Annotated in this window: 51 protein-coding genes (2 of these 51 cut by a window edge); 22 read left to right on the forward strand and 29 right to left on the reverse strand. The window is 67.6% G+C overall.

Going from position 1 to position 56,712, the window contains the following annotated elements; genetic code table 11:
- The 6 genes from BLS66_RS19115 to BLS66_RS19140 form a co-directional block, all read right to left on the reverse strand.
- A protein-coding gene (locus tag BLS66_RS19115) for a metallophosphoesterase (RefSeq protein ID WP_074726550.1) crosses the window boundary here: on the reverse strand, positions 1-395 show its beginning. The gene continues 742 nt to the left of window position 1, outside the view; the window shows 395 of its 1,137 coding nt (coding positions 1-395); the start codon lies at positions 393-395; the stop codon falls past the left edge of the window.
- Between the two features lie 88 nt (positions 396-483).
- Positions 484-2,025, reverse strand: coding sequence for a TerC family protein (locus tag BLS66_RS19120; RefSeq protein ID WP_057494174.1), 1,542 nt, complete (start codon positions 2,023-2,025; stop codon positions 484-486).
- 43 nt (positions 2,026-2,068) lie between these two features.
- Positions 2,069-2,293: a helix-turn-helix domain-containing protein gene (locus BLS66_RS19125; RefSeq protein ID WP_005408494.1), complete on the reverse strand. Its 225-nt coding sequence runs from the start codon at positions 2,291-2,293 to the stop codon at positions 2,069-2,071.
- Positions 2,293-2,760, reverse strand: coding sequence for a DUF2975 domain-containing protein (locus BLS66_RS19130; protein WP_057494211.1), 468 nt, complete (start codon positions 2,758-2,760; stop codon positions 2,293-2,295). The genes BLS66_RS19125 and BLS66_RS19130 overlap by 1 nt, the downstream gene beginning before the upstream one ends.
- Before the next feature lie 184 nt (positions 2,761-2,944).
- Positions 2,945-3,526 carry an NMCC_0638 family (lipo)protein gene (locus BLS66_RS19135; RefSeq protein WP_074726551.1) on the reverse strand — a complete coding sequence of 194 codons (582 nt, stop codon included), beginning with the start codon at positions 3,524-3,526 and terminating at the stop codon, positions 2,945-2,947.
- Positions 3,527-3,613: 87 nt separating this feature from the next.
- Positions 3,614-4,060: a pyridoxamine 5'-phosphate oxidase family protein gene (locus BLS66_RS19140; RefSeq protein ID WP_053462420.1), complete on the reverse strand. Its 447-nt coding sequence runs from the start codon at positions 4,058-4,060 to the stop codon at positions 3,614-3,616.
- 269 nt (positions 4,061-4,329) lie between these two features.
- On the opposite strand from BLS66_RS19140, the gene BLS66_RS19145 reads away from it, so the two are divergent.
- Both BLS66_RS19145 and BLS66_RS19150 read left to right on the forward strand, forming a co-directional pair.
- Positions 4,330-4,767: a hypothetical protein gene (locus BLS66_RS19145; protein ID WP_053462419.1), complete on the forward strand. Its 438-nt coding sequence runs from the start codon at positions 4,330-4,332 to the stop codon at positions 4,765-4,767.
- Between the two features lie 40 nt (positions 4,768-4,807).
- Positions 4,808-5,314: a PaaI family thioesterase gene (locus BLS66_RS19150; RefSeq protein ID WP_049467345.1), complete on the forward strand. Its 507-nt coding sequence runs from the start codon at positions 4,808-4,810 to the stop codon at positions 5,312-5,314.
- A gap of 8 nt (positions 5,315-5,322) precedes the next feature.
- Here the strand turns inward: BLS66_RS19150 and BLS66_RS19155 are convergent, their stop codons facing one another.
- The 4 genes from BLS66_RS19155 to BLS66_RS19170 all read right to left on the reverse strand — a co-directional run bounded on the left by BLS66_RS19155 (position 5,323) and on the right by BLS66_RS19170 (position 10,576).
- Positions 5,323-7,065 carry a GGDEF domain-containing protein gene (locus BLS66_RS19155; RefSeq protein WP_074726552.1) on the reverse strand — a complete coding sequence of 581 codons (1,743 nt, stop codon included), beginning with the start codon at positions 7,063-7,065 and terminating at the stop codon, positions 5,323-5,325.
- Between the two features lie 161 nt (positions 7,066-7,226).
- A complete protein-coding gene (locus tag BLS66_RS19160; RefSeq protein ID WP_049467349.1) occupies positions 7,227-8,252 on the reverse strand; it encodes an AI-2E family transporter in 1,026 nt (341 codons plus the stop codon).
- Positions 8,253-8,368: 116 nt separating this feature from the next.
- Positions 8,369-9,421 carry a sensor domain-containing diguanylate cyclase gene (locus BLS66_RS19165; RefSeq protein WP_053505872.1) on the reverse strand — a complete coding sequence of 351 codons (1,053 nt, stop codon included), beginning with the start codon at positions 9,419-9,421 and terminating at the stop codon, positions 8,369-8,371.
- A gap of 147 nt (positions 9,422-9,568) precedes the next feature.
- Complete coding sequence (locus BLS66_RS19170; RefSeq protein ID WP_049467352.1) at positions 9,569-10,576, reverse strand: LacI family DNA-binding transcriptional regulator; 1,008 nt, start codon at positions 10,574-10,576, stop codon at positions 9,569-9,571.
- Positions 10,577-10,671: 95 nt separating this feature from the next.
- Here BLS66_RS19170 and BLS66_RS19175 point away from each other — a divergent pair, with 95 nt between their 5' ends.
- Genes BLS66_RS19175 through BLS66_RS19195 form a run of 5 tightly spaced genes read left to right on the forward strand, consistent with a single transcriptional unit; the run spans position 10,672 to position 15,319 of the window.
- Complete coding sequence (locus tag BLS66_RS19175) at positions 10,672-11,724, forward strand: sugar phosphate isomerase/epimerase family protein (protein WP_049467354.1); 1,053 nt, start codon at positions 10,672-10,674, stop codon at positions 11,722-11,724.
- A 27-nt stretch (positions 11,725-11,751) separates the two neighbouring features.
- Complete coding sequence (locus tag BLS66_RS19180; RefSeq protein ID WP_074726553.1) at positions 11,752-12,969, forward strand: nucleoside permease; 1,218 nt, start codon at positions 11,752-11,754, stop codon at positions 12,967-12,969.
- Positions 12,970-12,981: 12 nt separating this feature from the next.
- A complete protein-coding gene (locus BLS66_RS19185) occupies positions 12,982-14,106 on the forward strand; it encodes a Gfo/Idh/MocA family protein (protein ID WP_049467357.1) in 1,125 nt (374 codons plus the stop codon).
- A 19-nt stretch (positions 14,107-14,125) separates the two neighbouring features.
- On the forward strand, positions 14,126-14,992 hold the full coding sequence (locus BLS66_RS19190) for a sugar phosphate isomerase/epimerase family protein (RefSeq protein ID WP_074726583.1): 867 nt from the start codon (positions 14,126-14,128) through the stop codon (positions 14,990-14,992).
- Between the two features lie 30 nt (positions 14,993-15,022).
- Positions 15,023-15,319 carry a c-type cytochrome gene (locus tag BLS66_RS19195; RefSeq protein ID WP_049467461.1) on the forward strand — a complete coding sequence of 99 codons (297 nt, stop codon included), beginning with the start codon at positions 15,023-15,025 and terminating at the stop codon, positions 15,317-15,319.
- A gap of 9 nt (positions 15,320-15,328) precedes the next feature.
- On the opposite strand, the gene BLS66_RS19200 is transcribed toward BLS66_RS19195, so the two are convergent.
- The 5 genes from BLS66_RS19200 to BLS66_RS19220 form a co-directional block, all read right to left on the reverse strand.
- On the reverse strand, positions 15,329-16,087 hold the full coding sequence (locus BLS66_RS19200; RefSeq protein ID WP_074726584.1) for a 3-keto-disaccharide hydrolase: 759 nt from the start codon (positions 16,085-16,087) through the stop codon (positions 15,329-15,331).
- On the reverse strand, positions 16,087-16,662 hold the full coding sequence (locus BLS66_RS19205) for a gluconate 2-dehydrogenase subunit 3 family protein (protein ID WP_074726554.1): 576 nt from the start codon (positions 16,660-16,662) through the stop codon (positions 16,087-16,089). The genes BLS66_RS19200 and BLS66_RS19205 overlap by 1 nt, the downstream gene beginning before the upstream one ends.
- On the reverse strand, positions 16,662-18,347 hold the full coding sequence (locus BLS66_RS19210; RefSeq protein WP_074726555.1) for a GMC oxidoreductase: 1,686 nt from the start codon (positions 18,345-18,347) through the stop codon (positions 16,662-16,664). The genes BLS66_RS19205 and BLS66_RS19210 overlap by 1 nt, the downstream gene beginning before the upstream one ends.
- Before the next feature lie 27 nt (positions 18,348-18,374).
- A complete protein-coding gene (locus tag BLS66_RS19215) occupies positions 18,375-19,274 on the reverse strand; it encodes a hydroxypyruvate isomerase family protein (protein ID WP_074726556.1) in 900 nt (299 codons plus the stop codon).
- A 201-nt stretch (positions 19,275-19,475) separates the two neighbouring features.
- On the reverse strand, positions 19,476-20,048 hold the full coding sequence (locus tag BLS66_RS19220) for a single-stranded DNA-binding protein (protein WP_005408464.1): 573 nt from the start codon (positions 20,046-20,048) through the stop codon (positions 19,476-19,478).
- A gap of 291 nt (positions 20,049-20,339) precedes the next feature.
- Here BLS66_RS19220 and BLS66_RS19225 point away from each other — a divergent pair, with 291 nt between their 5' ends.
- The 3 genes from BLS66_RS19225 to BLS66_RS19235 all read left to right on the forward strand — a co-directional run bounded on the left by BLS66_RS19225 (position 20,340) and on the right by BLS66_RS19235 (position 25,989).
- The gene (locus BLS66_RS19225; protein ID WP_049467371.1) at positions 20,340-21,371 is read left to right on the forward strand and encodes a LacI family DNA-binding transcriptional regulator; all 1,032 of its coding nucleotides are present in this window, start codon (positions 20,340-20,342) and stop codon (positions 21,369-21,371) included.
- A gap of 118 nt (positions 21,372-21,489) precedes the next feature.
- Positions 21,490-22,392 carry an ABC transporter ATP-binding protein gene (locus tag BLS66_RS19230; RefSeq protein ID WP_049467373.1) on the forward strand — a complete coding sequence of 301 codons (903 nt, stop codon included), beginning with the start codon at positions 21,490-21,492 and terminating at the stop codon, positions 22,390-22,392.
- Between the two features lie 12 nt (positions 22,393-22,404).
- Positions 22,405-25,989 (forward strand): ABC transporter permease subunit, encoded by a 3,585-nt coding sequence (locus BLS66_RS19235; protein WP_074726557.1) that lies wholly within the window; start codon positions 22,405-22,407, stop codon positions 25,987-25,989.
- Positions 25,990-26,118: 129 nt separating this feature from the next.
- Here the strand turns inward: BLS66_RS19235 and BLS66_RS19240 are convergent, their stop codons facing one another.
- The 5 genes from BLS66_RS19240 to BLS66_RS19260 form a co-directional block, all read right to left on the reverse strand.
- A complete protein-coding gene (locus BLS66_RS19240; RefSeq protein WP_074726558.1) occupies positions 26,119-26,436 on the reverse strand; it encodes a hypothetical protein in 318 nt (105 codons plus the stop codon).
- 135 nt (positions 26,437-26,571) lie between these two features.
- Positions 26,572-26,958, reverse strand: coding sequence for an SseB family protein (locus tag BLS66_RS19245; protein WP_074726559.1), 387 nt, complete (start codon positions 26,956-26,958; stop codon positions 26,572-26,574).
- Between the two features lie 121 nt (positions 26,959-27,079).
- Entirely contained in the window at positions 27,080-28,795 is a 1,716-nt protein-coding gene (locus BLS66_RS19250; RefSeq protein WP_074726560.1) for an alpha-amylase family glycosyl hydrolase, read from the reverse strand.
- A complete protein-coding gene (locus BLS66_RS19255; RefSeq protein ID WP_053462406.1) occupies positions 28,795-30,282 on the reverse strand; it encodes an MFS transporter in 1,488 nt (495 codons plus the stop codon). The genes BLS66_RS19250 and BLS66_RS19255 overlap by 1 nt, the downstream gene beginning before the upstream one ends.
- Positions 30,279-32,471, reverse strand: a complete 2,193-nt coding sequence (locus BLS66_RS19260) for an MGH1-like glycoside hydrolase domain-containing protein (RefSeq protein WP_074726561.1) — start codon at positions 32,469-32,471, stop codon at positions 30,279-30,281. The genes BLS66_RS19255 and BLS66_RS19260 overlap by 4 nt, the downstream gene beginning before the upstream one ends.
- 237 nt (positions 32,472-32,708) lie before the next feature.
- Between BLS66_RS19260 and BLS66_RS19265 the strand changes: the two genes are divergently transcribed.
- Both BLS66_RS19265 and BLS66_RS19270 read left to right on the forward strand, forming a co-directional pair.
- Positions 32,709-34,760: a glycoside hydrolase family 97 protein gene (locus BLS66_RS19265; protein ID WP_074726585.1), complete on the forward strand. Its 2,052-nt coding sequence runs from the start codon at positions 32,709-32,711 to the stop codon at positions 34,758-34,760.
- Between the two features lie 251 nt (positions 34,761-35,011).
- Positions 35,012-37,768: a TonB-dependent receptor gene (locus BLS66_RS19270; protein WP_057494194.1), complete on the forward strand. Its 2,757-nt coding sequence runs from the start codon at positions 35,012-35,014 to the stop codon at positions 37,766-37,768.
- Positions 37,769-38,106: 338 nt separating this feature from the next.
- On the opposite strand, the gene BLS66_RS19275 is transcribed toward BLS66_RS19270, so the two are convergent.
- A complete protein-coding gene (locus tag BLS66_RS19275; RefSeq protein WP_074726562.1) occupies positions 38,107-39,720 on the reverse strand; it encodes an alpha-glucosidase family protein in 1,614 nt (537 codons plus the stop codon).
- Positions 39,721-39,934: 214 nt separating this feature from the next.
- Between BLS66_RS19275 and BLS66_RS19280 the strand changes: the two genes are divergently transcribed.
- The gene (locus BLS66_RS19280) at positions 39,935-40,933 is read left to right on the forward strand and encodes a polyprenyl synthetase family protein (RefSeq protein WP_049467389.1); all 999 of its coding nucleotides are present in this window, start codon (positions 39,935-39,937) and stop codon (positions 40,931-40,933) included.
- Positions 40,934-41,088: 155 nt separating this feature from the next.
- Here BLS66_RS19280 and BLS66_RS19285 read toward each other — a convergent pair whose 3' ends face one another.
- Complete coding sequence (locus tag BLS66_RS19285) at positions 41,089-41,889, reverse strand: dienelactone hydrolase family protein (RefSeq protein WP_074726563.1); 801 nt, start codon at positions 41,887-41,889, stop codon at positions 41,089-41,091.
- A 135-nt stretch (positions 41,890-42,024) separates the two neighbouring features.
- On the opposite strand from BLS66_RS19285, the gene BLS66_RS19290 reads away from it, so the two are divergent.
- On the forward strand, positions 42,025-42,618 hold the full coding sequence (locus BLS66_RS19290) for an SMI1/KNR4 family protein (RefSeq protein ID WP_074726564.1): 594 nt from the start codon (positions 42,025-42,027) through the stop codon (positions 42,616-42,618).
- Positions 42,619-42,705: 87 nt separating this feature from the next.
- Here BLS66_RS19290 and BLS66_RS19295 read toward each other — a convergent pair whose 3' ends face one another.
- The 4 genes from BLS66_RS19295 to BLS66_RS19310 form a co-directional block, all read right to left on the reverse strand.
- Positions 42,706-43,239 (reverse strand): hypothetical protein, encoded by a 534-nt coding sequence (locus BLS66_RS19295; protein WP_074726565.1) that lies wholly within the window; start codon positions 43,237-43,239, stop codon positions 42,706-42,708.
- 109 nt (positions 43,240-43,348) lie between these two features.
- Complete coding sequence (gene murD / locus BLS66_RS19300; RefSeq protein ID WP_074726566.1) at positions 43,349-44,758, reverse strand: UDP-N-acetylmuramoyl-L-alanine--D-glutamate ligase; 1,410 nt, start codon at positions 44,756-44,758, stop codon at positions 43,349-43,351.
- Positions 44,739-46,091, reverse strand: a complete 1,353-nt coding sequence (gene murL, locus BLS66_RS19305) for a UDP-N-acetyl-alpha-D-muramoyl-L-alanyl-L-glutamate epimerase (protein ID WP_053462399.1) — start codon at positions 46,089-46,091, stop codon at positions 44,739-44,741. The genes murD and murL overlap by 20 nt, the downstream gene beginning before the upstream one ends.
- Before the next feature lie 76 nt (positions 46,092-46,167).
- Positions 46,168-48,762: a bifunctional aspartate kinase/diaminopimelate decarboxylase gene (locus BLS66_RS19310; RefSeq protein WP_074726567.1), complete on the reverse strand. Its 2,595-nt coding sequence runs from the start codon at positions 48,760-48,762 to the stop codon at positions 46,168-46,170.
- Between the two features lie 75 nt (positions 48,763-48,837).
- Between BLS66_RS19310 and BLS66_RS19315 the strand changes: the two genes are divergently transcribed.
- Complete coding sequence (locus BLS66_RS19315; RefSeq protein ID WP_074726568.1) at positions 48,838-49,710, forward strand: PhzF family phenazine biosynthesis protein; 873 nt, start codon at positions 48,838-48,840, stop codon at positions 49,708-49,710.
- A 132-nt stretch (positions 49,711-49,842) separates the two neighbouring features.
- Positions 49,843-50,721, forward strand: a complete 879-nt coding sequence (locus BLS66_RS19320) for a PhzF family phenazine biosynthesis protein (RefSeq protein ID WP_074726569.1) — start codon at positions 49,843-49,845, stop codon at positions 50,719-50,721.
- Between the two features lie 166 nt (positions 50,722-50,887).
- Here BLS66_RS19320 and BLS66_RS19325 read toward each other — a convergent pair whose 3' ends face one another.
- Complete coding sequence (locus BLS66_RS19325) at positions 50,888-51,319, reverse strand: OsmC family protein (RefSeq protein ID WP_053462396.1); 432 nt, start codon at positions 51,317-51,319, stop codon at positions 50,888-50,890.
- A gap of 370 nt (positions 51,320-51,689) precedes the next feature.
- On the opposite strand from BLS66_RS19325, the gene BLS66_RS19330 reads away from it, so the two are divergent.
- The 4 genes from BLS66_RS19330 (at position 51,690) to BLS66_RS19345 (ending at position 53,978) form a co-directional block, all read left to right on the forward strand.
- Positions 51,690-52,088, forward strand: a complete 399-nt coding sequence (locus tag BLS66_RS19330; RefSeq protein ID WP_005408442.1) for an HU family DNA-binding protein — start codon at positions 51,690-51,692, stop codon at positions 52,086-52,088.
- 293 nt (positions 52,089-52,381) lie between these two features.
- Entirely contained in the window at positions 52,382-52,690 is a 309-nt protein-coding gene (locus BLS66_RS19335; RefSeq protein WP_053462642.1) for a DUF3861 family protein, read from the forward strand.
- Positions 52,691-52,745: 55 nt separating this feature from the next.
- Positions 52,746-53,300 (forward strand): hypothetical protein, encoded by a 555-nt coding sequence (locus tag BLS66_RS19340; protein WP_074726570.1) that lies wholly within the window; start codon positions 52,746-52,748, stop codon positions 53,298-53,300.
- 81 nt (positions 53,301-53,381) lie between these two features.
- The gene (locus BLS66_RS19345) at positions 53,382-53,978 is read left to right on the forward strand and encodes a YceB family lipoprotein (RefSeq protein WP_049467409.1); all 597 of its coding nucleotides are present in this window, start codon (positions 53,382-53,384) and stop codon (positions 53,976-53,978) included.
- A gap of 129 nt (positions 53,979-54,107) precedes the next feature.
- Here BLS66_RS19345 and BLS66_RS19350 read toward each other — a convergent pair whose 3' ends face one another.
- Positions 54,108-54,650, reverse strand: coding sequence for a type 1 glutamine amidotransferase domain-containing protein (locus BLS66_RS19350; RefSeq protein ID WP_074726571.1), 543 nt, complete (start codon positions 54,648-54,650; stop codon positions 54,108-54,110).
- Between the two features lie 121 nt (positions 54,651-54,771).
- Positions 54,772-55,239, reverse strand: coding sequence for an SET domain-containing protein (locus tag BLS66_RS19355; RefSeq protein ID WP_057494206.1), 468 nt, complete (start codon positions 55,237-55,239; stop codon positions 54,772-54,774).
- 210 nt (positions 55,240-55,449) lie between these two features.
- On the opposite strand from BLS66_RS19355, the gene BLS66_RS19360 reads away from it, so the two are divergent.
- Both BLS66_RS19360 and sufB read left to right on the forward strand, forming a co-directional pair.
- Positions 55,450-55,905: an SUF system Fe-S cluster assembly regulator gene (locus BLS66_RS19360; protein ID WP_005408436.1), complete on the forward strand. Its 456-nt coding sequence runs from the start codon at positions 55,450-55,452 to the stop codon at positions 55,903-55,905.
- Between the two features lie 16 nt (positions 55,906-55,921).
- Positions 55,922-56,712, forward strand: the 5' portion of a protein-coding gene (gene sufB / locus BLS66_RS19365) for a Fe-S cluster assembly protein SufB (protein WP_074726572.1). It continues 685 nt past the right edge of the window; the window shows 791 of its 1,476 coding nt (coding positions 1-791); its start codon is at positions 55,922-55,924; the stop codon falls past the right edge of the window.

A 56,712-nucleotide genomic window follows, 5' to 3' on the forward strand; every position in this document is an offset into this window, starting at 1 on the left:
GGCACTGCCATGCCCTGGCTGACACCATAACCACTGACCAGCAGGGCCAGCACGCCAGCCGCCGGCCGCAAGCGCCGCGTGCGCAATGCGGCGACCGCACGAGGCCAGCGCAGCAGACGGGACGCGAGCAGGCCCACATCCATCGCCAGCATCAGCAACGCCAGCAGCAACACCGCCGTGGAGCCGGTGGCCAGCGTGGCGATGGCCAGCTTCGGAATTTCCGGCGACGCCATCGTGCCCCAGAAGGTGGCGACGATACGCAGCTGCACGGCTACGCCCACCAGCAGCAGCGACAGCGCGAGCTTCAGCCAAGTGGGCATGCGCAGTGGCCAGAACAGGCGCCAGGCCACATACAGGCCCATCAACAAACCGATCGTACTCAGCACTGCAACCATCCTGGAAAGAAAGCGGGCCGCCATGGTGACGGCTGCGGGTCGTGCTGTGTAGAGCCGAGCCTGGGCTCGGCTCTACAACAACAGGTGGTCAGGCCATTCCGTCGAGGCGTTCCACCCGCAGGCGGGCGATACGGCGCTTCTCCATCGCCAGCACGGTGATGCGCACGCCCGCCACCTCCACCGCATCGCCGATGTCCGGCAGCCGGCCCAGCTGCTCCAGCACCAGCCCGGAGATGGTCATGTAGTCGGCACTGCGCGGCAGCGACACGCCGGCCAGGCGCTGCAGGTCGTCCAGGGTCAATGCACCGTCGGCCTCCCACTGGCCCTCGCCCTGCGCGACCACGCCATAGCGCTCGTCCTGGGTATCGACCAGGTCACCGGCAATCGCCGCCAGCAGGTCGTTGGCGGTCACCAGTCCTTCCACGCTGCCGTACTCGTCCACCGCCACGGCCAGCGGCACCGGATGCTGGCGGATCAGCTCCAGCGCCTGCAATGCGCTGGCGCTGGACAGCACGTACTGCGGTTCGCGCAGGTTGCCTTCCAGGTGCAGGGGCCTGCCCTGCAGCAGGTCGGCCAGCAGATCGCGGCTCTGCACCACGCCACGCAGGCTGTCCAGGTCACCCTCACCCACCAGCAGGCGGGTATGCGGCGACGCCACCAGGCGCGCCACGACGTCCTCCTGCCCACGCGCCAGGTCGATCCACTGCACGTCGGCGCGCACGGTCATCACGCTCGACACCGGGCGATCGGCCAGACCGAGCACGCTGCGGATCATCTCGTGTTCGGCCGGCTGCAGGCGCTCTTCAGCGTCCACCTGCGCGTCCACGCCTTCATCGTCATGACCATTGGCCGGGCGCGCGCCGAGCATGCGCAGCACGGCATCGGCGGTGCGCTGGCGGAACGGCAGGCGGCGCTCGTTGCGCTCGCGGTTGAAACGCACCCACTGGTTGAACGCCTCGACCAGGATCGAGAAGGCGATCGCTGCGTACAGGTAGCCCTTCGGGATCTTGTAGCCCAGCCCTTCGGCCACCAGGCTGAAGCCGATCATCAGCAGGAAGCCCAGGCACAGCACCACCACCGTGGGATGCTTGTTGACGAAGCGGGTCAGCGGCTTGCTGGCCAGCAGCATCAGCGCCATGGCGATGGTCACGGCCGCATACATCACGCCCAGGTTGTCGACCATGCCGACGGCAGTGATCACCGAGTCCAGCGAGAACACCGCATCGAGCACCACGATCTGCGCCACCACCATCGTGAAGCTGGCGTAGACCTTCTTGCCGTCCTCGTGATGTTCGCGGCCTTCCAGCCGTTCGTGCAGCTCCATGGTGCCCTTGAACAGCAGGAACAGGCCACCGCCCAGCAGGATCAGGTCACGCCCGGAAAAACTGTGGTCGAACAGCGTGAGCAGCGGCGCGGTCAGCTTCATGATCCAGGCCAGTGCAGCCAGCAGCACCAGCCGCATCAGCAGCGCCAGCGCCAGGCCGATCACCCGCGCGCGGTCACGCTGGTGCGGCGGTAGCTTGTCGGCCAGGATCGCGATGAACACCAGGTTGTCGATGCCGAGAACGATCTCCAGCACGACCAGGGTTGCAAGGCCCATCCAGATCGAGGGGTCAGCCAACCATTCCATTTCAGGTCCGTTTCGTCAGTAGGTAGGGGAAAAGGGTGTCCACTCAGTCCGCGTCCTGCGCCTGCGCCGGGTCATGCCCGAGCAGGTCGCCAGGCGTGCACTGCAGCTCGCGGCAGATCGCATCGAGCGTGGAAAAGCGGATGGCGCGCGCCTTGCCGGTCTTCAGGATCGACAGGTTGGCCAGGGTGATGTCGATGCGACCGGCCAGCTCGGACAGGGTCATGCCCCGTTCCTGCAGCATGCGGTCCAGGGTGATGACAATCGCCATCAGATGACACCATCGAGGTCATCGCGCATCACCGCGCCCACAGCGAATACGCGTGCCAGCACGAACAGCATCAGCACCGCCACCAGGCCGGTGATCGACATGCCGCCGCCCACCTCCATCCAGGTGAAGTCGGGGCCCATCCAGGCCGCGTAGGCGCCGATCAGGATCGACAGCAGCTCCATCGCCAGCATCAGCCAGGCCATGCGCTGCAGGCGCTGTGCGTTGGCGTGGGTGAACGGACGCTCGCGCGCCGCCGATTTCAGCAGCCGCAGCAGATGGCGCAGGAACAGCAGGCACAGCACCAGCAGCGCGACGATTGCGCCCAGGCCCAGGCAGAAATGCAGGAACAGGTCATTGCCGTGCGCGGCGGCGGCACCGGCGTCATGGACGCTGTCGAGCAGCCAGCGGCGGTCGTGGGCGACCAGCGGCACGGCCAGCAGTGCGGCCAGGATGCCCAGCCAGCACATCGCGCGCACCGCCTGGACGGCGGCCTGGGCCAGGGTAAACAGGCCTCGCGCCGGTCTGGCGCGGGCGGGACGAGCGGTCAAGCGGCCTCCGGCATTGGAGCGGCCTCGCCGCCCCGGGTGGATTTATCGATAAACGATATACCACAACCAGCGTGAAAGGCTGAACCGTGCTCGGGGGTTCCGATCAGGGCCCCGGCGTGCTCTGCTCCCGCATCGCCTCACCGGGCGTCACCGAGGCCATCGCCTGCACGCCAGCCTCCGGCGCCTGCCGCGTGACCAGCCGGAAGCGCGCCTGCAGCTTGGCCTGTCCCGGCGCGGCCCAGCCGTACTGGATCGCCACCTGGTCGGCCGACAAGGGCCCACGGCCCGGCAGCGAGCGTGCCTGCAAGGGCTTCGGTGCGGCCTGCACCAGTCGTGCAAAACCCTTCTGCACCACTGCCGCGTCGGCCTTCTCCGCATACACCGAGCAGGTGCCATCATCGGCCCAGCTGACCGCATAACGGCCGCTGGCCAGCGGCACCATCCAGGCCACGCCCGGCTGCCCCTGCAGCAGGGTCGCGGCCTCGGCCGGCGGCAGCGGCGACAGCCCGTTGGATTCCATCAACGACTGCAACCGCGCCGGCGCGCCGATGTGCTGCATGCAGGCGGTATCGAACAACTCGCTGAAGGAGTCCTGCGGCTGTGCGTTGGCCTTGGCTGCGCGTGCAGGCGGCGCTGCCGCCAGGGCAGGCAGCAGGGCCAGGATCAGCCAGATGGCAGGGCGCATTGGAACTCCACGGTGCGGAACGCAGCGGGGAGGATGGCAAAGCCCGGGCGCGGCGCGCAACGGCTGCGTTGCCCTACCACCGCCGGGTCAGACTGTGAGCTCGCCCTCGTCCTCACCATCCCAGTAGTGGATGCGGCTGGCGCGCACATGGATCAGCACCAGCCCCGGTGTATCCACGCCCTGTTCGAACCAGCGCTCCAGGTCCTTCACCCAGTGCTGGCTCATCGTGGCGCGATCGCGCACCAGCGCAGCCCTGCCCTGGACGTGCACGAACAGCGGCGGCTTGCCCAGCAACGATTTGCTGCCGGAAAACCCCAGGGCAACGGCCGGGTCAGCTTCAATCTCTTTCACCATGTCGGTGTCTTCGGTGGTGAAGAACCAGCTGTCACCGTCATAGTCCACGTCGCCGTTGTTGCTCATCGGACGGCCGGCAATCTCTCCACCGGCGTGGGTCTGCAGCAGGGTGAAATCAATGCCGGCCATCTTCTTGGCCAGTTCGGGCAGGGTGAGCTGGGTCACGGCGTCGTCCTTCATCGGATGGAATCCCAGCCTCTGCGCAGCGCGGTGACCGAAGCGTGGATGGCCAGTTGCGGCCTCTTCACAGGAAACGAGATAGAGCGCATGGCGCGTGCGTGACGCATGCCTCACCACCACACTGGCGTTAACGGCAGATGGAGGAACGGCCCTGCAAGCCGCGACGCGTCCCTAACGGCGTGCTGCCCCAGAATCGCGCAACCCGTCGCACGACCGGCATGGCCGCCGGCGTGCGGGCGGCGACTCCTCCGCAACCGCATGGCCTCCACATGGACTTGTTCGCTTGGCTCGCGTTCGGCTGCTACCTGCTGGCGTTCGTCATTGTCGCGCTGTTCGCCGCGGCCTACCTGAGGCGTTCCGATTTCATGCCCTACCACGGCCAGGCGGTCGGCCTGCCCTGGGCTGCGGTTGAACCCCGCATGCAGGTGCTGGTGATGGCCCTCATCCGCGTGGTGGGGGCAGGCTGGATCGCGCTGGCCGGCGCCGGCGTGATGCTGGCCTGGCTGATCTTCTTCGGCGGTCACTTCGCGCTGCCCCAGCTGCTGGCGTTCCAGTTGTTCTGCCTGGTCGCCACCGTGCCGCCGGTGCTGGTCGCCTCCGGCGTGCGGCGACGCACCGGTGCGTGTACCCCGGTATCCACCGGCGCGGCCGTGGTGCTGCTGTCGCTCCTCGGCTTCGTGCTGGCCGTGCTGTCACTGTCCCGGTGAGTTCCCCTCCCCCCTCCCCCCCTCCCCACGAGGCTCCACGATGAATCCCGAATCGATCTTCTACCGCGTGGTCAACGGTGATCTGCCGCGTTCCCAGGCCGGCACCCTGCTTGGCTGGCGCTTCGTCGACTACGACGATGCACGGCGCCGCATCCAGGTCGAATTCGAGGCCCGCCCGCTGCTGACCAACCCGATGGGCAACGTGCAGGGGGGATTCCTGTCTGCGATGCTCGATGACTGCATGGGGCCGGCAATCTACGCCACGCTGCCGGCCAATCGCATCGCGGTCACGGTGGAGTCCAAGACCAGCTTCGTCAGCCCGGCGCGGCCCGGGCGGATCATCGGCTGGGGCGAAGTCGAGCACAGCAAGGGCAGCATCGCCTTCACCCGCGGCTGGCTGACCGATCCGACCGGCAAGGTGCTGGCCACCGCCAGCGCCACCTTCCGGGTGGGCGCGTTGCGCTGGCGCGGGCTGTCGGTGCCACGGCCGATTGCGCGCCGCATGATCGCGCGGACGCTTCGGCGCGTGCATGCACGCATCGGCTGATGCACTGCTCAGCGCAGGTTGCGGCCACCGCCGGCCACGCGCACGCGGTCGCGCCCCTGTGCCTTGGCCTGGTACATGGCCGCGTCCGCAGCGCGCAGCAGCGTGCGCCAGCCCAGTGCATCGGTCCCGCCCTCGGCCACACCGAAGCTGGCGGTAACGCGCAGCACGTTGCCACCGGCCAGTGCGATGTCCAGTTGCTGTAGTGCCACGCGCAGCGATTCGGCCAGCTGGCGCCCGCCGGCCAGATCGCCATCGGCCAGCAGCACCAGGAACTCCTCGCCACCGTAGCGGGCAACGCTGTCGCTGCGCCGCAGGTGCCGTTGCAGCAGGCGCGCCACCTGCACCAGCACCTGGTCGCCCGCATCATGGCCATGGCCGTCGTTGATCGCCTTGAAACGGTCCACGTCGAGCAGGATCACCACCGCGCTGTTGCCGCCATCAGCGTGGCGCTGCTGCAGCCTCTCATCCAGCGCGCGCCGGTTCAACAACCCGGTCAGTTCATCGGTGCCGGCCAGCTGGCGCAGCTCGCTGGTCAGGGCCGAGCGCTCCCGCGACTTTTCGCGCAGCACTTCGATGGCATCAAACAGGCGCTGCATCTCGGCCAGCGGGTGGGTCACGTGCTGCGCCGGACCGGGCGCGTCCGAGGCGATCTGGACCACCTGCTTCTGCGCCTGCAGCAGTGGCCGCAGGATCTGCAGGTGGGCAATGCGCAGGGCCACGCCGAGTACCACCAGCGTACCCAGTGCCGTTGCCACCAGCACCACCAGGCGCATGGCTTCACGGTTGCGGGCGTGCTCGAAACGGGCGATGGCCACGGTCAGGTAACCGTCGCGCAGCGCTTCCAGCGACTGCAGGGTCGGCACGTAGCGTGCGGTGAACTCGGCGGCGGTCCACGGCGGGCGCACGCCGCGCCGGCCATCGTCGATCAGCCGTTCGATCATCGGCAGCGATTCGCCGAAGAACTGCCGGCGCGCCATGTCCCAATGCCAGGACAGCCCCGGATCACTGCGGTACACCGCTTCATGGCTGCCGGCCAGCCGCCACAGCTCCAGCAGGCGGCCTTCGGTCTGCAATGCGGCACGGACCTGTTCATCACGCCATGCCCCCGGGACCGCCACCGGCGCCATCACGTTCGAAGCCAGGCGGCCCCCATGTTCGCGCAGGTCGATCAGCACCTGGCCCTGCATCGCGGGAATCGCTGCTTCGCGGTCGGCACTGACCAGTGCGTTGATCTGCGCCGAGGTCAGCACGTGCAGGCGGTCCACCACGGCGAACATGCTGCTGATCGCGCGCTCCACGTCCTCCACCCGGCGTGCACCCTGCGGCTGTGCCGCCACCCGGTCCACCGCGGCCCGCGCCGAGTGCAGGCGACGTCGCGCGTCGGCCAGCAGCCCGTGCGCGCCGACCACGTCCGGATCGGCCCTCGACGCGGTGTCCAGCTGCAGCAGGGCGGCGTCGACCCGCCGGCGCGCGACCGCCAGCTGTGCTGCCAGCCGTGCCTGTTCGTCCGCATCGGCCGGGTCTGCCCCCAGCAGGCTGTTGGCCGGGCCGCGTTCGGCCGACACCCGGTTGGCCAGGTCAAAGGTCTGCCGCAGCTGGCGCAGGCTGACCAGATTGTCCTCGGCGGCAGTGAAGCGCAGCGTGCCCTGCACTAGCGCGATGGCCATCAAGGGCAGCGTACAGACCACGAACAGCCCGGCCAGGATCCAGACCCAGGTCCGCAATCCAATGGGCGACGCCTTGCGGGCCATGCAATATTCCCCTGAAGTGCGCTCACTGTAGCGGCCGGCTACGCGGGCGCCAAGCCGCTACCGGGCCAACCGTGCCCGTGGGTATGGCGCACCCGCCGCGAACCCAACGGCAAGGCCGCGCCGGCACTCGGATCGTGGCAATGGCGTCATGCCCAGCCGCGTCAGATCCAGCGCTGGTCGACCAGTTCGCGCTTCACGTAGGCATAGAACACCGGCGCGGCGACCAGGCCCGGCAGGCCGAAGGCCGCTTCCATCACCAGCATGGCCAGCAGCAGTTCCCACGCGCGGGCCTGGATCTCGCCACCGACGATGCGCGCGTTGAGGAAGTACTCCAGCTTGTGGATCACGATCAGGTACAGCAGCGCCGCCACCGCCACGTAGAACGAGACCGACAGCGCGACGATGGTGATGATGGTATTGGAGATGATGTTGCCCACCACCGGCAGCAGGCCGGCCAGGAAAGTGATCAGCACCAGGGTCTTGGACAGCGGCAGGTGCATGCCGAACAACGGCAGCACGCCCAGCAGGAAAATGGCGGTGAACACGGTGTTGAGCAGCGAGATCTTCACCTGCGCGAACACCACCTGGCGGAAGGCGGTGGCCAGGCGGCTGGTGCGCCCGATCAGCTCCTGCGCCAGCGGGCCCATCTTCGGCAGCGGCAGTTCGTCATACAGCGCGATCATGGCGCCGAGCACCATGCCGATCAGCACGCGCACACCCACCTGGACCACCGAGGTACCGGCCACGCCCAGCTGGCGCTGATGCTCGGCGGCCCAGTCGTTCAGCGCCGCGCGCAGCGCTGGCATGTCTTCGGGAATGTAGGGTTGCAGCAGCGCCGGCACCTGGTGGCGCGAGGTGTTGAGGATCTCCATCAGCCGCGCCAGCAGTGCGTCCGGGCCGCCGGTCTCGTTGCGGAAGAACGAGGCCACGCCGATCCCGGCCAGCACCAGCGCGCTGATGATGATCGCCGACAGCACGATCACCGCGATCGCCCGTGCCCGTCCCGGCGGCAGCCTGCCTTCCACGGTGGACGCCAGAACGTGGGTCAGCTGGAACACCAGCAGGCCGGACAGCAGGGTCACCACCAGGCCCAGTTTCAGCGCCAGCCACATGCCCAGCAGCATCATCAACCAGGCCGCGATCCTGGCAATCGGGGGCTTGGGCGGGGCAACAAGAGCATCTTGCATGGGAGCGCGTCCGGGCGGGGTGGCCCATGGTAGAGGATTGACCCACCGATTCGGCGTGCAGGCTGAACGGGTATTACGCGTTCATCCGGTGGCCGCCCTGCCGCCGCCCGCTGCACTCATTCGCCGTAGCTGGCCGTGTTCTTGCCCTGCCGCTTGGCGTGGTAGAGCGCGCGGTCGGCCAGTGCCAGCCAGTCCTCGACACTGCCCCCGCGCGGCGTGGCGGCAATGCCGATGCTCACGCTGAATTCCACGCCCGGCGTGGCCTGGCGCGCGGCTTCAAGCAAGTGCAGGCGCACGCGCTCGGCCACGTGCATCGCATCGGCGGGCGCGCAGTCGTGCAGCAGCACCACGAACTCGTCGCCGCCGAGCCGCGCCGGGGTATCCCCCGGCCGCGCGAACGTGCGCAACGTCGCCGCGACATGGCGCAGCACCTCGTCGCCGGCGCGGTGGCCATGCGAATCGTTGATGCGCTTGAAGTCGTCCACATCGAGCATCAGCAGGCAGGCAAAGCCGCCCTGGCCCTGCGCCCGGTCCAGCGCCTGCTGCGCGCGCAGGATCAGGAATCCACGGTTGGCCAGCTCGACCAGCGGATCCATCCGGCTGAGCCGCTGCAGCTGGCGGTTCTGCGATTTGACCCGGCGCGCCAGCTGCCAGCTGAGGATGCTGAGGCCGATGCCATAGACGAACAGGAACGGCACACTGAGCACGATCGTGCGCTGCGACGTCACCGGCTGGTACGGAAACCCGAGCGCCCACCAGGCGAGCGCGAAGCCCAGCAGCAGCGCCAGCGTGGCGCGCATCGCCAAGCGCACGCCACCGGCGGCGATCTTGTCGGCCACCAGCAGTGCAGCGAACAGCGCGCTGGGCACGGCGCTCAGCGCCATGAACGCGATCCAGCCACCGCCGAAGAAGGAATCGGCCACCATGCAGCGGAACTGGACGACTGCCGGCTGGCGGGAGCGCCGGGTCAGCAACAGGGCCAGTGCCGGCCACGCCAGTGCGTTGAGCAGCAGCAGGCTCCACGCCGGTCCGCCGTCCCCGCGTTCGAGCATGATCGAGGCGATGGGGATCGCCCCCAGTCCATTGCCAACGAAGCGCATCCAGCCAATGCGCCGTGCCGCGCCAATGCCTTCGACCGCGCCTTCCGTCGAATCGGTGAAGAACGGCATTGCCGACCCCCTTGGACGATCGCACCTGCTGCTACGGCCCTTGCCGGGCTGCCTGCGATGAGTCTGACAGCCCGGCGTCAATTCGGGATCAAGGTTGCACGCTGCCGCGACCGCCGGATGGCTGCCCGCCGCCGCCCCGCTCCGCGCTCACCCGGGCCTGGGCACCGCCGTCGAACCGCGCAGCATGAAACTGAACTCCAGCGTCTGCTGAAGCGGTACATCGGCCTGATCGATGATCGCGAGCAGCAGGTTGACCGCGCGCTCGCCGATCTCGCGCATGGGCTGGCGGACGGTCGTCAACGGCGGGGTGAGGTAACGCGACGACGCCAGATCGTCGAAGCCGACGACGGACAGGTCGTCCGGCACGCGGATGCCCAGGTCCCGGCAGGCCGCGAGGGTGCCCAGCGCCATCTGGTCGCTGAAGCAGAACACCGCGGTCGGAACAGGCGTGGCGTGCAGCAGCGCCATTGCCGCCGCATGCCCGGACTCCACGGAGAAGTCACCCGGCACGATGCTGAGCTGGCGCAGGCGGCCACGCGCCCTGCCGGCCGCGCGGACCCCTTCCAGCCGTTGCTGGTGCAGGGGGTTGTCGGGCGGCCCGCCGACCACGGCGATCCGCTCGTGTCCCAGCGCGTACAGATGCTCCATCACGGTGCGTGCGGCGGCCGCATTGTCGATGTGGACGCTGGGGATACCCAGTGCGGGGTCGAACTCGCACCCGTTGACCACCGGCGCGGCGGCGCCACGCTGCTCGACGATCTCGCGCGCGGTGGGCGGCAGGCGATGACCGAGCACGATCATGCCGTCGGCCTCGTTGCGCCTGAGCATCTGCGCGTAGCGCTCCTCGCGGTCGGGTTGATGCTGGGTATCGCCCAGCAGGACCGCATAGCCGACCGCCTGCGCGGCCTCCTCCGCCCCCTGCAGGATCTGCGCGAAGAACGGATTGGCGATGTCCGGGACGGTGACCAGGATCTTGCCACTGCGCTGGGTCTTGAGCGTGCGCGCCACCGTGTTGGGCACATAGCCCAACGAGGCGGCCGCCTGTTCGATCCGCGCGCGGGTGGCCGGCAGCACTTTGTCCGGCCGCGAAAGCGCGCGCGACACCGTACCGGCGGACACGCCGACGTGTCTTGCGATGTCGTAGATGGTGGCCATGGCGTTAGTTCTCCTGCCCGCTGTGCACTGCACAACAGGTCCTGCGTAAGCCCCTGCTAGGATAATGCAATCGATTGCATCGAGGGCGAATCACGTTGAAGACGCTCAAGGGTCCAGCGCTGTTCCTGGCGCAGTTCATCGGCGACACAGCTCCTTTTGATCGGCTGGACACGCTGGCCGGATGGGCCGCGGGTCTGGGCTATTCTGGCGTACAAGTCCCCACCTCCGCGCCCCACCTGTTCGACCTGGCCGAGGCCGCCCGCAGCCAGGCGTACTGCGACGACATTGCCGGCATGCTGGCCGGGCATGGCGTACAGATCACCGAACTGTCGACCCACCTGCAGGGGCAGCTGGTGGCCGTCCATCCCGCCTATGACGCGCTGTTCGACGGGTTCGCGCCGCCGGAAAAGCGCGGCGATCCGGCCGCCCGCCAGGCCTGGGCGGTGGAGCAGCTGCTGTTGGCCGCCAAAGCCAGCCAGCGGCTGGGACTGACCGCACACGCCACGTTCTCCGGCGCACTGGCCTGGCCCTACTTCTACCCCTGGCCGCAGCGCCCCCCCGGGCTGGTGGATGCAGCCTTCGCCGAACTCGGCCGCCGCTGGCGCCCGATCCTGGATGCCTTCGACGCCTGCGGCGTGGACCTGTGCTTCGAGATCCACCCCGGCGAGGACCTGCACGACGGCGCGACCTTTGAACGCTTCCTCGACGTGGTGGACCACCACCCGCGCGCGAAGATCCTGTACGACCCCAGCCACCTGCTGCTGCAGCAGATGGACTACCTGGGCTTCATCGACCGCTACCACGCGCGCATCGGCATCTTCCACGTCAAGGACGCGGAGTATCGTCCCAGCGCGAGCAGCGGCGTGTATGGCGGCTATCAGGACTGGATCGATCGTCCGGGCCGTTTCCGTTCACTGGGCGACGGCCAGATCGACTTCAGGGCGATCTTCTCGAAGTTCGCCCAGTACGATTTCCCCGGCTGGGCGGTACTGGAATGGGAGTGCTGCCTGAAGCACCCCGAAGACGGCGCGCGCGAGGGCGCCGCCTTCATCCGCGACCACCTCATCCGCGTGACCGAACGCGCCTTCGACGACTTTGCCGACAGCGGCACCGACGCCGCGTCACTGCACCGCATGCTGGGAATCTGAGCCAAGACCGCCCCGGGAGGGCAAGCCATGACGCACGCCATGTCGCGCCTGGGCGCGATGATGTTTCTACAGTTCTTCATCTGGGGGGCGTGGTTCGTCACCCTCGGCACCTACCTGGTGCAGGGCCCGCTGCAGGCCAGCGCGAGCCAGGTAGCGACCGCCTTCCTCAGCCAGTCCATCGGCGCCATCGTGGCGCCGTTCCTGGTCGGCCTGATCGCGGATCGCTACTTCGCGGCGCAGCGCATCCTCGCGGTGCTGCACCTGGCCGGCGCGGTGCTGATGTGGCTGGCGTCCACCGCCACCAGCTTCAGTGTGTTCTCGGCCTGCGTGATGGGCTACATGCTGCTGTTCATGCCGACCCTGGCACTGGCCAACAGCGTGGCCATGCGGCACATGCAGTCGCCCGAGAAGCAGTTCCCGCTGGTACGCGTGGCCGGCAGCATCGGCTGGATCATCGCAGGCGTGCTGATCGGCTGGCTGGGGTGGGAGCAGGCGCATCGGCTTGAGCTGACGTTCCGCATGGCCGCATTGGCGTCGCTGGTGCTCGGGCTGTATGCGTTCACCCTGCCACACACACCGCCACTGGCACAGCAGCGCGACGCCGGGCTGGGGCAGATCCTGGGGCTGGACTCGCTGCGGCTGCTGAAGTCGCGCGCCTACCTGGTGTTCTTCCTGGCCTCCATCGCCATCTGCATCCCGCTGTCGTTCTATTACAACTTCACCAACCCCTATCTCAACGACCTGGGCGTGCGCGGTGCCGCGGGCCTGCAGTCGCTGGGCCAGGTCTCCGAGGTGCTGCTGATGCTGGCCATGCCCTTCCTGTTCGTGCGGCTGGGGGTGAAGACCATGCTGGCGGTGGGCATGGCGGCCTGGGTGGTGCGCTACGTCCTGTTCGCCTTTGGCGATGCCGGGGGCGGTTTCTCGCTGCTGGTGATCGGCATCGTGCTGCACGGCATCTGCTACGACTTCTTCTTCGTTACCGGCCAGATCTACACCGATGCGCACGCCGGCGCTGCCGCGCGCAGCAGCGCGCAGGGCTTCATCACCCTGGCCACCTACGGGGTTGGCATGTTGATCGGCACCTTCCTGTCCGGTGCCGTGGTCGAGCACTTCACCACCGCCGCAGGCCCGGACTGGCAACAGATCTGGTTGTTCCCGGCCGGCGTCGCGCTGGTGGTGCTGGTCGCCTTCCTGCTGCTGTTCCGCGACCGGCCGGTGGCTGCGGCCGCACCATCCACCCTCTGAGGAGACCCGCCGATGCCCCAGCTTGGAATCGCCATCATCGGCACCGGCATGATCGGCGCCGTGCATCGTCGCGCGGCCTTGCTCGCCGGTGCCGAGGTACGCGGCGTCGCCGCTTCGTCAGCGCAGCGCGCGCGCGAGATGGCGCAGCTCTGGAATGTTCCGCGCGCCTACCGGGACATCGAAGAGGTGATCGCCGATCCGCAGGTGCAGGTCGTGCACGTGTGCACGCCGAACCACCTGCACCGTGCCATGGCCCAGGCCGCACTGGAGGCCGGCAAGCACGTGATCTGCGAGAAGCCGCTGGCGACCACGCTGGAGGATGCGCGGGAGCTGGCCGCGTTGGCCGCCTCGACCGGATTGGTTGCCACGGTGCCGTTCGTCTACCGCTACCACCCGGTGGTGCGTGAGGCCCGCGCGCGCATCGCGCAGGGTGAGCTGGGGCCGTTGCACCTGATCCATGGCAGCTACCTGCAGGATTGGCTGCTGGACCCGGCCAGCAACAACTGGCGCGTGGACCCTGCGCTGGGAGGCACGTCACGCGTGTTCGCCGACATCGGTTCACACTGGTGCGATCTGGTCGAATGGGTCAGCGGCGAACGCTTCGCCGAGGTCAGCGCGGCGTTCGCCACCGTGATCGCCGAACGCGGCGCGGTCAGCGCGCAGAGTTTCAGCACACCGGCCGCGGGGGGCGCAATGCAGGCGGTCGCAAGCGAGGACGTGGCGGCCGCGATGTTCAGGACCCGGGCCGGTACGCTGGCGTCGTTGACCGTCAGCCAGGTGTCGGCCGGACGCCGCAACCGCCTCTGGTTCGAGATCGACGGCGCCAACGCCAGCGTCGCCTTCGACCAGGAGGATGCCGAGCGGCTGTGGATCGGCCTGCCCGACCAGCGCGAGGAGATCTTCGTGCGCGGGCCCGGCGCGGGCAGTGCCGAACAGCGCCGGCTGTCGGTGCTGCCGGCCGGGCACGCGCAGGGCTACGCCCAGTGCTTCGAGGCGTTCGTCGCCGACACCTACCGCGCCATTGAAGGTGAGCGGCCGCAGGGCCTGCCCACCTTCGAAGACGGCCTGCGCTCGGCGCAGATCGTCGATCGTGTCATTGCATCGGCCAGGTCACGCGCCTGGACCGCCATCGGTTGAATCCCGGGAGGACCCCATGATGAACATCCGTGTGCGTAGAACTGCAACCCTTGTCGTGCTGTTGCTCGCTGCCCTGCCCGCCCTCGCGCGGAACGCAGCAGCTCCGCAGCAACCCATCGCCGTGCAGATGTACACGCTGCGCAACGCCGGCTCACTGGACCAGCAGCTGAAGATCGTCCACGACGCGGGCGTGCGCGCGGTGGAAACGGTCGGTACCCAGAACGTCAGCGCGCAGGCGTTGAAGCAGTTGCTGGACCGCTACGCGATCAAGGCGGTTTCGTCGCATGTCCCGTTGACCGAACTGCGCAACAACCTTGATGGCGTGGTGGCGTTCAACCGCGCGATCGGCAACACCACGCTGGTGGTGCCCTACCTGGATCAGAAGGACCGGCCGGCCGATGCCGCAGGCTGGACCGCGCTGGGCCAGGACCTGGGCCGGATCGCCAGGCAACTGCGCGGCAAGGGCATGCAGCTGGCCTATCACAACCACGACTTCGAGCTGGCCGACTTCGAAGGCAGGACCGGACTGGAGCTGCTGTTCGCGGCGGCCGGGCCCGAGCTGCAGACCGAGCTGGACCTGGCCTGGGTCGCGCGTGCGGGTCTGGACCCGGCGGCGATGCTGGGCAAGTTCAGCGGCCGCCTGTTCGCGGTGCATGCCAAGGACAATGCGCCCAAGGGCCAGGCCGAAGACGAAGGCGGATTCGCCGCGGTGGGCCAGGGCGTGCTGGACTGGAACGCGATCCTGCCTGCCGCAGCGGCGGCCAACGTGAAGTGGTACATCGTCGAGCACGACCAGCCACGCGATCCGAGCAAGGTCATCCAGACCGGCGCGGACTACCTGCGTGAACACCTGACCCTCAGCCAGCCCGCTCGTGCGCGGCGCTGATCCGCAAAGGAGCCTTGCTTGGACATCCGCCTGAAACCGATCCTGCCCCTGGCCGTGCTCCTGTGCGGCACGACACTGGCAACCGCTGCGTGGTGCAAGGACGACCCTGCCGCCGGAGCGAAGCTCTACTCCGCCAACTGCACCGCCTGCCATGGCGCGGACCGCGCTGGCATGCCGGGTGCGTTCCCGGCGCTCACCGATGTCAGCAAGCGCCTGGATGCCGCGCAGATCAAGGACAAGATCAGGAAGGGCGGCGGCCTGATGCCGCCCTTCCCCCAGCTGTCGCAGCAGGAGATCGATGACATCGCCAGCTACCTGGCGAAGTAACGGACCGGGCTACAGCTCGCGCACCCAGATGTTGCGGTAGCTGACCCTGGAGTCATGCTCCTGCAGATAGAGCGGCGCACAGGCATGGGGCGAATACGAGGGCGCCCCGATGTACTCGGTCTTGCCTGCCAGCACGGTGTCATCCTGCACCAGCACGCCGTTGTGCAGCACCGTGATGCGCGCAGGCGAAATCAGCCCGCCTCCCGCCGAGAAGCGCGGTGCCTTCCAGAGGATGTCGTAGGCCTGCCACTGGCCCGGCGCGCGCGAGGCATTCACCCGCGGCATGGCCTGCTTGTAGATGGAGCCGGCCTGGCCATTGGCATAGGTCGGGTTGTTGTAGCTGTCGAGCACCTGCAGTTCATACCGTTCCTGCAGGAAGATCCCGCTGTTGCCGCGGTTCTGGCCGTCGAAGCCCTTCGTTTCGGCGGGAGTACGCCATTCGACATGCAGCTGGACATCGCAGAAGCGTTGCCGGGTACGGATGCCCTTGCTGCCCGGAACGACCGTCATCGCGCCCCCGGCAACCTTCCAGGGCACGCGTCCGCCCTGCTCCGATTCCCACGCGGACACATCCTTGCCATCGAACAGCACGATCGCGTCGGAGGGGGCCTTGCCTGGCGGCGTGGCCACGACAGCGGGTACGGGGGTCCACACTTCGGTCTTCTTCGGGTCACGTGCAGCGTCGGCACTGTCCTGCGCCGATGCCGATGCCGTGGCCAGCAGGCCGGCGGTGGCCAGCACTGTGCGGATCATCCTGGTGTTGTCCATCAGCTGGTCCCCCACGCCGGCGTACCGGGGACATAGGCGAGGTCGCCATCGTAGCGTCCCGGCACGGCGACGTACTGCAGCACTCCGGTCGCGCCGACCTTGGAGGTGAAGAAGCCGAAAATGGCCAGCTGCTTGATCATCGTGAAGTAATGCGGCATGGCCTCGCCCTCTTCGGGCGTCCCGGTTTCGGTCACCTCGGCAGGGCGTGCCCTGGCTTCCGCGTCCAGGCGGCGCAGCAGTTCGGTGCGGGCGTCCGGCGTGAGCGACACGAAACGACCGCCTGCGCGCGTGTTGATGTCGGCCAGGCCGGTGCGGAACGCTGCCTGCTGGCGGGCGGTGTAGCAGTCGCTGACGAACGTGGCCATGAACAGGCCGGCGCCGGCATCCTTTGCACCCGGTGTCCGGGTCCGCGGCAGGATGGTCTCGGCGATCTCGTCGAGCATGCCGATATCGGCGTCGGAGAACGCGGGCATCGCCCCGGTTGCCGGAACCTTGCCATGCACCAGGGCCGGCAGGCCGACCATGGCCGTACCGGTGGCTGCAACGATCATCTTCAGCAGTTCGCGGCGGTCCATCACAGGTTCCCCGCTTTCAGTTCGCGCACCGCATGGTCGGCCGCGCGCGCGGTCAGCGCCATGTAGGTCAACGAGGGGTTCACGCAGGCGCTGGAGGTCATGCAGGCACCGTCGGTGACGTAGACGTTGGGCGCATCCCAGACCTGGTTGTGCGCGTTCAATACCGAACTCTTCCGATCACGTCCCATGCGCGCGGTCCCCATCTCATGGATGCCCTTGCCCGGGGCGTAGTCGTTGTCGTGCATCTTCACGTCCTTGACCCCGGCCGCCTCCAGCATCTCGGCGGCATCGGCGGCCATGTCCTTGCGCATCGCCAGTTCGTTGGCACGCATGGACACATCCATCGCCAGCACCGGCAGCCCCCACTTGTCCTTGCGGTCGCGGTCCAGGCGGATCGCATTGTCGTGGTGCGGCAGCATTTCACCGAACCCGGTCATGCCGATGCGCCAGTCGCCCGGTACGGTCAGCGCCTCCTTCAGATCGGCACCGATGTTCAGCTCGGCGATCTCGCGCGACCAGCCGGTGCGGCTGGCACCGCCCTGGTAGCCGAACCCGCGCAGGTAACCCCGCTTGTCGGACGCGACGTTGCGGAAGCGCGGAATGTAGAAGCCGCAGGGACGGCGGCCGAAGTAGTACTTGTCTTCGTAGCCCTCGACCCGGCCCGAGGCGCCCGCACCGAAATGATGGTCCATCACGTTGTGCCCCAGCTCGCCCGACGAAGAACCCAGTCCCCCGTCCCAGACGTCGGTCGCCGAATTCATCAGCAGCCAGGTGGAGTTGAACGACGACGCGTTGAGGAAGATGACCTTGGCGGTGTACTGGTAGGTCTGCCCGGTTTCGGCGTCGATCACCTCCACGCCACGCGCACGCTTGCGGTCCTTGTCGTAGAGCACTTCCTTGACGATCGAGAACGGCCGCAGCGTCAGGTTGCCGGTCTTCATCGCCGCCGGCAGCGTCGCCGACTGGGTCGAGAAGTAGGCACCGAAGGGACAGCCCAGGATGCACTTGTTGCGGTACTGGCAGTTCACGCGCCCCTGCTCGGGCATCGGCTGGGTGATGTTGGCCGTGCGCGAGTGGATCATGTGCCGCGTTCCGCCAAAGGCCTTCTTGATCCGAGCGGCCACGTCCTTCTCGACGATGTTCAACGGGATCGGCGGCAGGAACTCGCCGTCCGGGAGCACGTCCAGTCCTTCGCGCGTGCCGGCGATGCCGGCGAACTTCTCCACATGGTCGTACCACGGCGCGATGTCGGCATAGCGGATCGGCCAGTCGGTGGCAATGCCATCCTTGAGGTTGGCTTCGAAGTCCAGGTCGGAAAACCGATAGCTCTGCCGGCCCCACATCAGCGAGCGCCCACCCACGTGGTAGCCACGGAACCAGTCGAAGCGCTTGGTCTCGATGTAGGGCGAGTCCCGCTCGTTGGCCCACATTCCTTCCAGGTTCTCGGCCAGGCCGTAGTCGCGCATCAGCACCGGGAACGCGGCCTTCATCGCCTGCGTCGGCCGGTTGCGATGCGGGAAATCCCACGCTTCCTTCATCGCGTTGACGTAGTCCTTGACGTGCTCGATGTTGCGCCCGCGTTCCAGCATCAGGACCTTCAGGCCCTTCTCGGTCAGCTCCTTCGCTGCCCAGCCGCCACTGATTCCCGAGCCAACAACAATGGCGTCGTAGTGATTATCTGCCATGGGTCTCTCACCTGGGTGGATATCGTTTCAGACGTCGCAGAGGCGGATCGCCTCGCGCAATGAACCAACAGGATCGGGCGCGGCAGGCATGAACTCCTGCGCCACATACCCCTCGAAACCGGTGTCGCGGATCGCGCGGCAGATCGCTGCATAGTTCAGCTCCTGCTGGTCTCCGATCTCATGCCGGCCAGGCACGCCTGCGGTGTGGTAGTGCTTGAAGCAGGCGTGATGCTTGCCGATGGTGGCGATGATGTCGCCCTCCATGATCTGCATGTGGTAGATGTCGTACAGCAGGCCGAAGTTGTCCGAGCCGAGCCGCTGGCACAGCTCCACGCCCCAGGCCGAGTGGTCGCACAGGTAGTCGCGGTGATCGACCTTGGAGTTGAGCAGCTCCATCACCAGCACGACGCCACGCTTCTCGGCATGCCCGAGGATGCGCTTGAGGCCAGCCTCGGCATTGGCCATGCCGTCATGCGGGTCCATGCCGTTGCGGTTGCCGGAGAAGCAGATGAGATTCCGGTAACCGGCATCGGCCACCAGATCGATGTGCCGCGTGTAGCGCTCTACCAGCGGGTCGTGGACCTCACGGCCGGCAAAGCCCTGGGTCAGGCCCAGCTCCGCGCCATTGCACATCGAGCTGTACACGCCATGGGCCTTCAGCGTGGGCCAGTCTTCCGGGCCAACCAGGTCGATGGCGGCGAAGCCGATGTCCTTCACCGTCGCACAGAGCTGGGCGACCGACAGCTGCGGGAAGGTCCAGCGTGCGACGGAATGCTTCAGGTTGCCCTTCAGCGGTGCAGTGGTGGCGAATGCAGTCCGCGCGCCCACTGTAGTACCCAGGGCCACGCTTCCAGCGACAGCGATACGAAGCGCATCACGCCGTGTCAGCCCACCTGCCGGGACCGGTCTGATTGTATGGATGGACATCCACCTCCCGGCCTCCCAACCGGTATCAAACGCAACGATTCACAGCAATGCAATCGATTGCACCATAGGGGAGGAAACTGGATGCTTGCAAGTTGCGGTGCACGAAAACTGATGCTGCGAGGCACAACTCCGATGCAATCGCGGAAAAAGAAAAGCCCCGCATGAGCGGGGCTTTCTTTTCTGCTGCAGGCGAGCGTCCGATCAGAACGGAATATCGTCGTCAGCGAAGTCGTCCATCGGCGGCGCCTGCTGCGGCTGCGGGCGCTGGTTGCCGCCCTGGTTGCCGTAACCGCCGCCCTGGTTGCCGCCCTGGTTGCCATAGCCGCCGCCCTGGCCGCCACGCTGGCCACCGCCGCCGCCGTACTCCTGGCGCGGCGCCTGCTGGCGCTGCGGACGATCGCCGCCGTAGTTGCCACCACCGCCACCGCCGCCGCCTTCACCGCGGCCGCCCAGCATCTGCATTTCATCGGCGATGATGTCCGTGGAGTACTTCTCCACGCCGTCCTGGCCGGTGTACTTGTCGTAGCGCAGGCTGCCTTCGACGTAGACCGAGCTGCCCTTGCGCAGGTACTCGCCGGCGATCTCGCCGAGCTTGCCGAAGAACACCACGCGGTGCCATTCGGTGCGCTCCTGCTGGTTGCCATCCTTGTCCTTGCGGACGCTGGTGGTGGCCAGGCTGATGCGGGTGATCGCCATGCCGCCCTGGGTGTACTTCACGTCCGGGTCGTTGCCGAGATTGCCGACCAGGATGACTTTGTTGATGCCGCGCGCCATAGGTACCTTCGTCCGTTGTCCAGGGGCAGACCGCCAGTGATAGCACAGCCCCGGGCGGGGTGCAGTACGCTGGGCCGCCCCTGGTGAAATTTGGGGGAATGCGAGAACGACGCATCTTACCATTGCCGCCGCCATCCGCCCGGTCAGGACACCCCGACCGCACCGAAGGACCAGGCTGATTTCCTTGTCCGGCAATGACTTACCTGCGCCCAGGCCGACGTTGAGAGGGGCATTCGCGTCTGCGCATGGCATCATGCCCGGGCACCTTCCACCTGCCCGCTCCGCCCGCACATGACGATCAAAGGCAAAGCCACCTCCCTGGACATCGCCCACCTGGCCGGAGTCTCACAGCCCACGGTGTCGCGGGCCCTGCGTGGCAGCCCGATGGTCAACGCCGAGACCCGTGAGCGCATCCTGCGCATTGCCCGCGAGCTGAACTACAAGGTCGACAAGAATGCCTCCAGCCTGCGCCTGCGCAATGCCGGCACGCTGGCCCTGCTGTTCTTCGAGGACCCGACCAACGATGACTCGCTGATCAACCCGTTCTTCCATTCGATGCTGGGCTCGATCACCCGCGCCTGCGCGCTGCATGGGCAGGACCTGCTGGTCTCGTTCCAGCAGCTGTCCACCGACTGGCAGGCCGATTACGAGGACAGCAACAAGGCCGACGGCATCATCCTGCTCGGCTACGGCGACTACCACGAATCGCGCGACCGCCTGCAGCGGCTGGTCGAACAGGGCACGCATTTCGTGCGCTGGGGCGCCGCCCTGCCCGGCCAGCCCGGTGTCTCGATCGGCAGCGACAACTTCCAGGGCGGGCATGACATCACCACCCACCTGTTGCAGCAGGGCTGCCGCCGCATCGCCTTCCTCGGCCATGCCTCCAGCCATTACCCCGAATTCCAGGAGCGCTACCGCGGCCACGTCGCGGCCCTGCAGGAACATGGCCTGGCCGCCGAACCGGCGCTGCAGCACGACGCCATCACCACCGAAGCCTCTGGCCAGCAGGCCTGCCAGGCGCTGCTGGCGCGCGCTGAACCAGTCGATGCGATCTGCGCGGCCAGCGACCTGATCGCCATCGGCGCGATCCGCGCCCTGCGCGACGCCGGGCTGCGCGTACCGCAGGACGTGGCGGTCACCGGCTTCGACGACATCCCGCTGGCGGCTTCGGTGTCCCCGGCGCTGACCACCGTACAGCAGGACACCAAGCAGGCCGGGCAGCTGCTGGTGGAACGCCTGCTGGCGCTGATCGGCCGGCAGCCGGTGGACAGCCAGAGCATCCCGGTGAAGCTGGTGGTGCGCGAATCGTCCCTGCGCGGGTAAGCGCTGTCCCTGCCAACGCGCGACGGCGGGATTTCCCCCCCATGACCAACGGCGGATGCGGACCGGGGCGATTGCGCGGATAACGCGCAGACAACGTCCAGGGAAAGGTGTACGTCGCATGCTGAAGATCGATTCGCTGTCCAAGACCTACGCCAACGGCGTGCACGCTCTCAACAACGTCAGCCTGGACATCCCGCGCGGCATGTTCGGCCTGCTTGGGCCCAACGGCGCTGGCAAGTCCTCGCTGATGCGCACGCTGTCCACCCTGCAGGAAGCCGACAGCGGTACGGCTGTCCTCAGCATTCCGGGCGAGGCACCGATCGACGTGCTGCGCGACAAGGACGCGGTGCGTCGCCGCCTGGGCTACCTGCCGCAGGATTTTGGCGTGTACCCGAAAGTCAGCGCGCTGGACCTGCTGGAACACTTCGCGGTGCTCAAGGGACTGACCCAGCGCGCGCAGCGCCGCGAAGTGGTCGATGGACTGCTGCAGCAGGTGAACCTGTGGGACGCGCGCAAGCGCAAGCTCGGCACCTACTCCGGCGGCATGCGCCAGCGCTTCGGCATTGCCCAGGCATTGCTGGGTGACCCACGGCTGGTGATCGTCGACGAGCCCACTGCCGGCCTCGACCCGGAGGAACGCAACCGCTTCCTCAACCTGCTGGCCGCGATCGGCGAGAACGTGGCGGTGATCCTGTCCACCCATATCGTCGAGGACGTGACCGACCTGTGCCCGACGATGGCGATCATGAACAAGGGCCAGGTACTGCTGAGCGGCCGCCCCAGCGAGGCGATCGACGCCCTGCAGCACCAGGTCTGGCGCAAGCAGGTCGATCCTTCGGAGCTGGCCGAGCATGAAGCGCGCCATGTGGTGCTGTCGACCCGGCTGGTCGGTGGCCGCCCGGTGATCCATGTGCACAGCGCCAACGACCCCGGCGACGGCTTCGCGGCCGTGGCCCCCGACCTCGAGGACGTGTACTTCCAGCGCCTGCGCCTGCAGGCCCGTGCCCGCGCGGCAGCCTGAGCGGAGCACGCCATGATCCTCAACTTCTTCCGTTTCGAGCTGCGCGAGCAGCTGCGCTCGCCCCTGCTGTGGCTGCTGGCCGGGCTGTTCGCCCTGCTCGCCTTCGCCGCCGCGTCCAGTGACGCCGTACAGATCGGTGGCGGCAGCGGCAACGTGCACAGCAACGCGCCGACCGTGATCGCACAGATGCTGGGGATCTTCACCCTGCTCGGCATGCTGGTGACTGCGCTGTTCGTCAGCAATGCGCTGCTGCGTGACTTCGAACTGGGCACCGCCGAATTGATCTTCGCCAGCCCGGTGAAACGCCGCGACTACCTGGCCGGGCGCATCGCCGCGGCCCTGGCCACCGGCCTGCTGTTCTACCTGCTGGTCGCTTTCGGGCTCTGGCTGGCACCGTTCATGCCCTGGGTGGACGCCGAGCGCATGGGGCCGATCAGCTGGCAGGGCTATGCCTGGAGTTTTGCGGTCATCGTCATTCCCAACCTGTTGTTCACCACCGCGCTGCTGTCACTGCTGGCGGCGGTCACGCGTTCGATCCTGTGGGTCTACATCGGGCTGGTGGCCTACCTGGTGCTGTTCGGCGCCAGCGCGGCGGTGCTGCGCGACATCGACAACACCTGGCTGGCGGTGCTCAGCGAGCCTTTGGGCATGCGCGCCCTGTCGCGCACCATCCGCTACTGGTCCACCGCCGAGCACAACAGCGGCGTTCCCGGCCTGGCGGGCTACCTGCTGGCCAACCGTGCCCTGTGGCTGGGTGTGACGGCGCTGCTGTTCGCCGCCACGTTCGCCCTGTTCCGCACCGAGCGCAGCGGCAGCGGCCGTCGTCGCTGGGGCCGCCGGCAGGCGCAGCCGGTTGCCGACGCCGCAGCGCTTCGGCCCACCCGCACCCCGTTGCCGCGCGTGGTTCCGGCATTCAGTGCGTCCACCGCGTGGCAACAGTTCCTGCGCCAGGTGCGCTTCGATACACGCGGTGTACTGCGCAGCGTGCCGTTCATCGTGCTGCTGGTGCTGGGCATGGCCAATTTCCTGCCCAACGCGCTGTTCCGGCAGACCCTGTACGGCACCTCGATCTGGCCGGTCACCTCGCAGATGATCATGGGCCTGCAGGGCGCTTTCAGCTGGCTGCTGGTGATCATCGTGCTGTTCTTCGCCGGTGAGCTGGTGTGGAAGGAACGCAGCGCGCGCATCAACGAAGTGACCGATGCCATGCCGGTGCCGAACTGGGTACCGCTGCTGGCCAAGTTCACCGCGCTGCTGGCAGTGATCATCTGCTTCCAGGCCGCCGGTGCGCTGGCGGCGATGGGCGTGCAGCTGGTCAAGGGCTACACCCACCTGGAGCCGCTGCTGTACCTGCGCAGCCTGGCGATGGATTCGGTGATCTACCTCCTGATGGGAGGCCTGGCCCTGGTGCTGCAGGTGCTCACCAACAACAAGTTCCTCGGCTACGCGCTGCTGATCGTGGTGATGATCGGCCAGGGCGTGCTCGGCATGCTGGACTACACGCAGAACCTGTACAACTTCGGTGGCTGGCCCAACGCTCCCTATTCGGACATGAACGGCTACGGCCACTTCCTGCCGGGGCAGCTGGCATTCCAGGGCTACTGGGCACTGTTCCTGCTGACCCTGATGTGCCTGGCGTCGGCATTCTGGGTGCGCGGTGTCAGCCAGGGCCTGCGCCAGCGCCTGGCCCTGGCCGGCCGCCGCCTGCGCGGCCCGACCGGCGTCTTCGCCGGACTTGCGGCATTGGCCTTCGCCGGCGTGGGCGGCTGGCTGTACTGGAGCACCAATATCCGCAACGAGTTCATCTCGCCCGACCAGCAGCTGGACCTGCAGGCCCGCTACGAGCGCGAGCTGTCGAAGTACCGCGCCCTGCCGCAGCCACGCATCGTGGCAGTGGACAACCGCGTGGACCTGTTCCCGGAATCGCAGTCGATGGTGATCGATGCGAACTGGACGGTGCGCAATACCCATGCCACGCCGATCCAGGACGTGCATGTTTCGATGGGCGATGACAAGCAGCTGGTCGACGTCGACCTGGGTGGGCAGACGCTGTCGTTGCGCGATGCCGATCTCGGCTACCGCATCTACCGCCTGCAGAAGCCGCTGCAGCCGGGCGAAACCCGCAACGTGCATTTCCGGGTGGTGCAGAATCCCAACGGCATCACCGCCGGTCAGGCTCCGAGCAACATCGTGGACAACGGCACCTTCTTCAACAGCCGCGTGCTGCCCTCGTTCGGCTACAGCGAGGGCGCCGAAATCACCGATCGCAACGAGCGGCGCAAGCGCGGCCTGGGTGAACCCCGGCGCATGCCCAGGCTGGAGGACGAAGCGGCGCGCGCCAACACCTACATTGCCAACGATGCCGACTGGCTCGACTTCCGCACCACGGTCTGCACCGCACCAGACCAGGTGGCGCTGGCCCCGGGCTACCTGCAGCACGAGACCACGGTCAACGGCCGGCGCTGCTTCAGCTATGCCATGGACCGGCCGATGCTGAACTTCTATGCCTATCTCTCGGCACGCTGGGAGGTGCGCAAGGCGAAGTACAAGGACATCCCGATCGAGGTCTACTTCGATCCGGCGCACGGCTACAACGTGGACCGGATGATCGAGGCGGTGCAGAAGTCGCTGGCCTATTACGAGGCGAACTTCACCCCGTACCAGCACCGCCAGGTACGCATCATCGAGTTCCCGGGCTATGCCCGCTTCGCGCAGTCGTTCGCCAACACCATCCCCTATTCCGAGGCCATCGGTTTCATCGCCGACCTGCGCGACCCGGACAAGGTGGACTACGTGTTCTACGTGACCGCGCACGAGATCGCGCACCAGTGGTGGGCGCACCAGGTGATCGGTGCCAACGTGCAGGGCGCGACCGTGCTGTCCGAATCGCTGTCGCAGTACTCGGCCTTGATGGTGATGGAGCAGGAATACGGCCGCCAGCACATGCGCCAGTTCCTCAAGCGCGAACTGGACGGCTACCTGTCCGGCCGCGGTGGCGAAGCCATCGAGGAACAGCCGCTGGAACGCGTGGAAAACCAGCAGTACATCCACTACCAGAAAGGTTCGCTGGCCTTCTACCGCCTGCGCGAGGAGATCGGCGAGCAGGCGCTGAACCGTGCGTTGAAGCGCTTCCTGCAGGACAAGGGCTACCAGCAGCCGCCGTACACCACCTCACGCGAGCTGCTGGGCTACATCCGCGCCGAGACGCCGGCCGACCGCCAGCAGCTGGTCACCGACCTGTTCGAGAAGATCAGCTTCTACGACAACCGGGTGATGGCCGCCAGCGCCCGCAAGCGCGATGATGGCCGCTACGACGTGACACTGGACCTGCACGCGGCCAAGCAGTACGCCGACGGCAAGGGCAAGGAAAGTGACGGGAAGATGGATGACTGGGTCGAGGTCGGCGTATTCGCCAACGGGCCGTCGGGCAAGGAGCGCGACCAGAAGGTGCTGTACCTGCAGCGCCACCACATCACCAGCGCCGCGCCGAAGATCACGGTGACGGTGGATGAAAAGCCGGATGAAGCGGGCTTTGACCCGTACAACAAGCTGATCGACCGGGTGAGCGATGACAACCGGCGCAAGGTGACGATGTGAGGAACGGGGTGCCGGCCGATGCGCCGGCGCTCCGCGCAACACATGCGGGGTTTGGAGTGGCTTGACTTGGCTCGCCCTACTGTAGTGCCGAGCCATGCTCGGCACATTGTCCACGACAGCCGCGAAGGTTCAGCGCACCGGGGGCTTTGGCCCCAGCAACGCCAGCAGCACGAAGACCACGATCGAGGCGACGGTGCCGAGCGCCGCCGGCAACCCGAATGCCCAGGCCGAACGACCCCGCTGGTGCGCCCACTGGGCCAGATGCCAGGCCGCGCCCAGGTTGATCAGCCAGGCAATGACGAACACCGGCCACAGCACCATGCCCACCGCGCGCAGCACGGGCATGGACACCAGCGCGGCGACAATGGCCGCGATCAGGAAGACCAGCGCGGAGCGGGAATGGCGTGATCGTGCCGGTGCGTCGGCAGGCAATTCCCTCGATTCCATGGCAGCGCCTCGATCCCGGTGTTGACCAAGGGGATCACGTACGGCGCCCGAAGGGAAGCTCTGTGTAGAGTCGCGCCGTGCTCGACGGATCCGGCATTGCGCGAACGGCAGCCGAGCATGGCCGCGGCTCTACAATCAACCCGGGGCGAAGTCCTTCAGGATCTCGCCGACGCCGCTGGGCGAGATCTCGAAGCCCAGCGGAGTGCCCGGATTGATCACCACGCCGTAGCCACCCGGCACGCGGCGCAGCACGTCCAGCATCCGCCAGCGGATCTGGTGTTCGGCCTGCTGGCTGTAGATGCCCACGCGCGACTGATCGGTGAACACGGCCACGTGCAGGGTGCCCTGCTTGTCGAACAGCAGCGGGTCGAAGCCGCTGCCATCGGGGGTCACCAGGCTGCCGGTCAGCAGCACCACCTCGGAGGCGACGAAAGCCTCCATGAAGGCGCGGATCGGCACCGCGCCGTCCATCGCCGCCTTCAGCAGGGTTTCGATCGGGGTCTGCGGGGCGAGGTCGGTCATGGCGGTGCGGCACGGCGTGAGGGGGGCCTATTGTGCCGCATAGGGTCGCCCCGGTAGTGCCGGCCGCTGGCCGGCACCTGAAGGGACCATGGATTCATGGGTTGCCGGCCAGCGGCCGGCACTACCGCCCCAGGCGCACGTCCCGCGCCTTCTGGTCGGCCACCGCCTTGTCCAGCTCGGCCTGCAGCGCGGGCTGCTGTACCGGCGCATCCAGCACGTAGACCTTCACCCCGTGCGCAGGCACTTCAGTCTGCAGGCGGTTCTTCACTTTCACCTCGCCGCCGCCCAGCGCATCGCGCCAGCGGCCCGCCTGGAGGTAACGCGCCACGGTGAAGGTCCGGGCCTGGTCGCCCTTGTTCAACAGCACCAGCGCGGTCTGCGCCACGTCGCCGTGCTGCAGTACGCGGAAGAACACCGCCTCGTCGCCCTGCAGCCGCTCGTTCACCTGCAGGCCACGCTGCAGCGCCGGAGTGGCCTCACGCAGCCTGGCGATGCGCTGCAGCGGCGCAAAGATCGGGCTCTGCGGCGCGGCGTCGACACGCTCCTGGCCAAAGTACGCGCGGTTGCCGGCGTGCTCGGCGCGACCGCGCATGAAGCCGGTTTCCGAGCCGTAGTAGACCACCGGAATGCCGCGCGCGGTGAACAGCCAGTTGTGCGCATCGATGAAGCCGTTGTCGCTCGCCTGCAGGCGAGGCATGTCATGGTTGTCGTAGAAGCTCATCAGCTCGTACGGGTTGGCGTAGGGACCGCCACTCAGGTGCAGCGGCTCGGCCAGGACTTCAAAGCCCTTGCCGGCGGTGCCGAAGGCCTGCTCCAGCGCCCCCCGCAACGGGAAGTCGAGCACGCTGACGTTGGCGTTGGCCGGCCAGGTGTGCTCGGCAATGCGCGCGGCATCGTAGTCGAACGCCTCGCCGAACATGAACATGCCCGGATGCTCGGCACGGATGCGCTTGACGAAGGCGTGCCACCACGGGTGCGGCAGCCAACCGATGGTGTCGATGCGCAGTGCATCCACGCCCTGCGCGGTCCATTGCAGGTAGGCGCCCACCAGGTAATCCATCACCGCCGGGTTGTCCTGGTTGAAGTCGGACAGCTCGGCCAGATTGCCGTCGAAGATCGAACCGTCCTTGCTGTCGACCGGCCCGATGTTGTTGTAGAACGCGTGCAGCGGGTTGTGCTTCGGATCCAGCTTCTGGGGCGGCAGGTTCTGGTGGTCGGCGATCAGCCTGCCCTCCTTGTCGAAGATCTGCCCAAACTGCGGCTGCCGCGTTGGCATGGTCCAGGCCGGCGAGCCGTGGTTGCCGACAATGTCCAGCACCACCTTCAGGCCCGCGCCATGCAGCCCTTTGGTCAGCCCGGCGAAGTCCAGGTCCTTGCTGGGCAGGTGCTCGTCGAGCTTGTAGAAGTTGATGCCCCAGTAGCCGTGGTAGCCGGTCTTGCCGCGGTCGGTCAGCGTACTGGTGCAGCTGATCGGCTTGCTGCCGGTAAACGCCTCGTCCGGATTGTCGACGATGGGCGTGATCCACACCGCGCCGAAGCCGAGGTCGCGGATGTACTGCGCATTGTCGAGCACGCCGCGGAAGTCACCGCCGAGGTAGCCGATGTTGCCGTCCACCTTGTCCGGGCACGGCACCGGAATATCGAAGGTGCGGTGCGCGCCGCCCTGGTCGCGATGATCGTTGGCCGGATCACCGTTGACGAAGCGGTCGGTGACCACGAAGTACACCGCATCGCTGGCGAACGGCTCGGTGGTACCGACGTAGTCCGGGCGCGGCGCGGCCGCCGCCTGGCCGGCCAGCAGTACAAGGGAAACAGCAACAGACAGCGCACCACGCATCACACCACCTCCGGACGGGACGGTACCCGCAGCACGCACAGGCCGGCGACGAACAGGCTGCAACCGCCCAGCACCAGCACCTGCATCGGCTGGCCGCCCAGCCAGGCGCGCAGGGCAAAGCCAAGCGCACTGGCAGCGACCAGCTGCGGGATCACGATGAAGAAATTGAAGATGCCCATGTACACGCCCATCTTCGATGCCGGCACGCTGTCGGACAGCAGTGCATACGGCAGCGACAGGATCGAGGCCCAGGCGAAGCCAACGCCCACCATCGACAGCAGCAGCCAGTGCGGATCGCGGATGAACATCAATGAGACCAGGCCGGCGCCGCCCAGCCACAGGTTGACCAGGTGGCTCCAGCGCAGGCCGATCGCACGCACCAACGGTGGAATCAGCACTGCGGCCAGCGCGGCAAAACCGTTGTAGGCACCGAACAGCACACCCACCCAGTTGGCGCCCTCGTTGTAGGCCGCCGACTGTGGATCGGTCGAACCGAAATGGGTGCCCGCCACTGCGGCGGTGGTGTAGATCCACATCGCGAACAGCGCAAACCACGAGAAGAACTGCACCCATGCCAGGCGACGCATGGTGATCGGCATCGCGCGCAGGTCACCCACGATGGCGGCCAGCATGTGGGTGGCCGGCAACGCGCGCGCGGCCGCCAGCAACAGGCCATAGCCGGCGCACAGGCCCGCCAGCACGTACAGCATCCTGTCGCCTTGCCGCCAGGTGATCAGCAGGGCCAGCAACACACCCAGCCCGAGCCACAAGGCCACCTGCGTCCACGGTGCAGGACCACTGATCACCGCTGCTGCGTGGTGTGCCGGAGGTTCGGCATCATCGAAACCGGCCAGCTCTGCCGGCGAGTATTCGCGGGTGCTGGCCACTGTCCAGGTGATCGCCGCCAGCAGCACCACCGCGCCGAAATAGAACGCATAGCGCACGGTGTCGGGCACTTCCCCGGCGGCTGCGGTGTTGGCGACACCGAAATGAGCCAAGATGAAGGGCAGGAAGCTGGCGACGATCGCACCCACGCCGATGAAGAAGCTCTGCATCGCGTAGCCGGCGGGGCGCTGGCGCGGCGCCAGCTGGTCGCCGACGAAGGCACGGAACGGCTCCATCGATACGTTGATCGACGCGTCCAGCACCCACAGCGTGCCGGCGGCGATCCACAGCGTCGGTGAGTTCGGCATCACCAGCAGCGCCAGCGTGGTGAGCACCGCCCCGATCATGAAGAACGGACGGCGGCGCCCCCATCGTGTCCAGGTGCGATCGGACAGGTAGCCGATCACCGGCTGGACCAGCAGGCCGGTCAGCGGCGCCGCGATCCACAGCCCGGGCACCGCATCCATGTCCGCGCCCAGCGTCTCGAAAATGCGGCTGGCGTTGGCATTCTGCAGGGCGAAGCCGAACTGGATGCCGAGGAACCCGAAGCACATGTTCCAGATCTGCCAGAACGACAGCTGCGGCTTGGCCGGACGGTTCATGGTGCGCCCTCTGCGGCCGCAACCGGCGCCACTGTCAGTGCCCGCACCTGGGCCTGGTTCACCACGCCATCGCGCCCGCCCTTGCCGCCGGTGTAATGCGCGAAGTGCTGCAGCGCGCTCATGTTGAACCCCTCTTCAAGCGTGATCGTGCAGCGGCCCCTGGTCACCGGGAACGTCGCCGAGGTCGAATCCTGCACGGCTACGCTGTGCGGCAGGGTGACCGTACGCCGCTGCAGCGGCTGGCCCGGGCATTGCAGCGCCAGCTGTTTCACTGCAGCCGTCACCCCGGTGTTGATCGGCCCGCTGGGGTTGCTGTACTGCAGGCGCAGGCGTACCTGCCCGGCTTTGGCCGGGGTGAACTGCCAGCGCGTTGCGCCCTTCAGCAGCTGCTGCGGACCGACGCAGCGCATCGGGCTGTGCAGCGACTCCAACGCCCCGTCGCGCATGGTCAGGCTGAGGCAATGCTGTAGGCCATCATCAACGATGCGTGCCACACCCTGCGTGACCGCAGTCACCGCCCGGCCGTCCCGCCACAGCACCTGGCCTTCGGCCACCGGCACCGACCAACCCTTGCCGCTGCGTCGTACCTGCGGTACGGCCGGGGTCGCCGGCGCGCGCGCATTGGCATCGGCCGTGCTGGCGGGCAACGCACGCGACGGCGCGGCCACCAGTTGTACGGTGGTCGTGGTGCCCCGCGTCTTCACCGTGCCCGCCACCAGCAGGCCATCACCCACCTGCTTCGGGCGCTCCAGTACATAACGCTTGCCATCGGCCTCAAGGGAGATGCGGCGCTGCTTGCCGAACAGTTCGGGCACCAGCGCGACCGGCAGCTTGGGCTGCACGCGGCCATCGTCCTGCACGCCGAACACGCCTTCGACCACCATCGACAGGTACCCCGCCACCGACCACAACTGGCGTTCGGAATTGACCACCGGGCCGCTCAGCGCGCCTTCCTCGACATGCACGGCCTGGCTGACCAGTTCGTAGTTTTCCATGTTGGAACCGGCCAGGGCGGCGCCGCGCATCAGCGAGCGGATTTCGGCGGCGATGCGCGGCGCATCGTCCAGCTGCCGCGCCGCGCGCAGCGCGTAGGCGCTGACGAACGGCCAGATCGCACGGTTGTGGTAGATCGGCTGCTGCGCCTCCTGCGGCCACACCACCGGGCTGCCAGCCGGTGCCCTCGGGTACGCGGCCAGCGCGCGGTGCGCGCGCTCGGGCGGCAGCACCCCGGCCAGGATGCCCAGCGACAGGCCGAGCAGATCCACCTTGGCGTACGGCACCGGGTGCGCGGCTTCGCCGATGTAGCTCATGTACTGGCCCATGTCCTCGCGCCAGAAGCGTGTATCGATCTGCTGCGCCAACGCATCGGCCCACGCCCTGTAGTCGGCCGCACGGGCGTCGCCGTGCTGCCCGGCCAGGCGTTCGGCCAGGCGCAGTGCCTGGTAGTGCAGCACGTTGGTGGCCAGTGCGTAGGAATCACCGATGAAGCGCACGTCCTCGCGGGTCCAGTCCGGATAGGTCTGCTCGCGCCAGTCCAGGAACGAGGTCTCGCCACGGTACAGGCCCATCTGCGCGTCGAACACCATTGCGCGGTCCTGTGCCAGCGTGCCCTGCAGCGCCTGCCAGACCTGGTCGGCAAACGCGCGATCCGCCAGCAGATGGCGCGCGGCCAGGAACCACACCACGCGATCACTGCTGATCGGCCAGCTGCCGCCGGAACCGGTGTCCTGCGCCACGAACAGGCCGGGCGTACGCCCGTCACGGGATGCCGACAGCTTGAACTGCAGCGACTGCCGGGTCCGCTGCGGGTCCAGCCGCGCCAGCGCCAGATCGGCGGCGAAGCTGACATCGCGGGTCCACACATAGGGCCAGCGCGCACCGGTCTGGAAGCAGTCGCACGGGACCGGCCGGCCCTCGTCGAACGCCGGATCGCGGATCGCGTCCACCCGGTCCTGGTCCATCTCCTGTTGGGCCAGCGCGAACAACGCATCGAACATGACGCTGTCGGTGTGGCTGCGCATCGGCATGGGCGCGATGCGCACCTCTCCCTTCGGCGCATGCAGCACGAAGCCACCCTTGGCAGCCGCTTCGGCGCGCGCGTTGCGGCCGTCGAATTGCAGGTCGGCCGCCTGCGCGGTCGAACCCAGCGCTGCCCCCAGGGCAGCGGTCAGGCAAATGATCTTCAGCATCGAAGCGGCGGACCGGCTTGCGCCCGTCGGCCTCCCTCCCTCTCTGCACGCGTTGTAGGTCCGCACCGTCGTTGCCGGCGGGCGGGCGCGGCCCCTCCCTCAAGGTGCCCTGGCCCCATGGTAGACGCGGGGCTGTCAGCTGCGTCCAGTTGCATACGTATTCATGGCATCGCGCGGTGGCGCGCCCGCCGCGCTGGCTTATGGTCCGGGTCTGCCAACGGCGCCTTGGGAGGGGAACTGCCGATGTCATCCACTGCTGTACGCGCGGTGTTCGCGCACATGCTCGGCCTGGCCCTGATCGGGTGGGCCACGCTGGCACAGGCCGCGCCACAGGTGGCCAGCGTCGAATCGCCGGGCAAGGTACTGAAGGTCAGTCTGCTGCTGGATGGCGGCACCGCCCGCTACCGTGTCGAGCGCCTGGGCGACACCGTGGTGGAGGATTCGAAGCTCGGCTTTGCCCTGCGCGACGGCCGCCTGGACCGCGATTTCGCCCTGCTGGGCCAGCAGCGGCGCAGCGTCGATGACACCTGGGAACAGCCATGGGGCGAACGCCGGCTCACCCGCAACCACTTCAACGAGCTGACCGTACAGCTCGCCGAAACCACCGGCAGCAAGCGGCGGCTGGATGTGGTGTTCCGCGTCTACGATGATGGCCTTGGCTTCCGCTATGTGTTCCCTGAACAACCGAACCTGCACGAGGCCATCATCGATGACGAACTGACCGAGTTCGCCATCGCGCCCGAATCAACCGCCTGGTGGATTCCCGCCGGCGAGCCGATCCACTACGAATACCTGTACCAGCGCACGCCGCTGCGCGAAGTGCCGCTGGTGCATACGCCGATGACCCTGCGCAGCCGCGACGGCCTGCACGTGGCGATCCACGAAGCGGCGCTGGTGGACTATGCCGGCATGTGGCTGCGCCGGATCGAGGGACAACGCCTGCGCGCGCAGCTTTCGCCCTCGGCCGAAGGCTGGAAGGTGCGCCGCTCCCTGCCCTTCGCCACGCCCTGGCGCACGCTGCAGATCGCCGACCGCGCCGGTGGCCTGGTCGAATCGGACCTGATCCTCAATCTCAACGAACCCAATGCGCTGGGTGATGTGAGCTGGGTGAAGCCGGCCAAGTACCTCGGCGTGTGGTGGTCGATGCACCTGGACAACGAGAGTTGGGCGACCGGGCCGAAACACGCGGCCACCACCGCCAAGACGAAGAAGGTGATCGACTTCGCGGCCGCGCACGGCTTCCGCGGCGTGCTGGTGGAAGGCTGGAATCCGGGCTGGGATGGCATGTGGGTGGGCAATGGCTACGACTTCGATTTCACCCGCGCCACGCCTGATTTCGACATTGAAGCGCTGTCGGCGTATGGCCTGAAGAAGGGCGTGCACCTGATCGGCCACCATGAAACCGGCTGCGCCATCGAGCACTACGAGGACCAGCTGGGTGCCGCGCTGGACCTGTATGCACGGCTGGGCGTGGACCAGTTCAAGACCGGCTATGTGTGCGACGACGGCCAGGTCGATCGTCGCAATCCGGCAGGGGGACCGCTGTGGCGCGAGTGGCACGACGGGCAGTTCATGGCACGCCACCATCTGAAGGTGGTGCAGGAGGCCGCGCGCCGGCACCTGTCGGTGAACCCGCATGAACCGATCAAGGACACCGGCCTGCGCCGCACCTACCCGAACTGGATCTCGCGCGAAGGCGCGCGCGGCATGGAGTACAACGCCTGGGGCCAGCCGCCGAACCCGCCCGAGCACGAGGTCAACCTGGTGTTCACCCGCATGCTGGCCGGGCCGATGGACTACACCCCCGGCATCCTCAGCCTGAAGGGCCGCCACGGCCAGGCCATCCCCAGCACGCTGGCGCGGCAGCTGGCGCTGTACGTGGTGCTGTACAGCCCGATCCAGATGGCCGCCGACCTGCCCGAACACTACCTGCAGCACCGCGAAGCGTTCCGTTTCATCGAGGACGTGGCGGTGGACTGGGAGCAGAGCCGCGTGCTCGATGGCGAAGTGGGCGACTACGTGACGATCGTGCGCCGCGACCGCAACAGCCGCGACTGGTTCCTCGGCAGCATCACGGATGAACACGGCCGCGTGTTGCCGGTCTCGCTGGGCTTCCTGGAGCCAGGCGTGCGCTATCGCGCCGAGATCTACCGCGATGGCGAGGGTGCGGATTTCCGCAGCAACCCATTCGCATTCACCCGCGAAACCCGCGAGGTGACCAGCGCCGACCTGCTGACGGTGGTACTGGCACCGGGTGGCGGGCAGGCCATTCGCTTCACACCGCTTTGAACGCCCGGGTAGTGCCGGCCGCCGGCTGGCAACCCGGTGAGTGCGATTGCCGGCCGGCGGCCGGCACTACCGCAAGCAGCACCTGAAAGCGATTACATCCCTGCAGACGCCATTGAATACGTATGCAGGGTGATTCCCGCGAAGAATGCGCTGCCTACCATAGCGGCGACGACAGCGGCCACCGCGTCGCACGTTCACGGCCCCGCCGGAACGCTCACAAATCGATCTGCAACATTGCCTGGGAGGGGAAAATGTTGAACCACAAGCGCAGCGCGCTGAGCATCGCGCTGGCCGTTGTCCTGGCGCCGACACTGGCGTCGGCACAGTCCACGCAGAACACCACCACGCCGGCCGGCACCGCCGCCACCAACCTCGATACGGTGCAGGTCACCGGCATCCGCCGCGGCATCGAGAGCGCGATCGCGGTCAAGCAGGACGCCACCTCGGTGGTCGAGGCGATCTCCGCCGAAGACATCGGCAAGCTGCCCGACGTCAGCATCGCCGAGTCCATCTCGCGCCTGCCCGGCCTGGCCGCACAGCGCGTCGCCGGACGTGCGCAGGTGATCAGCGTGCGCGGCCTGTCGCCGGACTTCGCCACCACCCTGCTCAATGGCCGCGAAGTGGTCAGCACCGGCGACAACCGCGGCGTCGAGTTCGACCAGTACCCGTCCGAACTGGTCAACGGCGTGACCGTGTACAAGACCCCGGATGCGGCGCTGGTCGGCCAAGGCCTGTCGGGCACCATCGACATGCAGACGGCGCGCCCGCTCAGCTTCGGCGAGCGCGTGATCGCGGTCAGTGGCCGCTACCAGAAGAGCTCGCTGGGCCGCGCCGCCAACACCGATCCGTACGGCAACCGCTTCAGCGCCAGCTACATCGACCAGTTCCTGGACAAGACGCTGGGCATCGCCATCGGCTACGCGCACAGCGACATGCCGATCCAGGAGAACCAGGTCGGCCTGTACGAGCCGTGGACCACCGAGCACACCGACAAGGGCGACCGCCCGGGCGTGGGTGCCGGCACCTACTTCTCCGATGGCATCAAGGCGCTGCGCCGCACCGGCAACAACAAGCGTGACGGCGTGATGGCCACCATCCAGTTCCGCCCGAACAACAGCTGGACCAGCACCTTCGATGCGTTCCACACCGAAGCCGAGCAGATCGACACCGCCAACCAGTTCGAGCTCAACCTGAGCAACTACAACGGTGGCTATACGCCGGGCCTGTTGATCAGCAACCCGCAGATCAACGCCAACGGCTCGTTCACCGGCGGCACCGCCAGCGGCGTGTATCCGCTGGTGCGTGGCATGTACAACAAGCGCAAGGACAAGATCGATGCGTTCGGCTGGAACAACGAGTTCAACTTCGGTGGCGTCAAGCTGGTCGCCGACCTGAACTACTCCAAGGCCACGCGCGATGAGCTGAACCTGGAAAACAACCTGCAGCTGACCCCGATGCCGCAGCTGGACACGATCGGCGTGACGATCCGCCAGGACGGCTTCTCGCAGATCCGCCCGGGCCTGAACTACTCCAATCCCGATGCGTTGTTCCTGACCAACACCATCTACGGTTCCGGCTATGGCAAGGTGCCGCAGGTGGAAGACCGCCTGAAGGGCGGCAAGCTGGCCGCCACCATCGCCCTGCCCGATGCCATCGCCTCCTGGGCGCCGGACATCGACATCGGCGTGAACTACGCCGACCGCCGCAAGGTGAAGACCCAGTCCGAAGGCAACATCCTGCTCGGTGCGCAGGGCGATGCCAACATCGCCTCGGACCTGCAGTACCGCCCGGTCAACCTCGGCTTCGCCGGCCTCGGCACCATCCCGGCCTGGAACGTGCCGGCCGCGGTCGGCCGCTACATGACCTTCAACCCGGTCGACAACCTGGACTACCTGATTCCCAAGTCGTGGACGGTGCAGGAGAAGATCACCACCGCCTGGGCGCGCCTGAACATCAACACCGACATCGGCGAAGTCGGCGTGCGCGGCAACATCGGCGTGCAGATGCAGCACACCGACCAGAGCTCGGATTCGCGCTACTGGGACAGCTCGCAGTCGGCCGGCAACAACGTGCAGCCGTACTCGAACGGCCGCACCTACAATGACTGGCTGCCGAGCCTGAACCTGGCCTTCATGTTCCCGCACCAGCAGACCCTGCGTTTCGCCGCCGCCAAGCAGGTTGCGCGGCCGCGCGTGGACCAGATGCGTGCCGGCCTGGAGTTCGGCGTGGATACCGCCACCGGCCGCCCCGGCGGCAGTGGTGGCAACCCGTTGCTGGACCCGTGGCGCGCCACCGCGCTGGACCTGTCCTACGAGAAGTACTTCGGCGAGAAGGCCTACGTCGCCGCCGCGATCTTCTACAAGGACCTGAAGAGCTACGTCTACACGCAGTCGGTCGACAACTACGACTTCACCGCCCTGCTGGGCAGCTACGTACCGCCGCCGGGCATGACCGTGCCGGTGCTGACCACCGGCACCTTCTCCGCGCCGCAGAACGGCAAGGGCGGCACGCTGAAGGGCCTGGAGCTGACCGCATCGTTCCCGCTGGACATGCTGACCGACAACCTGCGTGGCTTCGGCCTGCAGGCCAGCGCGACCTTCAACAAGAGCGACATCACCATCCTGGACCCGGAAAGCGCGTCCAGCGTCGGCAGCGATCCGATCAGCCTGCCGGGGCTGTCCAAGCGGGTGTACAACTTCACCGCCTACTACGAGCGCAGTGGCTTTGAAGCACGCGTCAGCCAGCGCCGCCGTTCGGACTTCATCGGCGAGATCGGCAACTTCAACGGCAACCGCAGCCTGCGCTACGTGGTCGGCGAGAACGTGACCGACGCGCAGATCAGCTACACCTTCAGCGACAGCAGCACCCTGCGCGGTCTCACCCTGCTGCTGCAGGGCAGCAACCTGACCAACGAGCCGTACCGCACCTACGCCGGCAGCAAGGACCGCCCGCTGGAATACATCGAGTGGGGCCGCACCTACATGCTGGGCGTGAACTACAAGTTCTGAGGTAGCGCCGGGCCCTGCCCGGCAGCCCGGACCCGGTAGTGCCGGCCGCTGGCCGGCAACATGGACACGGTAGCGCCGGCCGCTGGCCGGCACCCCGGGCACGGTAGCGCCGGCCGCTGGCCGGCAACACAAAGGGAGCAGGACCGGAAACCCGCTGCGCAGGCAGCGGGTTTTCTTCTGCGCGGATGCCCATCCACGCATGGCCTGGATCTACCCAGCGCCGCCCCAACCCGTAGATCCACGCCATGCGTGGATGCCTTTCGCCGGAACCCCACCCACAAAAAAGGGACGGGGCACTTCGGCCCCGTCCCCGCAAGTACCGCCACCGGAGAAAACGGTCAGCTGCGTCGGGCGCAATACACCGCGCGCGGCGGCAGCTGGAGTTCATTGCCCCGCACCGTGCCCGCATCCGGACCCGGCACCGCCACCTGCTGCCAGTTACCCGGCGGCAGCGGATGGCTCACCGCCTCGGCCGACAGGTTGAAGGCCAGCAGGAGGGTTTCATCTGCAAGCATACGCTCGAACAGCAGCACAGGCTCGGCGCTTTCAAGAAATCTGATGCTGCCGTGCAGGAGGGCCGGCTGGGTATGCCGCCAGGCCAGAAACGCGCGGAACGCCGCCAGCACCGAATGCGGGTCGCGCTCCTGCACGGCGACCGCCGCGGCCCGGTGTTCGGCCGGGATCGGCAGCCAGGGCTGGCCGGTGGTGAAGCCGGCCAGCGGTGCATCGGTCCACGGCAGCGGGGTACGGCAGCCGTCACGGCCCTTGAAATTCGGCCAGAAGGTGATGCCATAGGGATCCTGCAGGGCCTCGAACGGCACCTCGGCCTCGGCCAGGCCCAGCTCCTCGCCCTGGTACAGGCAGACCGAACCGCGCAGCGAGCACAGCATCGCCACCAGCATCCGCGCCAGGCGCGGGTCGGCGGGGTGGCCGCCCCAGCGGCTGACCGCGCGCTCCACATCGTGGTTGGACACCGCCCAGCACGGCCAGCCTTCGGTCATTGCCGCTTCCAGGCGCGAGACCGTATCGCGGATGTAAGCGGCGCTGTAGTCGTCCACCAGCAGCTCGAAGCTGTAGCCCATGTGCAGGCGGCCATCGCGGGTGTACTCGGCCGTGGTCGCCAGTGAATCCTCCGAGGAGATCTCGCCCAGGCTGACCGCCCCCGGATACTGGTCGAGCAGCGCGCGCAGGCGCTCCAGGAACGGCAGGTTCTCCGGCTGGGTGTTGTTGTAGTAGTGGTACTGGTAGGCGTACGGGTTGTCCGGGCTGAAGCCGCGGCCCACCCGCTTGTCGGCAGGCTTGGCCGGGTTGTCGCGCAACTGCGCGTCGTGGAAGCAGAAGTTGATCGCATCCAGGCGGAAGCCATCCACACCGCGGTCGAGCCAGAAGCGCACGTTGTCCAGGGTGGCCTGCTGCACGTCCGGGTGATGGAAGTTCAGGTCCGGCTGGTCGACCAGGAAGTTGTGCAGGTAGTACTGCTCGCGGCGCGGCTCCCACTGCCAGGCGCAGCCGCCGAACAGCGACAGCCAGTTGTTGGGCGGCGTGCCGTCCTCGCGCGGGTCGGCCCAGACGTACCAGTCGGCCCTCGGGTTGCTGCGGTCCTGGCGGCTCTCGCGGAACCAGGCATGCTCGATCGAGGTGTGGCTCAGCACCTGGTCGATCATCACCTTCAGGCCCAGGCCGTGGGCCTTGGCCAACAGGCGGTCGAAGTCGTCCAGGCTGCCGAACAGCGGATCAACGTCGCGGTAATCGGCGATGTCATAGCCGAAGTCGGCCATCGGCGACCTGAAGAACGGCGAGATCCAGATTGCATCCACGCCCAGCGCGGCAATGTGGTCCAGGCGCTGGATGATGCCGGGCAGATCGCCCACGCCATCGCCGTTGGCATCGAGGTAACTGCGCGGGTAGATCTGGTAGATGACGGCTCCGCGCCACCATGGATAGTGCGACATCGACAGCCCCCCTCCGGGCATGCGGGACCCGCCGGCAGCGGGCCGAAATCCTGATCCGGCAAGCTTAGCGGCGGGCTCCCGGGCATGGCGCAACCTGCATACGTATTCACGCGGAGGGCCGCGCAGGCCGGGCTGGAATTGCCGCGCGGGCCGGTTTGCGCCCGAATTCACGGCCAGCGCCTATAATCAGTGGTGAGCCTGAAAGCCTGATCGCATGACCATCACCGAAGACACCCGTCCCGCCCTGGGCCTGCCCCAGATCCAGTCGCTTGCCGCGGCCGACATGGCCGCCGTCGACGCCCTGATCCGGCGCCGGCTGTCCTCGGACGTCGTGCTGATCAACCAGATCGCCGACCACATCATTTCCGCCGGCGGCAAACGCCTGCGCCCGATGCTGGTGATGCTGGCCGGCCATGCGGTCGGCCAGGCCGGGCCGGAGCACCACCAGCTGGCGGCGATCATCGAATTCATCCATACCTCGACCCTGCTGCACGACGACGTGGTGGACGAATCCAGCCTGCGCCGCGGCCGCAGCACCGCCAACGCGCTGTGGGGCAACGCGCCCAGCGTGCTGGTCGGCGACTTCCTGTACTCGCGCAGCTTCCAGTTGATGGTCGAGCTGGAGCGCATGCCGGTGATGCAGATCCTGGCCGATGCCACCAACCGCATCGCCGAGGGTGAAGTGCTGCAGCTGCTGCACGTGCACAACCCGGATACCGACGAAGCCGCCTACCTGCGCGTGATCGAGCGCAAGACCGCGGTGCTGTTCGCCGCCGGCACCCGCCTGGGCGCGCTGGCCAGCGGCGTGGATGAGGCGACCCAGCAGGCCCTGTTCGACTACGGCATGCACCTGGGCTATGCGTTCCAGATTGCCGACGACGTGCTGGACTACTCGGCCAACGCCGAGGAGCTGGGCAAGAACCTGGGCGACGACCTCGCCGAGGGCAAGGCCACGCTGCCGCTGATCCACGCGATGGCCCACTCCGACGCCGCTACCCGCGAACGCCTGCGCACCATCGTGCAGGACGGCGACGCCTCGGCGATGCCGGAAGTGCTGGCCGCGATCCGTGCTACCGGCGGCCTGGAGTACAGCCGCGCGCGTGCCGAGGAATATGCCGAAGCCGCCGAGCGCGCGCTCGATGGCCTGGGCGACAACGATGCCGTGGCCGCCCTGCGCGGCCTGGCACGCTACGCGGTGCAGCGCTCGCATTGATGGCGGCGTGCCGACCGTTGGTCGGCACGGAAACATCGGTGGGTGCCAACCCCTCGCATCGACCGCATTGTAGTGCCGGCCGCTGGCCGGCAACCTCCTGAGGCTGGCGATGCCACGGGAATGCCGGCCAGCGGCCGGCACTACCGCTGCACCGATCAGCGTTTCTCGAAACGTTCCTCGAAGAATTCATCCAGCGCCTTCCACGCGCGCTTCGCCGCCCGCTCGTTGTACTGGCACCCCGGCGGGCTGTTGGCATCGCGCTCGGCGAAGCAGTGCACCGCACCGCTGTAGTTGGTGAACTCCCAATCGACCTTGGCCGCATCCATTTCCTTCTGGAAACCAGCGATGTCCTCGGCGGTCACGCTCTTGTCCTCGGCGCCGTTGAGCACCAGCACCGACGGGTGGCTGCCACCGGCCTGCGCCGGCAGCGGCGAACCCAGCCCGCCGTGCAGGCTGACCACACCGGCCAATGGCGCACCGGCGCGAGCCAGTTCAAGCACGGTGGTACCGCCGAAACAGAAGCCCACCGCACCGATCCGGCCGGCATCCAGCGGCACCTTGCCGGCCTGGGCCTTGAGCACGTTCACCGCTTCCAGCGCACGTGCGCGCAGCAGCGGCCGGTCGTTGCGCAGCTTGGTCGCCACCGGCCCGGCCTCGGCATCGGTCTTCGGCCGCACGCCCTTGCCGTAGACATCGGCCACCAGCACCACGTAGTCGTCGCCGGCCAGCTGCTTGGCCTTCTCGATGGCCGACTCGTTCACACCCTTCCAGTTCGGCACCATCACCAGGCCCGGACGCTTCCCGTGCTCGCCATCGTCATAGACCAGCACGCCACTGAAGGTCGTGCCCTGGTGTTTCCACTCCACTGGCTGGGTCTTCATTGCCGTCCACGCCGGCATCGCCGGCATCGCCGCCAGCCCCAGCATTACCGCAACACCGCATCGCCAACGATTCATGCGCCTGCTCCGCAAGAAAAAGGGGACGGAGGGGATTAAGCCGCATTTGCCCCTCCCGCGTCGCATTCTGCATTGGCGACGTGACGCAGGTGTGGTTGGATACGACTTAATCCCCTCCGTCCCCTTTTTTTCCGCATGAACGTTGTTGACCGCTTTCTGTCTGGCCTGATCCCGCGCCTGCCTGCCGACGACGCCTCGCAATGGGTCCACGTCCGGGGCGCCAGCGCCGAAGACCTGCAGCGCCTGCGTGTGCAGTGGCCGCAGGTGCCGGACAGCCTGGTGGAACTGCTGTCGCGCGTGGATGGCACCCACTTCCGCGAGTACCCCGGCGGCGAGGTCTGCGTGCTGATGCTCGGCTCTGACGTTGAGGACGGCGGCTATCCGTACTACCTGCGCTCGGTCGCACAGATCTTCGAGGACCAGCGGCAGTGGGACGACAGCATCCGTTCCATCTATGAAGAATGGCTGGATGACGAGCCGGAGATCCTCGGCAAGGGCATCGACGCCGATCTGCCGATGAGCCGCCGGCTGTGCTTCTCGCACTGCATGAACAATGGCGGCACCTCGATGCTGTACCTGGATTTCGATCCCGCACCGGGCGGTACGGTCGGCCAGGTGGTGCGCTACCTGCACGATCCGGACAGCTACGCGGTGATCGCGCCCAGCTTCGATGCCTACCTGCAGCAGCTGATTGACGGCGATTACGCGTTCATCGACGAAGACGAATGAAGGCAGCCGAGCGTGGGCTCGGCGCTACAGTGGAGCCACGCCATGCGCGGATGAATTTCTCCGCAGGTTGCCGGCCAGCGGCCGGCACTACCCGCGCTCGATCCAGTGCAACGTGCCCGGCTCGAATGCCAGCAGATCCGACGCCGCCAGGTGCGCGCGCGGCCAGTGGCGTTCCGGCGGCTTCGGCTGCCGGGCCCCCACAGAACCGTCGTAGTCGCGTACCAGCAGGCCAATGCGCGCGGCCCCAGCCTGCAACAGCGCGTCGATACGCTGCAGCCACTGGCCGGCGTCGACCAGGGCGTCATCGCGACGTTCCTGCTGATCCCGTTCCTGTCGTGCCCGCTGCTCGGCCAGCGCACGGGCGATCTTCGCCGCGCTCCAGCCCTTCTTCCGCCAGCGTTCGGCATCGCCGTTCCACTCCCGCTCGCCATGCAACGAGGCCAGCGCCGTACCGCAATCGCAGTGGCCCGCGCTCAGCCAGGGCTGCCAGCCGGGACCGGTGGCAGCCCGCAAGCTGGGCGAATCCTGCGCGAACAGGCGCCGTCCGCTGCGCTCCATGATCGCGGCGGCTTCAGCGTGCGAGAACAATGCGGGCAGGAACAGGGTGATGAAGGTACACATGCGGGCTTCTCGATCCGTCCTGGAAGGGCCCATGGTAGATCCACGCCGTGCGTGGATGGGGGGGCAGAGCCCTTTCCTGCGGAAAGGGATCCGCCCCCGATCCGGCGGATCAGGCGATGCCCAACCCCGGAATCGCACTGATGCTGTCCGGATCGAATCCAGCCAGCGCGGCGAAATGACGTCCGCGCGCCACGTAGTCGCGGTAGGCCCCGAAGCTCGGCGCGCCCGGTGACAGCAGCACGACTCCGCCCTGCTCGCCCAGCGCGGTACGCGCCAGCGCCATCGCCTCGGCAAGATCGCCCGCCGCGTGCAGGCCGAAGCGACCGGCATCGGCCAGCGGCTGCAGCATCGCGTGGATGCGCGGGCCGTTGCTGCCCATGGTCACGATCTCCACCGGCGGCACATCGTGCGCCATGTGCTGCATGAAATCGGTCCAGTCCAGGCCACGGTCATGCCCGCCCACCAGCAGCGCGATGCGCTGGCCGGCGAAGCACTCCAGCGCAGCCAGGCTGGCATGCGGCGTGGTGCTGATCGAATCGTTGACGTAGGTCAGGCCATTCGCCACGCCGATGCGCTGCAGGCGGTTCGGCAGCGGGCGGAAATCCTGCACCGCCGGTGCCAGCGCCACCGCGTCCAGGCCCAGTGCCTCCAGCGCGGCCAGCACCGCGCACAGGTTGCCGCGGTTGTGGCGGCCCGGCAGCGGCGTATTGCGGGTATCGAACACGGCCTGTTCGCCGCGATGCACGATGTCACCGCGCATGTGCCAGCCCTGCGGCTGGTTGAACCAGACCATCTCACTCTCGGGCAGCGACAGCGCAGCCAGGTGCGGATCGGCGGCATTGAGCACGGCGATGCGCGGTGCGGCTTCAGTCACCAGCCGCAACTTGTCCTCGATGTAACGCTGTTCGCTGCCGTGCCAGTCCAGGTGTTCCGGGAACAGGTTCAGCACCACCGCCACCTGCGGATGGGCGCCACTGCGTGCCACCTCACCGGTCTGGTAGCTGGACAGCTCCACCGCCCAGTACTCGGGCGCAGGCTGTGGATCCAGTACTTCCAGCAGCGGCAGGCCGATGTTGCCGACCAGGCCGGTGCGGTGGCCGGCCGCGCGCAGCAGGTGCGCGACCAGCGCGGTGGTGGTGCTCTTGCCCTTGGTACCGGTCACGCACACGGTGTCGCGCACGATGCCATCAGCACCTGCATGCTCGGCAAACCACAGCGCGGTGCCACCGATGAAGGTGGTGCCCTGCTCCACTGCTTGCAGCGCGATCGGCTGGTAGGGACTGATGCCGGGCGATTTGATCACCACGTCGAACGCCGCCAGCGCCTCTGCCGACGGCTCACCGCGAACGTCCAGCGCACCCTGCGTTTCCGCACGCGCCGCTTCGACCTCTGACGCCGGGCAGAACAGGCTCAATACCAGCGTGGGCAGGCGCGCGCGCAGCACCGCAAACGCGGCACGGCCCTCACGGCCCCATCCCCACAGCGCAACACGCTTTCCCTCAAGCTTCGAAATCTTCACGCACCCGTTCCCACAGCGCGGCCGGAACGCGGTGCTCGCCCTGCAGCTGCAGCAGCGGTGCCAGTTCCAGTTCGGCGGCGTCCAGCTGCGGCTGGATCTCATTGCAGAAGCGCTTCACCAGCACGTCTTCCTTCCACTCCGGGCGCTGCGCCAGCGTCGCCATTGCCGCACGCGATTCGCGGCCTTCGCCCACGCACTCGAACGGCTTGTGGTCCTGGAATTCAAGCAGCGCATCAAAGCCACCGGCCTGCTCGGCATCGTCCAGCAGGTTGCGGCCGAAGATGCGCACCAGGCGCGTCTTGGGCATGAACGGAGCCAGCGCCAGGAACACGAAATGGCACTTCGGGCAGACACCGCACCAGCGGTTCACCGGACGCTCGCCGAGGATGTGGAAGTTGCGGTTGCAGCTGGAGAAATGCGCGTCGTAGAAGTCACTCTTGGCGAACTGGCGGGCCACCGCCAGCTCGGACATCGGGCGCAGCAGCGAGTAGTACTGCAGGTCGGCCGCCACGTACTTCTGCACATGGCTGCCGAACGCCTGCTCGCAGGCCCAGCCCTTGGACCACTGGTGATTCACTTCGCCGGTGCCTGGAATCTGGCTGCCGTAGCTGGCCGAGCGCTCGTTGGAGAACACGACCTGGTCCACGCCGTGCAGCAACGCGGCCAGCACCATGATCGCCGAGTTCACCACCGTCACCGGGATATGGCCGTTCCAGGCGCCCTGGCGGTTCAGCTCGAACAGCTCCGGTGCCAGCGTGCGGCCCAGGTTCAATGTCGGCAGGCCGGTGCGCTCGGCGCACGCACGGATCAGCTGCGAGCCACCGATCCAGGTCACCGTCTCGTCCACGCCGGCACGGCGCAGCGCTTCGATGCTGACCAGCGAATCCTTGCCGCCGCCGATGGCCACCAGCGCGTGCGGCTGCAGGCCCAGCGCCGGCGCCTGCACGGCCTCACCCTGCACCGGCAACCGGAAGCGGCCGCGCAGGTTCAGGCCGTTGCGGTAGGCGAATTCGCCCAGGCCGTTGAGGTAAATGGTCTCCACCAGCGCGGCGGTATCGGCATCGATGCTGTAGCTGTCGATGCTGACCGTATCCGGTACGCCGGCCTTGTAGTAGCTGACGCCGGCGATCAGGTGAAGCAGCTGCAGCGCGCGCTGCACCGCTGCCGCACGCGCCGGGTCCAGCACGAACGGGGCGCCGGGCACGGTGATGGTCTCCACCATCTCCGGGCCGTCATCGAAGGCGTAGACCAGCCGGGCCACGCCGGTATCCGCAGCGAAGTCGCAGCGGACGAAGCGGAAGCGGGAAACCTGGTGTTTGTCGAAAGCAGTCATGGTGTATCCGGTCAGGCACAGGCCCGGGCATGCGCGCGGGACGTGTCGGTGGGCGGGTGCAGGGTGCGGAAGGCAATCACTCGATCACGTCTTCGCGCGGCATCGCCCGCTGGTTGTAGGTGTTGGCCATCACATAGCCGTAGGCACCGGCATCGGCGATCAGCATCACATCGTCCGGTGCAGTGGACACCGGCAGCTTGCGGCGCTTGCCGAACACATCGCTGGATTCGCAGATCGGCCCGACCACATCGAACGCCGCTTCGGCATACCCCCCCTGCCGGCTGAGGTTCTCGATGTCATGCCAGGCGTCGTACAGCGCCGGGCGCATCAACGTGTTCATGCCGGCATCCAGGCCCACGCGGCGCACGCCGTCCTTCTCCACCACCTGGGTGGCATGGGTCAGCAGCACGCCCGATTCGGCCACCAGGTAGCGACCCGGCTCGATCGCCAGGCGGAATGCCGGGTGCAGCGCCTTGACCTCGGCCAGGCCCTTGGCCCAGGCGTCCAGGTCGAACGGCTCGTCTTCGTCGCTGTACGGAATCGGCAGGCCGCCACCGATGTCGATGGTCTGCACGCTGCCGATGCGGCGGGCGAAACCGGCCAGCTCATCGCACATCAGGCGCCAGTGCTGCGCGGTTTCCACGCCACTGCCCAGGTGTGCATGCAGGCCGACCACGCGGCTGCCCAGCTCGGTGGCCGCGCGCACGAACTCGTCCACGCGGGCGATCGGCAGGCCGAACTTGGAATCCTTGCCGCCGGTGCGGACCTTGGCATGGTGGCCTTCGCCCCGGCCCAGGTCGACGCGCAGCCACAGCTCGCGGTTGCGGAACAGGTCCGGCCAGCGCTGCAGCGCTTCCACGTTGTCGACGGTCACGGTCACGCCCAGGGCGAACGCCGCCTCGTACTCGCTGCGCGGGCAGAAGCTGGGAGTGAACAGCACGCGCCGCGGCGACAGCTCCGGCAGGTGCTGGAACACATGCTTGAGCTCGCCGTGCGACACGCACTCCAGGCCGAAGCCCTCCGCTTCCAGCAGCTGCAGGATGGCCGGGTGGCTGTTGGCCTTGATCGCGTAGTAGCGCTGGTCGATCGGCTTGATCGCGGCCAGCGCGCGGGCGCGGGCGCGCACCGTCGGCAGGTGGTAGACGTAGCGCGGCGTACCGGCATCGGCCAGCTGCAGCAGATGCGCACGCTGGCCGCGCCACCACGGCGTGCCGCGCGGGCGCACGGTGCCGGCAATCTCGCGCCAGCGCGGGCCGAACACTTCGGTTTCTTCCACCGGCATCGCACCGCTGTCGATCAGCTCGGCATGCAGGATCGGCAGCAGGCCATCGGCATCGGCCTCGTCGATGACGAAGGTCAGGTTCAGGTCGTTGGACGATTGAGAAATCATGTGCACGCGTTCGCGGCCGAACGTGGCCCACACGTCCGACAGCTTGTGCAGCAGCGAACGCATGCCACGGCCGACCAGGGTGATCGCCGCGCACGGCACGATCACCTTCACCTTGCAGATCTGCGACAGGTCGGCCGACAAGGCGGCCAGCACATCGGTGTTGACCAGGTTCTCGGACGGGTCCAGCGACACGGTGACGTTGGTTTCGGCCGAACCGATCAGGTCCACCGACAGGCCGTGCTTCTTGAACAGGTTGAACACATCGGCCAGGAAGCCGACCTGCTGCCACATGCCGATGCCTTCCATCGACACCAGCACGATGCCGTTGCGGCGGCTGATCGCCTTTACCCCGGGCACTGGAGCGGCGCTGCCGTCGATGCTGGTGCCCGGCAGTTCCGGGCGCTCGGTATCGAGGATGGCCATCGGCACGCCGGCGTCGCGGCACGGCTTGATCGAGCGCGGATGCAGCACCTTGGCGCCGGTGGTGGCGATTTCCTGCGCCTCGTAATAGTCCAGCCGGGTCAGCAGGCGCGCATCGGGCACATCCTTGGGGTTGGCACTGAACATGCCCGGCACATCGGTCCAGATCTCCACGCGGCTGGCGCCGAGCAGTGCGCCGAAGTACGCCGCCGAGGTATCCGAGCCACCGCGGCCGAGAATGGCGGTACCGCCGTCGGCATGCCGCGAAATGAAGCCCTGGGTGATCAGCAGGCGGGTCGGCTGCGCGCGGAAGCGCTGCATCCACTCCGCATCGGCACGCCACTGGCAGTTCACCGACAGTCGCTGCGACCACTCGCTCTGGTTCGGCTGCGGCGGCATCGCGTCCAGCCACTGGCGCGCGTCCATCCAGCCCATGTCCAGGCCCGAGGCGTGCAGGTAGGCCGCGCCCAGGGTCGACGACAGCAGCTCACCCTGGCCCAGCACTTCGGCCTGCCAAGCGAGCGGACGGGTGGCCGCGCGCGCATCGTCGAGCAGGCCCTGCAGCGCCGCCAAACGCTCGGCCAGCACCTCGCGACCCAGGCCCAGCTCGGCCAGGAAGCCTTCATGGCGTTCGACCAGCGCTGCCACCCGGTCCCGGCTGTCGGGCGCACCATCGGCAATCGCGGTCAGTTCGTTGGTGACACCGGACAGCGCCGACACCACCACCAGCACGCGCGAGCCGGTCTCTTCCGCGCGTTTTTTCGCCAGCTTCCCGATCGTGTCCCAGCGGTGACGACGCGACACCGAGGTGCCGCCGAACTTCAGTACGATCCAACGATCGACAAGGGGGGAAGCTGACATGGATTGGCTATGTAGAATGTGGGGAAGCCGCCCTTGGGGGCGGAACCTTTGATTCTAAGCGCAATACCCCCGTAGATGGCCGTCCTTCGTTACCTGCAGCTCGATGTCTTCGCCCCCCGCCCCGGCACCGGCAATCCGCTGGGCGCCATCCTGGACGCCGACGCGCTCTCCGGCAGCCAGATGCAGGCCCTGGCCGCCTGGCTGAACCTGTCCGAGACCGTGTTCTTCCTGCGCCCCAGCGTGCCCGGCGCCGACTACCACATCCGCATCTTCACCCCGACCCGCGAGCTGGCGTTCGCCGGCCACCCGAGCGTCGGCGCGGCCTGGGCGGCGGTGACCTGCGAGCTGGCCCGACCGCGTGATGGCGCCCTGCTGCAGCAATGCGCGGCGGGACTGTTGCCGGTGCGGGTGAGCGGCCCGGCCGGGGCACTGGAAATCCAGCTGGCCAGCCCGCCGGCGCGGCAGCTGCCGACGGCCGCAGAGGGGGCACCTGAAGCACTGCTGGCACTGGCCGCCCGCGGGCACGTCCCCGAACTCTGGGACAACGGCGCACGCTGGTGGCTGCTGCCGCTGCGCGACGCCGCTGCCGTGCGCGGGCTGGCACCGGACATGACTGCCCTGCGCGACTGGAGCCTGGCCACCGACGCCACCGGCGTGGCGGTGTTCGCCGACGAGGCCGGCAGCGGCCACGCCCGCGTGGTGCGCGCATTCTGCCCGGCCGATGCCGCCAGCGTGCCGGAAGATCCGGTCACCGGCAGCGCCAACGCGCTGATCGGCGCCTGGCTGCGTCAGCGCAATGCCCTGCCCGGCGTCGAGGGCCGCTACATTGCCAGCCAGGGCCGCGAAGTCGGCCGCGATGGCCGCGTACACGTCGAGGTGGATGCGCAGGGCACGGTCTGGATCGGCGGCCAGGTGCAGCCGGTCATCGACGGCCGCGTCCGCTGGTAGCGCACGAAAAAAAGGGGACGGAGGGAATTAAGTCGCTTATGGCACATGGGGCAAAAGCGACTTAATTCCCTCCGTCCCCTATTTGGTGCCCCGCGCTACGCTATGCCACCTGTTTACTGGAGTTCCTCCCCGATGACCACCCGCCGTTTCCTGCAGCTGGATGTGTTCTCCCCGCGCGCCGGTGCCGGCAATCCGCTGGCCGTGGTACTCGATGCCGAGGGCCTGGACGACGCCAGCATGCAGGCCATCGCGCGCTGGACGCGCCTGCCCGAAACCACCTTCGTTTTCCCGCCGCAGGCCGCCGGTGCCAGCTACCGGCTGCGCATGTTCAGCCCGCAGAAGGAAGTGCCGTTCGCCGGCCACCCCAGCGTCGGCACGGCGCATGCGGTGCTGCGGGCAGGCTTGGCCAAAGCCGTGGATGGCGTGCTGGTGCAGGACGGCATTGCCGGCGCCCTGCCCCTGCGCGTCAGCGGCGAGGGCACGCAGCAGCGCATCGCCATCCGCACCCCGCGCGCGCAGCTGGCGGAGATCGCCGAGGCCACCGACCCGCGCCTGCAGGCGGCGCTGAAGGACTGGCCGCTGGGCACGCTGCCGCCGGCGCGGATGCAGGGCGGACGCAGCTGGTGGCTGGTGCAGGTGGCCAATGAAGCGGCGTTGCGCGCTCTGCACCCGGACTGGGACGCGGTGGCGGCGCTGGCCGAGTCCACCGACAGCATGGGCGTGTTCGCCTATGCCTTCAGCGATGGCCGCGAGGGATTCGACCTGGCCGTGCGTGCCTTCGTCGGCAATGGCCGGCGCTTCGAGGACGCCGCCTCGGGTGCTGCCAATGCAGTGCTGGCCGCGTGGCTGGACCTGCGCCAGGCCCTGCCCCACGGCCGTGCACCGTTCGAAGTCAGCCAGGGCCGCGAGGTCGGCCACGATGCGCGCCTGACCCTGCGGGTCGATGAGGACGGCGAGGTCTGGTCGGGCGGCCAGGTGCAGACGGTGATTACCGGCACCCTTGATTGGTGATCGCGCTGGCGGGTGGTAGAGCCGAAGGCAGCGGCACGAGCCACTGCCAACGTCGGACGCGACGGCCCGGAGGGTGGCGGCCAGGAAGGCCGCCATAACGCTGGCCGGCTGCTACATGGATCTCGGCATCATGCGATTGCCGGCCAGCGACCGGCACTACCTCGGCTCAGCCCAGTTCGGCTTCCAGGCTGATCGGCACCGCACTGAGCGCCTTGGATACCGGGCAGTTCTGCTTGGCGTCATCGGCAATGGCGCGGAACTGCGTCGCGTCGATGCCGGGCACCACCGCTTTCACTTTCAGCCGGATCTGCGACAGCTGCGGGCCGCCTTCCAGCGACAGGTCGACCTTCGCCTCGGTGTCCAGCGAGGTCGGGGTGAAGCCGGCTTCGCCCAGCTTGGCCGACAGCGCCATGGTGAAGCAGCCCGCGTGCGCGGCGGCGATCAGCTCTTCCGGATTGGTGCCCTTTTCGTCGCCAAAACGGCTGTTGAAGCCGTAGCGGGTCTTGTCCAGCAGCCCGCTCTGCGGCGTGCTCAACGCTCCCTTGCCCGACTTCAGATCGCCTTCCCAGTGCGCGGTGGCGTGTCGCGAGATTCCCATTGTGCTGCTCCTGCGTGGCGGTGATGAACGGTCACCCTCGCATGCCACGCGTTAGCCCTGCGTCGCTCCGCCGCAGGCCGGACGTCGTCCCCGCACCCGCACGTGGACACTTCCTCGCCAGCCCGGAGCGCATTTTTCCCTTGTTTTCAGTGGTTTCGCGCATCCGCTCGATGGACAGGGGCCGCTCACCGCGCGCGCCACTACGCCCCCATCCCCACCGCCGGCCATGTACTGAATCGGCCTGGATATGAAAAAACATGCACTTTCCGCGCTTCGGGCTATTGGCGGCGCCCCGGAGTTGCCCTACATTGCGCTTGCCGACGGGGTTCGGCGCCGACCAAACAACCAACCGTTCACGGAACAGGAAACCATGGCAAAGACCGCTAAGAAGGCTGCCCCGAAGAAGGCAGTGAAGAAAGTCGCGACGAAGGCAGCCGCCAAGCCGGCCGCTCCGAAGCCGATCAAGGAAGTGCTGACCAAGTCCGGCCTGGTTGCACACATCGCTGAAGCCTCCGGCGTCGTCGCCAAGGACGTCCGCGCTGTGCTGGCCTCGCTGGAAAGCGCCGTCGCCTCCTCCGTGCACAAGAAGGGCGCAGGCTCCTTCACCCTGCCGGGCCTGCTGAAGATCACCACCGTCAATGTGCCGGCCAAGCCGAAGCGCAAGGGCATCAACCCGTTCACCAAGGAAGAGCAGTGGTTCGCCGCCAAGCCGGCCACCACCAAGCTGAAGGTGCGTCCGCTGAAGAAGCTGAAGGACGCCGCGCTCTAAGCGCGCGCCCGACGCGGATTCCGACGGGACGGCTCTGGCCGTCCCGTTTTTTTTTGCGCGCGCCCTGCGGGGAATCCGCGCCATGCGCGGGACGTCGCCCCGGAGCAATCCGCAACACAGCGTTGCCGCACACTGCGCGATCCCCGTTCAAGCCCGTCGCCATTGGCCGGGCGCCGCCCGGCAGGCGCTGGAACGTACCGGGTGGAACACTGCGTGCAGCGGTGGCCGTCGCCGCCGGCCGTGGCCTTGCCTATGGTGGGCACATCCTCCACAGCTACGGCGAGCACATCCTCATGGCCAGCCCCTCCACCCGCTACCGGATCTCGGTGACCCCGATCGAAAAGGACGGGCTGCAGTGCACCGGGCGCTGCACCATCGAACTGGAACATCGCGCCAGCCGCGACCTGATGCGCCTGCTGGAAGCGGCCCCGCGTACCGCCGGCATCAGCGGCGACGAGCGCGCGACGCTGGTGATCGCCACCCAGCTGCTGCGCGACATCGTGCAGCGCCACGCCGGGACCGACGGCCACGCATTGGCGGCCATCGCCGCCCAGGTGCTGCCGGCGCTGGACGCGCTGGAGCAGCTGCCCTCCTCGCGCTGATCCCCGCCCAATCGGTACACTGCCGCGCCACGGTTGCCTCGGGGAGGAGGCAGGCATGCGCAGGGCCCTGTTCCAGATCATCCCGCTACTGATCGCCCCCTGGGTGCTGCCGGGCTGCTCGCGCCCGGCCGCCGAGCTAACCGGCGAACGCGCCCACGCGTCCGAGGACGTTGCGGCCACTGCGGCCACCGACCCGGCGCTTGGCCCGCAGGCGCCGGCGCTGCAGGCAAGCGACACCCCGCTGCTGGCTGCCGTCGACGACGGCGCAGAGCCGCCTTCGACGATGCTCAACCGCTACGTCGCCGCACTGCTCAACCGCGACCGCGCTGCCAGTGACGCCGCCTGGACGATTCCGCCCGGCGATCCACGGCGCGCCGACGACGCCGCGCTGCGGCAGCTGCAGGACCTGCGCACCCTGCGCCTGCACAGCGATCCCCCGATCGCGCGCGATGATCGGCAGCCACCGCAGCTGCTTGAGGTGCCGGTGCAGGTCCGCGCGGTCACCGCCAACGGCACCTTCCGCTTCAGCGGCTGGTACCGCGTGCAGCCCAGCAGCGATGGCAGTGCCTGGCAGATCCACTCGGCGCAACTGCGCCCAACGCTGGACTGAACCGTTGCTGCAGCATGCACGCGCGATTCAGCCTGCGCGGCTACTCTTTGATCCACTCCATCCTGCTCACCGGTCACTGCCATGCGCCTGCGTTCCCTGATGACCCGCCTCGCGGCCTCCACCGTGCTGATCGCTGCGGCGATCGGCGCACAGGCCGCCCCTTCCATCTCCGGCCGCGAACTGTCCGTCGGCGCCAGCGATGTGCAGCAGTACCTGGACGGCAGCTTCCCGCGCACCCAGGACGCCCTCGGCGGCCTAATCGCGCTGACCATGAGCCACCCACAGCTGAGCCTGCCGGCCGGCGAACGGTTGAATCTGGGCATGGATGTGGCGCTGGCCACTGCCGGCGGCAGTCCAGCCAAACTGGGCACGGTCAAGCTCAGCAGCGGCCTGCGCTATGACGCGCAGACCCAGGGCTTCCACCTGCAGCAACCGAGCGTGGATGATTTCACCCCGGCCAACCAGGGCGGCCGCCTCGACTCGCGCACCCGCAGCCTGCTCAACGCGTGGCTGAGCGACTACGCCCAGCGTGAGCCGATCTACAAGCTGGACCCGGCCGTGGCCGGCCTGCTCGGCGCGCTGCAGGTGCAGTCGGCCCAGGTGAAGAACGGCAAGCTGGTGGTCACGTTCAACCAGAACCTGGGCAACCTGGTGCCGTCAGGCGTACTGGGTAAATAAGGTCGTACCGGGTCAATGAGGTAGTGCCGGGTCAATGAGGTAGTGCCGGGTCAATGAGGTAGTGCCGGCCGCTGGCCGGCAGCGCAGTGACTGCATCTGCCGGCCAGCGGCCGGCACTACCGGTACGCGTCAGGCGGCAAGCGCTTTCACTACCGCCTCGCTGAAGGCCGGAATGTCGTCCGGCTTGCGGCTGGTGATGACGTTGCCGTCGACCACCACCTCGGAATCGCGCCATTTCGCACCTGCGTTCGCCAGATCCTGCTGCAGGGACGGCCAGGAGGTCAGCTCGCGGCCATCGGCCAGGCCGCTGTTGATCAGCAGCCACGGGCCATGGCAGATCGCCGCCACAGGCTTGCCGGCTTCATCCACCGAGCGGATGAAACCGAGCACGGCATCATCGGTACGCAGCGTGTCCGGATTGATGACGCCTCCGGGCAGCACCAGGGCATCGAAGCGCGCCGGATCCGCCTCATCCAGCGGAATGTCGACCGCGACAGCGTCGCCCCAGTTCTTCTCTTTCCAGCCCTTGATGGTCGCTTCCTTCGCGGGCGACACCACGCTGACCCGCGCGCCCTCCGCTTCCAGCAGCCGCTTGGGCTCGGTCAGCTCGGACTGCTCGAAGCCGTGGGTGGCCAGGATGGCGATCTGCTTGCCCTTCAATCGTTCTGCCATGGGTGCGCTCCAGTTGGGGAGCGCACAGCGTGGACGAACCTCCCTTGCACGGCGGTGACCCTGCCGTGCACGGCAGGTGGAGAGCATCCGTGCCGGCCAGCGGTCGGCACCGCCGGAAGGGTCAGCGCTTGGGCTGCAGCATGGTGCCGGTGCACTTGGGCGAGCCGCAGCGGCACTCCCAGATCTTCTTCAGCTTGGCGGTGTGGCGCTCGGCCAGGGTGATGCCGTAGTTGTAGGTCAGTTCCTCGCCGGGCGTGATGTCGCGCAGCGCCTCGATGAAGACCTTGTCGCCGCGGCTGTCGCCGTCCTCGTCTTCCTCGATCACGGCCTCGCAGTTCGGGTCGCAGCTATGGTTGATCCAGCGCGCTTCGTTGCCCTTGTAGTTGGCATCGATCACCCAGTCATCGTTGAGGGTGAACAGGAAGGTATGGCCGCTTTCGACGTCGCCGCTGTCATCGGCATCAACGTCGCCGTGGCTGCGCAGCAGGCCCTTGTACTGGATCACGCGCTCGCCCTGCTTGATCGGGGCCACGGCGAACACACCGTTGCCATGGATGGCGGACTTGCGGGCTTGGATCTTCTTCGGCATCGGCACGGGCTGTTTGCAGCGGATGGAACCTTGATTCTCGCCCATTCCGGGTGATTTGCGAAAATCACCCCGTTGGCGCAGGATTGCGGCCCGGCAACGGCCCCGGCGTGTCCTCCCCGCCCGGCCCCAGCGCCGGCTGAATGCCCGGGTTGGATGGTGGCGAATAAAAGCGTACAATTTCAGTCCGCTTTAAGAACCACTCGCATCCCCATGTTGCGCGTCACCAAGCTCACCGATTACGCCACCGTCGTGCTGACCGTGCTCGCCGCCCGTCCGGGCGAGGTGCTCAGCGCCACCGAGCTGGCCGAATTCACCGGCCTGGAGCCGCCCACCGTCAGCAAGGTCCTCAAGCCGCTGGCCCAGGCCGGCCTGGTCGAAGGCCTGCGCGGCGTCCGTGGTGGCTACCGGCTGACCCGCCCGGCCATCGAGATCTCGCTGTTCGAGGTGGTCGAAGCAATGGAAGGGCCGCTGGCCCTGACCGAATGCAGCCACGACCACCACCAGTGCGGCATGGCGCCCAAGTGCGGCGCGCGCAGCAGCTGGCGACTGATCAACGACGTGGTCTCCGAGGCCCTGCGCGATGTCACCCTCGCCCAGATCCTGCCCCCTCTTCCCCTTGCCGATGACGAACAGCGCCGCACCATCGCTGTCGATGTCGTCTCCTGATCCACAGGCAGCCCCCATGGCCACCGAAACCATCGAAAACGTCGCCCACGACGACACGCCCAACCGCGAGATCCACGAACAGCTCGGCCGCAAGTATTCGGCTGGCTTCATCACCGAGATCGAATCGGACTCCCTGCCCCCTGGCCTGGACGAGGACACCATCCGTGCCCTGTCGGCCAAGAAGGAGGAGCCGGAGTGGATGACGCAGTGGCGCCTGGACGCCTACCGCCACTTCCTGACCCTGCCGATGCCGGACTGGGCCAAGCTGGAGATCGCGCCGATCGACCTGCAGGCGCTGAGCTACTACTCCGCGCCGAAGGGCCCGAAGTACGCCTCGCTGGACGACGTGCCGAAGGAACTGCTCGACACCTACGACAAGCTGGGCGTGCCGCTGCACGAACGCGCCAAGCTGGCCGGCGTGGCGGTGGATGCGGTGTTCGACTCGGTGTCCGTCGGCACCACCTTCCGCAAGGAACTGGCCGAGAAGGGTGTGATCTTCTGCTCGATGTCCGAGGCGATCAAGGAACACCCGGAGCTGGTCCGCCAGTACCTGGGCACCGTGGTGCCGTTCGGTGACAACTACTTCGCCGCGCTCAATTCGGCGGTGTTCTCCGATGGCAGCTTCGTGTTCATTCCCAAGGGCGTGCGCTGCCCGATGGAGCTGAGCACCTACTTCCGCATCAACGCCGGCCACACCGGCCAGTTCGAGCGCACCCTGATCGTGTGCGAGGACAAGGCCTACGTGTCGTACCTAGAAGGCTGCACCGCGCCGATGCGCGACGAGAACCAGCTGCACGCCGCAGTGGT

Source organism: Stenotrophomonas pavanii, assembly GCF_900101175.1.
GTDB classification, from domain to species: Bacteria; Pseudomonadota; Gammaproteobacteria; order Xanthomonadales; family Xanthomonadaceae; genus Stenotrophomonas; species Stenotrophomonas pavanii.

Coding starts and splice junctions, on each gene's coding strand:
- BLS66_RS19120 (WP_057494174.1), bottom strand. CDS start 2,025: ATGGAATGGTTGGCTGACCCCTCGATCTGGATGGGCCTTGCAACCCTG.
- BLS66_RS19125 (WP_005408494.1), bottom strand. CDS start 2,293: ATGGCGATTGTCATCACCCTGGACCGCATGCTGCAGGAACGGGGCATG.
- BLS66_RS19130 (WP_057494211.1), bottom strand. CDS start 2,760: ATGTGCTGGCTGGGCATCCTGGCCGCACTGCTGGCCGTGCCGCTGGTC.
- BLS66_RS19135 (WP_074726551.1), bottom strand. CDS start 3,526: ATGCGCCCTGCCATCTGGCTGATCCTGGCCCTGCTGCCTGCCCTGGCG.
- BLS66_RS19140 (WP_053462420.1), bottom strand. CDS start 4,060: ATGAAGGACGACGCCGTGACCCAGCTCACCCTGCCCGAACTGGCCAAG.
- BLS66_RS19145 (WP_053462419.1), top strand. CDS start 4,330: ATGGACTTGTTCGCTTGGCTCGCGTTCGGCTGCTACCTGCTGGCGTTC.
- BLS66_RS19150 (WP_049467345.1), top strand. CDS start 4,808: ATGAATCCCGAATCGATCTTCTACCGCGTGGTCAACGGTGATCTGCCG.
- BLS66_RS19155 (WP_074726552.1), bottom strand. CDS start 7,065: ATGGCCCGCAAGGCGTCGCCCATTGGATTGCGGACCTGGGTCTGGATC.
- BLS66_RS19160 (WP_049467349.1), bottom strand. CDS start 8,252: ATGCAAGATGCTCTTGTTGCCCCGCCCAAGCCCCCGATTGCCAGGATC.
- BLS66_RS19165 (WP_053505872.1), bottom strand. CDS start 9,421: ATGCCGTTCTTCACCGATTCGACGGAAGGCGCGGTCGAAGGCATTGGC.
- BLS66_RS19170 (WP_049467352.1), bottom strand. CDS start 10,576: ATGGCCACCATCTACGACATCGCAAGACACGTCGGCGTGTCCGCCGGT.
- BLS66_RS19180 (WP_074726553.1), top strand. CDS start 11,752: ATGACGCACGCCATGTCGCGCCTGGGCGCGATGATGTTTCTACAGTTC.
- BLS66_RS19185 (WP_049467357.1), top strand. CDS start 12,982: ATGCCCCAGCTTGGAATCGCCATCATCGGCACCGGCATGATCGGCGCC.
- BLS66_RS19190 (WP_074726583.1), top strand. CDS start 14,126: ATGAACATCCGTGTGCGTAGAACTGCAACCCTTGTCGTGCTGTTGCTC.
- BLS66_RS19200 (WP_074726584.1), bottom strand. CDS start 16,087: ATGGACAACACCAGGATGATCCGCACAGTGCTGGCCACCGCCGGCCTG.
- BLS66_RS19205 (WP_074726554.1), bottom strand. CDS start 16,662: ATGGACCGCCGCGAACTGCTGAAGATGATCGTTGCAGCCACCGGTACG.
- BLS66_RS19210 (WP_074726555.1), bottom strand. CDS start 18,347: ATGGCAGATAATCACTACGACGCCATTGTTGTTGGCTCGGGAATCAGT.
- BLS66_RS19215 (WP_074726556.1), bottom strand. CDS start 19,274: ATGTCCATCCATACAATCAGACCGGTCCCGGCAGGTGGGCTGACACGG.
- BLS66_RS19220 (WP_005408464.1), bottom strand. CDS start 20,048: ATGGCGCGCGGCATCAACAAAGTCATCCTGGTCGGCAATCTCGGCAAC.
- BLS66_RS19225 (WP_049467371.1), top strand. CDS start 20,340: ATGACGATCAAAGGCAAAGCCACCTCCCTGGACATCGCCCACCTGGCC.
- BLS66_RS19230 (WP_049467373.1), top strand. CDS start 21,490: ATGCTGAAGATCGATTCGCTGTCCAAGACCTACGCCAACGGCGTGCAC.
- BLS66_RS19235 (WP_074726557.1), top strand. CDS start 22,405: ATGATCCTCAACTTCTTCCGTTTCGAGCTGCGCGAGCAGCTGCGCTCG.
- BLS66_RS19240 (WP_074726558.1), bottom strand. CDS start 26,436: ATGGAATCGAGGGAATTGCCTGCCGACGCACCGGCACGATCACGCCAT.
- BLS66_RS19245 (WP_074726559.1), bottom strand. CDS start 26,958: ATGACCGACCTCGCCCCGCAGACCCCGATCGAAACCCTGCTGAAGGCG.
- BLS66_RS19250 (WP_074726560.1), bottom strand. CDS start 28,795: ATGCGTGGTGCGCTGTCTGTTGCTGTTTCCCTTGTACTGCTGGCCGGC.
- BLS66_RS19255 (WP_053462406.1), bottom strand. CDS start 30,282: ATGAACCGTCCGGCCAAGCCGCAGCTGTCGTTCTGGCAGATCTGGAAC.
- BLS66_RS19260 (WP_074726561.1), bottom strand. CDS start 32,471: ATGCTGAAGATCATTTGCCTGACCGCTGCCCTGGGGGCAGCGCTGGGT.
- BLS66_RS19270 (WP_057494194.1), top strand. CDS start 35,012: ATGTTGAACCACAAGCGCAGCGCGCTGAGCATCGCGCTGGCCGTTGTC.
- BLS66_RS19275 (WP_074726562.1), bottom strand. CDS start 39,720: ATGTCGCACTATCCATGGTGGCGCGGAGCCGTCATCTACCAGATCTAC.
- BLS66_RS19280 (WP_049467389.1), top strand. CDS start 39,935: ATGACCATCACCGAAGACACCCGTCCCGCCCTGGGCCTGCCCCAGATC.
- BLS66_RS19285 (WP_074726563.1), bottom strand. CDS start 41,889: ATGAATCGTTGGCGATGCGGTGTTGCGGTAATGCTGGGGCTGGCGGCG.
- BLS66_RS19290 (WP_074726564.1), top strand. CDS start 42,025: ATGAACGTTGTTGACCGCTTTCTGTCTGGCCTGATCCCGCGCCTGCCT.
- BLS66_RS19295 (WP_074726565.1), bottom strand. CDS start 43,239: ATGTGTACCTTCATCACCCTGTTCCTGCCCGCATTGTTCTCGCACGCT.
- murL (WP_053462399.1), bottom strand. CDS start 46,091: ATGACTGCTTTCGACAAACACCAGGTTTCCCGCTTCCGCTTCGTCCGC.
- BLS66_RS19310 (WP_074726567.1), bottom strand. CDS start 48,762: ATGTCAGCTTCCCCCCTTGTCGATCGTTGGATCGTACTGAAGTTCGGC.
- BLS66_RS19315 (WP_074726568.1), top strand. CDS start 48,838: ATGGCCGTCCTTCGTTACCTGCAGCTCGATGTCTTCGCCCCCCGCCCC.
- BLS66_RS19320 (WP_074726569.1), top strand. CDS start 49,843: ATGACCACCCGCCGTTTCCTGCAGCTGGATGTGTTCTCCCCGCGCGCC.
- BLS66_RS19325 (WP_053462396.1), bottom strand. CDS start 51,319: ATGGGAATCTCGCGACACGCCACCGCGCACTGGGAAGGCGATCTGAAG.
- BLS66_RS19330 (WP_005408442.1), top strand. CDS start 51,690: ATGGCAAAGACCGCTAAGAAGGCTGCCCCGAAGAAGGCAGTGAAGAAA.
- BLS66_RS19335 (WP_053462642.1), top strand. CDS start 52,382: ATGGCCAGCCCCTCCACCCGCTACCGGATCTCGGTGACCCCGATCGAA.
- BLS66_RS19340 (WP_074726570.1), top strand. CDS start 52,746: ATGCGCAGGGCCCTGTTCCAGATCATCCCGCTACTGATCGCCCCCTGG.
- BLS66_RS19345 (WP_049467409.1), top strand. CDS start 53,382: ATGCGCCTGCGTTCCCTGATGACCCGCCTCGCGGCCTCCACCGTGCTG.
- BLS66_RS19350 (WP_074726571.1), bottom strand. CDS start 54,650: ATGGCAGAACGATTGAAGGGCAAGCAGATCGCCATCCTGGCCACCCAC.
- BLS66_RS19355 (WP_057494206.1), bottom strand. CDS start 55,239: ATGCCGAAGAAGATCCAAGCCCGCAAGTCCGCCATCCATGGCAACGGT.
- BLS66_RS19360 (WP_005408436.1), top strand. CDS start 55,450: ATGTTGCGCGTCACCAAGCTCACCGATTACGCCACCGTCGTGCTGACC.